Origin of the sequence: Streptomyces sp. NPDC055966 (assembly GCF_042269865.1) — a bacterium.
In the GTDB taxonomy this organism is placed as follows: domain Bacteria; phylum Actinomycetota; class Actinomycetes; order Streptomycetales; family Streptomycetaceae; genus Streptomyces.
The window spans coordinates 1-56517 of record NZ_JBHJYK010000021.1 but is presented as its reverse complement, the minus strand read 5'-3'; the positions used below and the strand labels follow the sequence as shown (position 1 = coordinate 56517).

Genomic DNA, 56517 nt, shown 5'->3' with positions numbered 1-56517 from the left:
CGCCCGCTGCTGATCAAGGGCGGCGGCTGGTCGCCCGACGAGTTCCTGCGCTGGGACAGCCGCTACGTCGAGGACCGGCTGAAGTACGCCGTCGACCTCGGGCTGAACACGATCCGCCTCGAAGGGCACCTGGAACCGGACGAGTTCTTCGACCTGGCCGACCGCTACGGCGTCCTCACGCTCCCCGGCTGGGAGTGCTGCGACAAGTGGGAGGGCAACGTCAACGGCGCCGACGAGCCCGGGGAGCCCTGGACCGACGCCGACTATCCGGTGGCGAAGGCGTCCATGGCCGCCGAGGCCGCCCGGCTGCGCGGTCACCCCAGCGTGATCTCCTTCCTGATCGGCAGCGACTTCGCACCCGACGCGAGGATCGAGAAGACCTACCTGGACGCCCTGAAGGCGGCCGACTGGCCGGACCCCGTCGTCTCCGCCGCATCGGACAACTCCTCGCCGCAACTGGGCCGTTCAGGCCTGAAGATGACCGGACCGTACGACTGGGTGCCGCCCGGCTACTGGTACGCCAAGCGCGAGGGCGGGGCCACCGGCTTCAACTCCGAGACCAGCGCGGGCCCGAGCATCCCCACCCTCGACACCCTGCGCCGCATGCTCACCCCGGCCGAGCTCGACACCCTCTGGCAGGATCCGGGCGCCCGGCAGTACCACCGCTCGCCGTCCTCCGTCTTCGGCACGCTGAAGATCTACGACAACGCCCTCACCGGCCGCTACGGCGCCCCGAAGGGCCTCGCCGACTACGTCCGCAAGGCCCAGCTGGCCCAGTACGAGGACGTCCGGGCCCAGTTCGAGGCGTACGGGCGCAACGCGACGGATACCTCGAAGCCCGCGACCGGGGTGATCCACTGGATGTTCAACAGCGGCTGGACGTCCCTGCACTGGCAGTTGACGGACCGGTATCTCGACCAGGGCGGCGCCTACTTCGGCGCGAAGAAGGCGAACGAACCGCTGCACATCCAGTACGGGTATGACAACCGCCAGGTCGCCGTCGTGAACAACCGGCACGACGCCGCGCACGGACTCACCGCACGGGCCGCCCTCTTCGACCCCGACGGCACCCAGAGGTACGCCGCGTCGGTACGCGACGTCTCGGTGGACGGCGACGGCGCCCACACCACCCCGCTGACCCTCCCGGCCTCGGTGAGCGGACTGGCGCGCACGTATCTGCTCCGGCTGGACCTGACGGACGCGACGGGCAGGGAGGTGAGCCGGAACGTGTACTGGCTGTCCACCCGCCCCGACACCCTCGACTGGTCCGGCACCACCTGGTACTACACGCCGACGACGAGCTACGCGGACCTCACCGGGCTCGCGTCGATGACTCGGGTGCCGGTGTCGGCGACGGCGGCCACGACCGCCTCGGAGGGGACCTCGACCACGACGGTCACCCTGCGCGGCACCGGGAGCGGGAGGACCCCGGTCCTGCTGGCGGACGTCCATCTCGTGGACGCGCAGGGCAGGCCGGTGCTTCCGGTGCGCTGGTCGGGCAACGAGGTGAGCCTGTGGCCGGGCGAGTCGGTGACGCTGACGGCCACCTACCGGACGGCCGACCTGCACGGCTCGGCGCCGGGCGTGCGGGTCTCCGGCTGGAACACGCCCGAGCGGACGGTTCCGGCGGGATGAAGGGGACAAGGGTGCGGGGACGGGCTCCAACGGCCCGCCCCCGCAGTGCTGTTCGGCTCAGGCGACGTCGAGCGCGGTGTCGTCCACGACGAACGAGGTCTGGTACTTGGAGCCCTCGGTGCCGGTGAACTTCAGGGTGACGGTCTGCCCGGCGTAGCTGCTCAGGTCGAAGCTGCGCTGGGTGTAGCCGGAGGCCGCGTTCAGGTTCGAGTACGTGGCCAGGGTGCCGAGGACCGTGCCGGAGCTGTTCAGCACCTGCACCTTGAGGGTGTCGTAGGCGGTGCTGGTGGTGGTCTCGGCCGTGTCGATGTGCAGGTAGAAGCCGAGCTCGGCCGAGGTGCAGCCGGACGGGATGCTCACCGACTGGGAGAGGGTGTCGGTGGTGGCGGTGCCGTTGCCGTCGAGCCAGGCGTAGTACGAGCCCGAACGGGCGGCCTCTCCGCTGGAGTTGGTGATGACACCGCTGGAGGCGCTCCAGGTGGAGTTGCCCGACTCGAAGCCGTTGTTGCCGAGGAGCTGGGCGGCGGTGCAGGTGCCGGTGCCGCCGCCACCGGTGCCGCCGCCTCCGCCGGTGCTGGTGCCCGAGCCGGCCAGCCAGGCGGTGGCGTTGAGCGCGAGGGCCGCGTTGGTGGCGCTGGAGTCGTTCCAGCCGTCGTACAGGGTGTTGCCGGCCTGGCCGGTGCCGTCGTCGATCGGGGAGCTGTCGCCCCAGTAGGCGACGCGGCCGCTGCCGAAGGTGCTGGTCAGGAAGAAGGCGCCGGTGTTTCCGGAGTAACCGGTGCGGTAGAGCAGGCCCTTGACGGCGGAGTTGTCGCCGGGCTTGAGGGTGGCGGTGGTGCCGTTGGCGATCAGGCTCTTGGTGACGGTCCCGAAGGAGCCGTGCAGGACCGGGTCGGTGCTGTCGCTGATCGCGGCCGGGTGGTCGGAGCTGATGTTGAGCGAGTCGATCGAGAAGCCGAACGGGTCGCTGGAGTCGACGCTGTTGTTGGTCATCAGATCGTTGAGGATCTGGACCGAGTCGTAGCCGTCGTTGTTGCGGTCCGAGCCGGTGTGGTCGGAGATCATGAACAGGCCGCCGCCGTTCTTCACGAAGTTCATGATCGCCGTCTTCTCGGCGCTCGTGAACAGCGTGTTGGGCTCCGGCAGGACCAGCGTGTCGAAGTTCGACAGGTCGGTCGAGGACGAGCCCCCGTAGCTGAGGCTGGAGCCCGACGGCAGCGTCTTCAGGCTGTAGTCGCCGGTCTTCTGGAGCGCCACGCCCCAGGAGGACAGGGCGCCGGTCCAGTCGGTCTCGGCGGACGGGGAGGAGTTCTCACCGAGCGGGTCGGGCTGACTGGTGGAGATGATCCAGTCGGCGTTGCCTGCCGTCTCGGCGTGGGCGTTGTCGAACAGGACGCGGTGCGTGGTGGCCGCATGGGCGGGGGTGCTGCCGCTGCCGACCTGGACGGCGGCTCCGGTGAGGAGCAGCCCGAAACCGGCCAGGGCGGTGGTGAGTCTGCGGCGGGATCTCCTGGATCCAAGCATCCGGCGAACCTCCATGAGGGGTGGGGAGAGGCGGTTGGGGGGCCGCCAAATCTGCGCGCGTAGAGCCGGGTTGAGGGTTCTACACGCGTGGACTGTTTGAAAGGTACATGGCATGACAGCCCGGTGAACAGAAAGTCCCGGCAATGAACGGACGGGACCTCTCCCCGCCCCCGCCCGGCAGGAGCGCCCTCAATTCCCGTACAGATATGGGGTGGTGGTGCTCAGTGTGCGGAAGCCGAGGCGCTGGAGGATCGGGCGGCTCATCGGGGAGGCGTCGACCTGGAGATAGCGGTAGCCGTGGGCGGCGGCCACGCGGGCGCGATGGGCGACCAGGGCGCGGTAGAGACCCCGGCCGCGCCAGGCCTCGACGGTGCCGCCGCCCCACAGTCCGGCGAACGGGGTGCCGGGCACCAGCTCCATGCGGGCCGCGCTGACCGGTTCGTCACCGGCGAGCGCGGCCACGGCGACGACCGTGCCGGGATCGGCGGCCAGCCGCGCGAGCAGCCGGTGGCGCAGCCGCGTACCGTCGGTACCGAAGGCCTTCTCGTGCACGTCCACGACGAGGTCGACCCCGGCCTCGTCGGCGGCCTCCACGAGCCGGACACCGGCGGGCGGTTCGGCGTCCAGGGCGAGCCGCGCGGTCTCGGCGACGAGCAGCGTCTCCTCGGGCTCGGCCCGGAATCCCGCGGCGGTGAGCCGGGCACCCAGGTCGGCCGGCCGGTCGTGGCCGTAGAGCTTCCACTCGAAGTCCCGGCCCAGGGAGGTGAAGCGGGCGATCTGGTCGCGGATCGCCCGGTCGGCACCGGCCTCGTCCAGGTCGCTCCAGAGCACGCCGTTCCAGCCGTGGGCGTCCGCGACCTGCCGCACGACCGCGCCGGCCCGCTCGACCCCGGCGCCGGGGCCGTCGGGGCGCGCTCGCTCGCGCACGTCCCGGTCGTAGAGTGCGAGCACCGCCGTGTGATCCATGCGCCCAGCTGAGCAGATCGGCTCCGGCCGGGCAACGGAATTGGCCGTACGACAGCTCCGTGCGGCCGTACGACCGCCCGGTCCGGCCGTGTGGCGCGCTCTTGCCCGGAGGCAAAGCCGCCGGCCGGGCCGGTCCCGGTGGCCGTAACCTGCGCCGCCGGACATCATGCGGTCAGGAGGTCGGTGGACGATGGTGAAGGACAGTGAGCTGCGGCATCTGCGCCGCTGCGTGGAGCTGGCCGTCGAGGCGCTGGAGAACGGTGACGAGCCGTTCGGGTCGGTGCTCGTGGCGGCGGACGGCACGGTGCCGGCCGAGGACCGCAACCGGATGGCCGGCGGCGACCACACCCGGCATCCCGAGTTCGAGCTGGCGCGCTGGTCGGCCGCGCATCTGACGGCCGAGGAGCGGGCGGGCGCCACCGTCTACACCTCCGGCGAGCACTGCCCGATGTGCGCGGCCGGGCACGCGTGGGTGGGGCTCGGCCGCATCGTGTACGTCGCCTCCTCCGCCCAACTCACCGCCTGGTCGGCCGAGTCAGGTGCGCCGCAGGCGCCGGTGCGGCCGCTGCCCGTCCAGGAGGTCGCGCCCGGCGTGGCCGTGGAGGGGCCGGTGCCGGAGCTGGTGGACGAGGTGCGCGAGCTGCACCGGCGCCGCCTACGGTCGTAAGTCCCCCTGCCGTTCAGCCGAGTTCGAGGGTGGTCACGCCGACCACGCGGTGCCGGGCGTGTTCGCGGACCGGGCCGGTGTACATCCGGGCGGTCTCGAAGGAGGCGCGGAATCCGGCCTCTTCGGCGAGAGCGATGCCGGCCGCGTTCGGCTCGGGCACGTCGATGGCCACCTCGCGGCCTTCGGCCTCGGCGGTGAGGGCGGTGAACAGGGCCCGGGCGTCCTCGGCGGTGTCGGCGAACAACGGGCCGATGCGCAGGCTGTCGTGGCCGGGGCGGAGCACGCCGTACCCGGTCGGACGCCCGCCGTCGTGGCGGACGAAGGCCCGGTGGCCGGGGCCGGTGAGCCACTCGGTGAGGAAGCGGGGCCGGTCGGCCGGGTAGCAGACGCTGTCGTAGGCGGTGAGGGCGGCGAGATCGCCGGGACCGGCCGGGCGGACGTCTCCGGGCACCTCGCCCTGGGGCGCGATGCCGGTGAACCGGATGGTGCGGTGGGCGAGTTCGAAGCCGGACTGGCGGTAGTTGTCCTGCTGGGCGACGACTCCGTCCAGGCCGACGGTGCGGCTCCCGGCGTGCGCCAGGGCGGTCTTCCAGGTGGTGAGGCCGTGGCCGTGGCCGCGCAGGTCGGGGCGGACCAGGTAGCAGCCCAGGAAGGCGTACTCCTGGCCGTAGTTGACGACCGAGATGGCCGACACCGGCTCCCCGTCGATCCGGCCGAGGAAGAACCCTTCGGGATCCTGCGCGAAGAACGCGGGCCCGTCGGACACTCCGGGGTTCCAGCCCTCCGCCGCCGCCCATGCGGCGATCATCGGCCAGTCGTCGAGTGTGGCCTGCGTGACGACGAGGTCGTGGGGGGCTGCAGGGGTCATCGGTGCGCTCCATTTCCGTCGGGACCGGGCTGCCGTCCCGCATCCTTCCGGATCGACGGGGGCCGCGCCATGACAAGATCGGCCGTTGCTCGACCGCGCGCCGCGCGCAGCAGCGCGGGTGCCGTCACGACGACGAACAGCCCGAAGAGGGTGATCGGCAGCAGCCCCACCGGCCGCAGCACCGCCCAGGGATGCGCCGTCACCCAGGGCCAGTTGACGTACCAGTTGGCGAGGACGTCCAGTGTCATCACGGCGGCCGCCAGCCGAAAGCCCCAGGGGCGCAGCCGCAGGGTCAGGGCGGCGGCGAGCGGGTCGAGGGCGACCAGGGCGACGAAGAACACCTGCAACGGCAGTGGGCCGGCGGCGGCATAGACGTGCAGGCCGCCGCGGGCCAGATCCAGCGCGTGGTAGCCGGTGCCCTCCAGGAACCCAGCGGCGTAGAGCACGAGAGCCGCCCGCGCCCGGCGCGGCAGCGCCCGCCATCGCCCGCGTATGCCGTCCGTCACCTGGACAACGTACTGCACACGATCAAGCCCCACCGGGCCGGCGTCCGGTGGGGCCCTCGCCGGGTGCCGGGAGGTCAGCGGGTGCGGCCCGGGCGGAAGCGGCGGTAGAGGACCGCGCCGCCGAGCAGGAGCGCGGCGCTGCCCGCCGCGGCGGGGAGGGTCGCGTCGCTGCCGGTGTGGGCGAGCGTGGAAACCGACGGCTCCGGCACGGGTGCGGGCGGGACGGTGCGGTGCCGCACGGGCGCCGGCGGCGGGGTGTGCGGGTGCCGGGGGGTGCGGGGGTGGCCGACGGGACCGTTGACGGAGGTGTTGCCGACGGCCGGGTTGCCGATGCCGACCACGTTGACGCTGTTGCCGCTGATGTTCACCGGCAGGTCGACGGGGAGCTGGACGCCGTTGCCGGAGAGCACCCCGGGCGAGTCATGGGCGGCGCCGTGGGCGGCGGCTCCGCCGGACGTGGCCGCGCGGTCCTTTGGGTGGGCGCCGGTGTTGGCGCAGCGGTTGCCCATCGCGGGGTTGAGCAGTCCGACCACGTCGACGGTGTTGCCGCACGCGTTCACCGGCAGATCCACCGGGAGCTGGATGCCGTTGCCGGAGATCAGCCCGGGCGAGCCGGCCGCGGTGCCGTCGGCGGCGCTGCCGTCGGCCGCGAAGGCGGCGGACACCGGCAGCGCCACGGCCATCGCTCCGGAGGCGGTGACGAGGGCGATCACACCGTTTCGGGTAGCCCGTCTCATAGGTTCCCTGCCTTCCAGACATCGTCGCGGGCACTCACCCGCACCCCGTAAAACGCAGGTGAACCATCCGAGTTATGGCGTATCGGTCTTTCACCCCGTCGAGCGACACTGTTATCGAACCGCACGTAAAGCCGCTCAATGATCGATATCAGGGAACATAAAACGCGAATCGTACGACACCGAAGGGCTGCCCGCCCGCCCGGAGGCGGGCGCCGCAGGGCCCGCTTATGGTGATCCGAGGGCGCCGTCCGCCGGTCCGCGACAGGCGTCCCGGGAGGCGATCGATGCTGGCCAAGCCGACCACACGGTCCGCCGTGCGGCGCTGCGCGGGGGCCGGATTCCTCGCCCTGGCGCTGCTCGGCGCCGGACTGCCCGCGACCGCCGCCGCCCGGCCGCAGCCCGACCTGTCCCGGTTCTACCGGCAGAAGCCGACGTGGTCGTCCTGCGACAGCCCGGACATGCCGAAGGACCTCCAGTGCACCGCGGTCACCGTCCCGCTCGACTACGCCCGTCCGCGCTCGGGAACCCTCGACATAGCCCTGGCCCGCTACCGGGCGACCGGCCCCTCGCACGGCTCGGTGCTGCTGAACTTCGGCGGTCCCGGCGGTGCCGGGATCAGTGAACTCGCGTCGGACGGGCGGGAGTTCATGGACCTGACCAACGGCTACGACGTGGTCACCTTCGACCCGCGCGGCGTCGGCCGCTCCTCCCCCGTCAGCTGCGGCGAGGGCGCCGGCGAGGCCTCGGACGCGGCGGACGACAGCGCCGGCCTCGACCATCCCCAGGAGCTGCTGCGGCAGTTGAAGCTGGCCGCCGCCGAGTGCGCCCGGCACTCCGGCCCGGTGCTCGCCCACATAGGCACCGTGGACGCCGCCCGCGACCTGGACGTCATCCGCCAGGCCCTCGGCGACAAGAAGCTCAACTACCTGGGCTTCTCCTACGGAACCCGGCTCGGCGCCGTCTACGCGGCCGAGTTCCCGCACAAGGTCGGACGGTTCGCCCTCGACGGCGTGGACACCCTGACGGAGCCGCTGTCCGAGCAGGGAGTGGCGGGAGCCGAGGGTCAGCAGACCGCGCTGGACGATTTCCTGGACTGGTGTACGACGGACGTCGCCTGCCCGTTCGGCCAGGACCGGCGTGCCGCCGGGGAGCAGATCGTGCGGCTGGTGCGCTCGCTCGACGCGCACCCGGTGCCGACGGACCTCGGCGGCAGCCTCTCCGGGCAGGACCTGGTGGGCGCCATCGGGCAGGGCCTGTACAGCAGGGACCTGTGGCCCTCGCTGGAGCGGGCGCTGGCCTCGCTGACGCAGGAGGGCGACACCCGGGGCGTGCTGGCCTTCGCGACCAGCGGCTCCAGCCTGCCCTTGCGGTCGGGCGCGGCGACGTCGGCAGCCTCCGGCGGGCACCACAGGAAGGGCGGCATCGTCGATCCGCAGGACGTCCCGGCGGACAACCTGACGGCCGCGCTGATGGCGATCAACTGCGCGGACGACCCCGACCGGCCCACCGCGAACCGGATCGTCGCGGACCTGAAGAACCTGCTGGCCCGGTACGAGCAGGCCTCCCCGGTCTTCGGCCGCTACCGGCTGACCCAGCTGCTCATGTGCTACGGCCGCCCCAGGGGCACCGACTTCGTCCGCGACCGGGTCAAGAACGTCGACACCGGTGACATGCTGCTCGTGGGCACGCGCGGCGACCCGGCGACGCCGTACCGGTGGACCGTGGAGACGGCCGCGCGGCTGGGGTCGCCGGCGGTGGTGCTGGACAACAAGGGCGACGGCCACACCGGGTACACCTCCTCCACGTGCGTGCACGAGACGGTCGACGACTTCCTGCTGTACGGCTCCCTGCCACCGAACGGCAGCTCCTGCCCGGCCGACGGGAAGGCCTGGAGCGACGCCACGGACTCCGGCGACTGACGACAGGCGCGCCCCGGCGGCCCGCACCCCCGCACGTGACCGCGACAGGGAGAGGCCATCCTGCGCATCCGCGCCGCCCTCGCCGTACCCGCCGCCTCGGCCGCCGTGGCGGCCCTGCTGCTGACCGCGGCGCCGGGCCGGGCCGCCACCGCGACCGGCACGGCCCCTGCCGAACACGCGCGGACCGCCCGCTGCGCCGAGTCGTCGCTGACGGTCCGGGCGAGGGCCGTGCCCGGCCGGCCGGGCACGGTGCGCATCAGTGTCACCAACCGCGGCACCCGCGCGTGTGCCGTCGACCGGGTGCCCACGGTCACCTTCGGGGACCTGGACGGGGCGGCCGTGCCGGTACCGGCGGGCGGCACCGGCGACCACCGGCTCGCGGCGGGCGAGGGCGCCTACGCGGACGTGCGCACCATCCGTGACCCGGCGGACCCCGAGGCCCGCCGGGCGGACGGCCTCACCGTGGCCGCCTCGGCCGCGCACGCGGGCCGCACCTTCACCGCCGGCCGGCTCGGCACCGGGACGCGGGTCCTGGTGTGGGAGCCGGTGACGACGTGGTGGCAGCCGAGCGCGGCAGCCGCGGACCGGGCCATCGGTCTCAGCTGAGGACCAGCTCCGGCGCGTAGGCGTCCAGCCACAGCGCGAAGTCCAGCGTGCGCTCCAGACCGCGCCGCTCCGTCTGGTTGCTGACCGGGGTGTCGCGCTCGGCGGCCGCCCGGACCCGCTCCCGGTCGAGCAGGTCGAAGACGGGGTGCGAGGGCCGGGAGAGCAGGTCCTTGACCTGCTCGCGCAGCGCGACAGCGTACAGCGGGTCCTGGGTGGAGGGGTACGGGCTCTTCACGCGGTCGTACACCGAGCGCGGCAGGACGTCCGCGGCCGCCTCCCGCAGCAGGCTCTTCTCCCGGCCGTCGAAGGACTTCACGGCCCAGGGCGCGTTGTAGACGTACTCGACCAGGCGGTGGTCGCAGAACGGCACCCGGACCTCCAGGCCCACGGCCATGCTCATCCGGTCCTTGCGGTCGAGCAGGACGCGCACGAAGCGGGTCAGATGCAGATGGCTGATCTGCCGCATCCGGTACTCGAAGTCGCTCTCGCCGTCCAGCCGGTCGATCGCGGCGACGGCCGTACGGTAGCCGTCGGCGATGTAGCTCTCCAGGTCGAGGGACTTGGCCAGGTCGGTGCGCAGGACGTCGGTGTCGTCGCCGAAGTGCCGTCCGAAGCGCACCAGCCACGGGAAGGTGTCGGCGCGGCGCGCGTCCTCGTCGAAGAACTGGAGGTAGCCGCCGAAGACCTCGTCGGCGGACTCGCCGGACAGGGCGACGGTGGACTTCTCGCGGATGGCGCGGAAGAGCAGCAGCAGCGAGGAGTCCATGTCGCCGAGGCCGGACGGCAGATCGCGGGCGCGGATCACCTGCTCGCGCACGGCGGGGTCGGCGAGGGACTGGGAGTCGAGCACGATGTCCTGGTGGTCCGTCTTCGCGAGCCGGGCCACGTCGTGCACGAAGGGGGTGTCGGGGGTGCCGCGCAGTTCGTCGGCGATGAAGTTGTCGGTCTGGCCGACGAAGTCGACGGCGAAGCTGCGTACCTTCTCGCCCTGTTCGGCGAGTTGGCGGGCGGCGATCGCGGTCATCGCGGAGGAGTCGAGGCCGCCGGAGAGCAGGGTGCAGCGCGGCACGTCGGCGACGAGCTGGCGGCGCACGATGTCGTCGAGCAGGGAGCGGACGGTGGCGATGGAGGTGGCGCGGTCGTCGGTGTGCGCGAGGGTCCGCAGCCGCCAGTAGACGCGTGTGCCGATGCCGGTGCGGCCGACGGTGACGACGGTGCCGGGTTCCACCTCGCGCATGCCGTCCCAGATCGCGTGCCCGGGCGTCTTGATCATGACGAACAGCTCGCGCAGGCCGTCCAGCGTGACCCGGCGGCGGGCCAGCGGGTTGGCGAGGATCGCCTTGGGCTCGGAGCCGAACAGGACGCCGTCGGCGGTGGGGTAGTAGTAGAACGGCTTGATGCCCATGCGGTCGCGGATCATCACGAGCTTGTCGTGACGGCCGTCCCAGACGGCGAAGGCGTACATGCCGTTGAGGCGTTCGGCGACCTGGTCGCCCCATTCGAGGTAGGCGTGCAGGACGACCTCGGTGTCGGAGTCGGTGGTGAACCGGTGCCCGCGGCCTTCGAGTTCGCGGCGCAGCTCGGTGAAGTTGTAGGCCTCCCCGGAGTAGACCATGGCGACGTTCCCCTGGGGCGTCGACAGGGACATCGGCTGCCGGCCGCCGGGAAGGTCGATGATCGCAAGACGGCGGTGGCCCAGGGCGGCCGGGCCCTCGGACCAGGTGCCGCGGTCGTCCGGACCCCGGCAGGCCATCGTCTCGGTCATTGCATCCAATGTGGTGGCCTCGACGGTCAGATCACGATCGAAGGAGACCCATCCGGTGATGCCGCACATGTGCTACCTCCTGCCTCCGGTTCGCGCCCGTACCCCGTGCTCACCTGCACTGTCTTTATGAGAGACGGATTCCGGTCGAGGAACCAGTTGTATCGAGCACCTACCAGTCGAGCGTCCGTCAGTTGCCCGAGGCAGTCAATGTGGGCGTAACACGGACGGCCCCCTCACCCCACGCTTTCGGCCGCTTTTTGCCCGCGCGAAATCCGGTGAGGCCCGTCCTGCCGGGCCATGGCCACCACGAACCGGCCACGGGCAAAGACTTCACCATGATTGCGGCGTCACGGCGCGGTGGGCGGCTCCCAGCGGGTGAGCGTCCGCAACGCCCCGGCCGCCCGGCTGAAGCCGTCCGCGCCGAGCGCGGCGCGCAGACCGGCGTTGAACCGGTCGACCTCCGGCCCGGCGGCGGCCAGCGCCGCGGCACCGGCCTCGGTCAACTCCAGCACCACGGCGCGGTGTTCGCGGGGGTGGGCACGCCTGTCGAGCAGACCGGCGGCGGTGAGCCGGGTGACGAGCGCGGTGACGCCGGACTCGCGCAGGCCCAGGTCCGCGGCGAGTTCCCGCTGGGTGATCCCGGGCCGGTCGCGCACCGCGTACAGCGCGCCGAGCTGCGCCGAGGTGATCCCGGCGGCGGCCAGCAGCCGGCGGTCCGCGGCGGTGCGCAGCTGGTGCGCGGCCCGCTGGAGCAGGAAGAACAGGCGCTGGTCGGGCTCGGGCCGGACGGGCTCGGACATGGGCCGATGTTGACAGAGGCGGCGGACCGGCGCCACCCTCACTTCACTAGTGAAGTGAATCGGGAGAGCGAGGCGTGCCGTGCACGACATCCCTGACCTGTCGGTCGCCCGGAAGGTCCTGGCCGCACAGCCCTTCAGCGCACTGCTCGGGGCCCGCCTCGTGGCCTTCGGTGACGGCGGGGCGACGCTCGAAGTCGACATCCACGAGGAACTGCTCCAGCAGTACGGCTTCCTGCACGGCGGGGTGCTCGGCTACGCGGCCGACAACGCGCTCGCCTTCGCCGCGGGCAGCGTGGCCGGGTCCCGGCTGATCACCGCCGGGTACAGCATCGACTACCTGCGCCCGGCGCGGGGCGCGACGCTGCGCGCCGACGCCCGGGTGATCCGGGCGGGGCGCAGCCGGGTCGTGTGCCGCTGCGACCTCTCCACAGTCGACGACGACGGTACGCGGACCCTGTGCGCGGTGGCCCAGGGATCGATCGCGGTGGACGTGCCGGCCGTACCCGCCGCCACGGCCTGACCCGGGAATCACCCTCCTGCCCGGCGGGCTTGCCCCGAATGCCCCATCCGTGAATCGGTCCTATCGTGCTGTCATGGAGCACGCACTGAGTCCCGCGACCCTGGCCGAACTGCGGCGCCCGCGTCCCTACCCGGCGGTGTCCGTGCTGACCCCGACACACCGCCGCGAACCGGACAACGGGCAGGATCCCGTCCGACTGCGCAATGTCCTCACCGAGGCGCGCAAACGCCTGGAGGCCGACCCCGCCGTCACCCGTGAACGACGCAACGACGTCGAGGCCCAGCTCGACCGGGCCCTGTCCGAGGTCGACCTCGCGCACGCCGAGGACGGCCTGGTGATCTTCGCCGCCCCCGGCGAGCACCAGGTGTGGTCCCTGGCCCGCACCGTCCCCGAGCGGGTGGTGCTCTCGGACACCTTCCTCACCCGCAACCTGGTCGCCGCACAGGCGGCCGAGCGGCCGTTCTGGGTGCTGTCGGTCTCCGCGGACCGCGTCAGTCTGTGGAGCGGCGGCGAGGGCCGCGTGGTGGCCGACGACTCCGGCGGCTTCCCGCTGGAGCGACCGGAGCGGAACTTCGACCCGGAGCGCCAGGAGCAGATCGGCGACACGCCGAGCGCGTACCGCGACGAGGCCACCCGCCAGTTCCTGCGCGACGCCGACACCGCCATGGCCGCGCTCCTGCGCGAGCAGCCCCGGCCCCTGTACGTCACCGGCGAGCAGGCGGCGCTGTCCCTGCTGGACGAGGCGGGCAGCGTGGCCGGGAACGCCGTCCAGGTCCCGCACGGCGGCCTCGCGCACGCCGGTCCGGAGGCCGTGTGGCAGGCGTTGCGGCCGGTGCTGGAGGCCGAGGCCCGCAGGGACACCACGTCCGTCATGGGCGAGCTGACCGCGGCACGCGGTCACAAGACCTACGCGGCCGGTCTGGACGAGCTGTGGCAGAGCGCCCGCGAGGGCCGGGTACGGCTGCTCGCCGTCGAGGAGAACTTCCGGGCGACCGTCAACGACCTCGGCGACCATCTGGTGCCGGCCGTGTCCGGCGACCTGGAGGCCCGCGAGGACATCGTCGACGAGATCGTCGAGCAGTGCCTGGAGACCGGCGCGGACGTCCGCTTCGTACCCGACGGCGCCCTGGGCGACGCCGACGGGATCGCGGGGGTGCTGCGGTACTGAACCACTCCCCCGGCGGCGCTCCCCGCGCGGCGTACGCTACGGCGTGATCGTCGGCGTAAGGGAGCGCGCGCATGGGTGACCTGCTGGGTGTGGCGGTACTGGGTGCGGGGCACATGGGGGCCGATCACATACGACGGCTCGATCAGGTGGTGAGCGGTGCCAGGGTCGCGGCCGTGGCCGACCCGGACGTCGAGCGGGCGAAGGAGGCGGTGGCCGGCCTCGCCGGAGTGAGCGTGCACACGGACGCCGAGGCCGCGCTCGACGCGCCCGGTGTCGCCGCCGTGCTCATCGCCTCACCCGGCCCGGCGCACGAGGAGGCGCTGCTCGCCGCGTTCGCCCGGGGCCTGCCGGTGCTGTGCGAGAAGCCCATGGTCCCGGACGCCACCGGCGCGCTGCGGATCGTGGAGGCCGAGGCGCGGCTGGGCCGCCGGCTCGCGCAGATCGGCTTCATGCGCCGCCACGACGCCGAGTACCGGCGGCTGAAGGCGCTGCTGGACGGCGGCAGCCTCGGCCGGCCGCTGATGCTCCACTGCACCCACCGCAATGTCTCCTCGCCGCCCGGCTTCACCAGCGCGATGCTGGTCAACAGCTCGGTCTCGCACGAGATCGACGCGGCCCGCTGGCTGCTCGGGCAGGAGCTGACGGCGGTGACCGTGCTGCGCCCCACGCCCTCCTCGGGTGCCCCGGCCGGCCTGCTCGACCCGCAGTTCGTGCTGTTCGAGACCGACCGGGGCGCGCTGGTGGACGTCGAGGTCTTCGTGAACTGCGGCTTCGGCTACCAGGTGCGCTGCGAGGCCGTGTGCGAGAAGGGCAGCGCCCGGATCGGCGACGAGCACACCATGGTGGTCACCGCCGGCGGCGCCGCCCGCGAGGAGGTGGCGCAGGACTACCTCGTGCGCTTCGCCGCCGCCTACGACCGCGAGGTGCAGGCATGGGTCGACGCCACCCTGCGCGGCGAGGTCACCGGCGCGAGCGCCTGGGACGGCTACGCGGCCTCCGTCGTCGCCGAGGCGGGGGTCCGGGCGCTGGAGCACGGCGGCCGGGTGGCCGTCGCCCTCGCCCCGCGCCCGGAGCTGTACGACGTCCGCGCCGGGGTCAGCCGCTGACGCTCGCGGCGCCCGTCTCCAGGTGCCCGGTGAGCCGGCGCGACCAGGTCGCGTCGGAGTCGACGGTCACCGTGAAGTCGTACCAGCCGTTCTGGTACGCGACGGCGTTGAAGAAGTCCTCCGTCGAGGCGCCCGCGGCGACGGTGTAGGTCCAGGGGCCGTCGCCCCGGTAGTGGTCCGAGGTGATGGTGAACGTCGCCGACGACGACCCGGAGTTGGTCATCCTGATGTAGAGCGCGAGCTTGCCGGTGCCGGGCTCGACGGCGTAACGGGCGCGAATCTCGGCCGACTTGCCCGCCTTCGTGGCGTCCCCCTGGAAGCGGCGCAGGAAGCGGTTGGGGCCGACCATGGTCAGGTCGTACTGCCCGCCCCCGAAGCCGGTCCCGATGTTGAAGAAGTCGGAGGCGGTGCCGCCCGCGTCGACCGTGTACTGGTACGGCGTGGTGTCGCGGTAGGCGTTCGGGTGGATGGAGAAGTGGGCGGCGCGGGAGGCCGGGGTGCCCTGGTTGGTCATGGTGAACCAGGCGAGGGTCTTGCCCGCCGCGTCGAACTCCAGGTGGTCCAGGTAGCCGTTCGGCTGGTACGGCAGCGCGCGGGCGGGCCGGGTGCCGGGCTCCTGGGCGGGCAGGGCGTTGTCCGTCGGCACCGGATTGGGCAGCGGGCCGCAGGTGTTGATGCCGATGACGCCGGTCGCGGGCAGCGAGACCGCGCCGTGGACCGGGTTGGCGAAGTCGAAGACGCCGGTGAGGTCGCCGCTGACCTGTCGCCGCCAGTCGCTGATGTTGGCGCACCGCACGGGCGTGCCGAGCGCGGTCGTCCAGTTCTCCAGGAAGCGCAGCACCGAGGTGTGCTCGAAGACCTCCGAGGAGACCCAGCCGCCGCGCGTCCAGGGTGAGATGACGATCATCGGCACCCGGAAGCCGAAGCCGTAGGGCACGCCGTTCAGGAACTCCCCGGCCGTGCCGGCGGGCGGCGCCGGCGGGGGCACGTGGTCGAAGTAGCCGTCGTTCTCGTCGTAGTTGAGGAACAGGACGGTCGAGTCGAAGACGTCCGGGTCGGCGGCGAGGGCCTGGTAGACGAGGTTGACGAAGTGCGCGCCGTCGCCGGGCGGGGCGTAGGGGTGCTCGGAGAAGCCCTGGTTGGGGACGACCCAGGAGACCTGGGGGAGGGTGCCCGCGACGACGTCGGCCTTGATCGCGGCGGCGATGTCGTCCGGGGTCGAGCCGGTCACGCCCGGCACCGAGGACATGCCCCGGTCGTGCAGCGGGTCGCCGGGTTTGGCGTTCGCGAAGTTCTTGAAGTAGGCGCAGCCGTTGTCCCCGTAGTTGTCGGCCGCGTTCTGGTAGACCTTCCAGGACACCCCGGCGGCCTGGAGCGCCTCGGCGTAGGTCTGCCAGGTCAGGCCGGACTCGTCGCCGCCGTCGTAGGAGGAGGAGTCGACCTTGCCGCTCCACAGGAAGGTGCGGTTGGGGCCGGTGGCGCTGAGGGTGGAGCAGAAGTAGGCGTCGCAGATGGTGTAGTTGTCCGCGAGCGCGTAGTGGAACGGGATGTCGGAGCGGTCCAGGTAGCCGAGCGAGCGGACGTTGCCGACGCCCGCGACCCAGTTGTCCATCCGGCCCTTGTTCCAGGCGGAGTGCTGTGAGGACCACGAGTGCGGCAGGTCGCCGTTGCACTGGGCCAGCGTCTCGCCGTCCTTGCCGCCGGCGGACGGGGTCGCGCTCAGCTTCCACGGGTACTGCCGGCCCAGCCCGTTCGGCTGGTCGAAGACCGGGTATCCGCCGCCGAGGGCGATGCCGCTGCGGTCGTCGAAGCCGCGCACGCCCTTGAGACGGCCGAAGTAGTGGTCGAAGCTGCGGTTCTCCTGCATGAGGATCACCACGTGCTGTACGTCCTTGATCGTGCCGGTCGCCGTGGCCGCTGCGGCCGACGCCGTACGGGCGGTGCCGGCGCCCAGCGCCACACCCGCCGCGACGGACGCGCCCAGTCCCACGAAGCCTCTGCGGCTGATCGGTGTCATTCGCCCCGTCCTCGTCACCGGTGCGCCCGTGCGGCACACCGCGCGACAGGGTGCACGGGGTGATCGTCAGGGTCCATACCCGTGCGGTGAGGCGGAGGTGAACAAAAGTCAAAAGACGTAGGCGTCGCTCACACCCCGCCGAACAGAGCACTCAGTCCCCGTTCCACCACCCGCGCCACGTCCTCCTGCCCGGGCGCCACCGCCGCGTAGGTCCGCAGCAGGAACCGGCGCAGGGCCGGGGTCTGGAACTGGAGCAGGGCCATCCCGTGGGGCGAGTGGAACTCCAGCACCGTCCGGGTGCGGCCGTACGGCCAGATCTGTACGTCCCCGTGACCAGCCGGGGCGCGCAGCCCGTCGTCGAGCAGGGAGCGCGCGAAGGTCCAGGTGACGTCCTCGCCCTCCAGGGACGCCTCGGCGGGGAAGTCGACGAAGACGGCCAGCGGATCGTCGGCGGTGTACCGCAGGGTGGCCGACACCGGGATCTCCTGATCCTCGGCCGTGATGAGCCGGGCGAGCACGGGCTGTTCGACAGTGGTCTCCATGTTTATATGGAGTGCGCGGGGGCCCTTCGCATGCCGCCAAATCCGGTCAGAGTTCGATGAGTACAGGCCGCTCGGCCAGGCAGGCGAACACGGGAGCGTCGAACACACGCGTGAGCGCGACACGAAGATCGCCCACACGGGTCAACTCTCGTAGGACTCCTACGACTTACCCTGTCCGACGCGTACGTCATTCGTATCCGCGAATCACTCCGGGAAGACTCTGGCATATGCCGGAAGCACCACCGTATCGTGTGTTGCCAAATCCCTTACAGGGCGTCGCGGGCTGTGCCACAGTCGTAGCGGTCCCCCGTCCTGCCCTGGCCGTATCGTCCCCCTTCGGAGTGCGTCATGCCGTCCCCAGTCTCCGCGGGCCGCCCAGCCGCCCAGCCCCCCGGGCGCGGCTCGGTCGAGGCGCTGATCACGCAGACGCGGCGGCTCAAGGGCGACGTGGACGCCGTACGGCGGGACACCCGGACCGACGGCGCGGACCCCGAGGAACGCTGGCAGCGCGCTCTGTACGACCTCGCCCTGCACCAACTGGACGATCTGGACACCCACTTGGCGCAGCTCCGGGACGGCCCGGACCCCGCGCCGTCCGCTTCCGCCGAGCCCGCCCCGGCCCGGCCCGGCGCAGAGTCCGGGCCGCGCACGGCCCCGTCCGACCTCCCGCACGGCTCGCTGCTCAGCCGGGTCGGCAGCGCGGAGTGGAACCTGCTGACCGACGAGGCGACCTGGTCCGGCGAGCTCTACCAGATCCTCGGCCGCGATCCGGCCGACCCCGCCCTCACCCTGGACGAGCTGCCCTCGCTGGTCCTGGAGGAGGACCGGCCGAAGCTGACCGGGATGGTGACGGGCTGCCTGGTCGACGGCAGGCCGATCGACGGCGAGTTCCGCATCGCCCGGCCCGACGGCTCGGAACGCACGGTGCACATGATGGGCGAGCCCGTGCTCGGCGCCGACGGCGGCACCGCCTCGATGTGGGCCGTGCTGCGCGACGTCAGCGAACTGCGCCGCACCCAGCGGACGGTGCGCGAGACCCGTGACTCGCTGCACCGTCGGCGCACGCAGGAACAGACCGAGCACCGGATCGCCGCCGAGGTGCAACAGGCCGTGCTGCCGCCCTGGCTCGGCTCCCTGCGGCTGCCGCCCCCGGGACCGAGCCCCCTCGACCTCGCCGCCCAGCGCCTCCCCGCGGCGGCGAGCACCCTGATCGGCGCCGACTGGTACGACGCGCTGGACCTGCCCGGCGGCGAGACCCTGCTCAGCGTCGGCGACCTCACCGGACACGGGGTCGCCGTCGCCTCGGGCATGGCGATGCTGCTCGGCGCCGTGCGCGGCATGGCGCTGGCCGGCACCGGTCCGGGTGAACTCCTCGGCATGCTCAACCAGTTACTGGACGCCACCGTGCAGCCCGCCCTGGGCAGCGCCGTCTGCTGCCGCTACCGGCCGAAGACCCGCACCCTGGTCTGGGCACAGGCAGGACACCCCGCCCCGCTGCTGTACCGCGGCGGGACGGGGCGGATGCTGACCGCGCCGGACGGCGTACTGCTCGGCGCGACCTCGGGTGCCGTCTACGGGCAGGCCGAGGAGGCTCTGCGGCCGGGCGACGTCCTGCTGCTGCACACCGACGGGCTGGTACCGGGGCAGACCACGACGGCGGCCGTGGACCGGCTGCTCGCCCTCGGCCCACGGTTCGGCGCGGCGTGCACCGCGCAGGACTGTGTGCGGACGGTGGTCGAGGAGTTCGGCGGAGCCGGGCGCGAGGACGACGCGTGCGTGCTCGTCGCCAGAATCACCGCGTGAACCCGGGTATGTCGAATCAACCGGTACAACCGCTGTAACCGGTAAGGGAACTGTGCGCGCGGGCTCCCTGTGCCCGTGCGCTCACGCCTCGGCGCTGCTGCCCTTGGCCCTCGGCCTGGGCAGGGCGCTCCTGATCTCCTCCCGCAGTTGGTGGATCTTCGGGTACTCGGCGTACTGGGCGGTGAGCTGGTACATCTGGCGCAGCCGGTCCCAGGTGCGACGCGAGGAGTTCGACCCCATCGACATCAGGGCCAGCCGGGCGAAGCGGTCGGCCTGTTCCGGATCGTCGGCGATGAAGCAGGCCGACGCCATGGAGAGATGGTCGAAGATCTTCGACCGCTCCCGCCCGTCGACGCGCAGGGCGAGCGCCTTCTCCGCGTAGTACTGGGCGTGCGCGGCCGCACTCGGGTCGAAGTCCGCCAGCGTGCGGTAGGCGAGGGCCTGCATGCCGTACAGGTCCTCGTCCTTGAAGGTCTGCATCCAGTCCGGCGTTTCCACGTCCTGCCGGTCGGCGACGAAGAGGTCCTCCGCCTGACCGAGCGTGCGGCGCATCGCCTGGCCCTTGCCCATCGAGGCCTGCGCCCAGGCCTCGATGGTGTGGAACATCGCCTTCGTACGCGGCTGGAGACGGTCTCCGGAGCCGGTCTGGGCGAGCTTCATCAGGTCCAGGGCGTCGTCGGGCCGGCCCAGGTGCACCATCTGCCGGGCCGCCCGGGACAGGGCCTCCCCCGCGCGGGGGCGGTCGCCGCCCTCGCGGGCGGCATGGGCGGCGATGACGAAGTACTTCTGCGCCGTGGGCTCCAGGCCGACGTCGTGCGACATCCAGCCCGCGAGGACGGCGAGGTTGGCCGCGACGCCCCACAGGCGGCGCTGGAGATGGGGTGGATGGTGGTAGGCGAGCATGCCGCCCACCTCGTTGAGCTGGCCCACGACCGCCTTGCGCTGAAGCCCGCCGCCGCGGGCCGCGTCCCAGGCACGGAACACCTCGACCGAGCGCTCCAGCTCCTCCACCTCCTGCGATCCGATGGGGGCGGCCTCGTAGCGGTCGAACCCAGCGGGGTCGGCGTGCAGGGGGTCGTCGAGGACGGGGGCGTCGGCCTTCAGGGCCGGGTCGGTGTGCAGCCAGTCGTGCATGGAGCTGCTGAGTGTGGATCCCGCGGCGAGCGCGGCACCCGCGCCCACCAAGCCGCGTCGGTTGAGCATGAGGTCCATTCCCGTGAATTCGGTGAGGACCGCGGCCGTGCGTTCGGGCGCCCACGGCACGCCGTCGGGATGTTCCTCGATCCCGCCGTCCTGCCGTTTCCCGTTACGCCCGTGCCGCACCAGACCGAGGTCCTCGATGGTCACGACACGGCCGAGACGCTCGGTGAACAGGGCCGCCAGCACCCGCGGCACCGGATCGCGCGGGATCTCTCCCATGTCGATCCAACGCCGCACCCGGGAGGTGTCGGTCGACAACTGGGGGTGGCCCATGGCCGCCGCCTGCTTGTTGACCAGCCTCGCGAGTTCGCCCTTGGACCAGCCGGCCAGGCCGAACAGGTCCGAAAGGCGGGTGTTGGGTTGTCCGCTCACTTCAAGCCCCCAGGTTCTCGGCTGACTTGACAGTAGCCCGGTGGAGGTTGCCGAGCGACTATTCGCCACGGTTCGCCAGGGTGCGCCAGATGGTGTGCCACTGCCCATCGGGTGTCAGGTAGGAATGCGCCACCCCGACCCGGTCACCCCAAGTCGGCGAGAGTCGACGGACGTCAATATGACAGGGGCATTCCCCAGGGTGCCTCGGGCGACCGGGCCGGGTTGCGCGCAAGGACTTGCACAGGCAGGCACCGCAGGCACACGAAGGGATCTGTTTCTCCCATGTACGCAGCATCGTCCTCCGTGTCCGCCCCGCCCCGGCCGCTGCGCTCCCGCCCGGCGGGCGGCGGGCCGTACCTCGACCCGGTGGCGCGTCCGGGCGGACCCGTCCCGGTCGCGGGCCGGCTGCGGCGCGTACCGGGCCAGCCCGGCACGCCACCGCTCAGCGGGAGACTCGACTTGTCCGGTCCCCAGGGGGCCCAGCTGCGCGCCGCCATCGCCTCGGTGCACCGGATCTGCCCGGAGTTCGCTCCGGTGCAGGTGCTGCGGCGCAGCGGGCGGTCCGTCCTGATCGTCGGGACGACCGGGCGCAGTACGGCCGTGGCCAAGTGCCTGCTGGACCGCTCACCCGCCTGGGCCGAGCGGATCCGTCATGAAATAGCCGCATACCGCTCGTTCGTCCGACACCGGCCCCCGGTCCGTGTGCCCCGGCTGATCGCGGCGGATCCGGACAACTGCACCCTGGTGATCGAGCGGATGCCGGGCCGGGTGGCGGCGCTCCAGCGGCATCCTGTGGAGGCGCCGCCCCGCCCGGACATCCGGGCCGCGCTGGGCGCGATCTGCCGGGTGAACGCCTGGCGGCCCCCCGCGGGTACGTTCGACAAGCCGCTGGAGTACGGCGCCCGGATCGCCCGGTTCCACGAGCTGGGCCTGCTCACCGACCGGGACCTCGGCGACCTCCAGAAGCTGCTGCACGGCATCGCCCACGAGGTCGGCCGGCACGGCATGCTCCAGTTCAACCACGGCGACGCCCTGCTGTCGAACATCCTGCTGTCACCGGCCGGTCCAGTGCTGGTGGACTGGGAGCACGCGGGCTGGTACCTGCCGGGGTACGACCTGGCGACGCTGTGGCTGGTCCTCGGGGACGCGCCGGTGGCCCGGCGGCAGATCAGCCAGATCGCCCAGTCGGCGGGCCCGGCCTCCCGGGACGCCTTCCTGGTGAACCTGATGCTGCTGCTCACCCGGGAGATCCGGACGTACGAGACCGCGGTGCAGCGCTCGATGCAGGACACCGCTCCGGCGGCCCCGGCCCAGCCGGGTGCCGCGCCGTCCGGCGAGGAACAGCGGCTGCTGCTCCGGCGGCTGCACGACGACTGTCAGCTAGCCCGCAAGGCCGTCCGAGCGGCGGTCGGCACTCGCTGACGGGCACGAAGGTCCGCGGTGCGCCAGAGCGGCGGCGCACCGCGGACCTTCGTGCGTCCGGGCGCGCCATCCGCCACGGGCCACCACTGGTGTATGCCAGTGACGCCCCGCAGGCCCGTGCCCCGCCGTGGCGAAACTCGCCGAAACCCCCTTGTGGCAGGGGAAATCAGCGGCCCGAATGCATCATTGACGGATCGTCGGCAAGCCGGTACCACTGACCGAGCCCGGCGCCGTACGACCCTGCACGCCCGCCTGTCACAGGAGGCCGCATTGCGAGGTTCCGCCACCGATTCCCTGTCCACTCCCGGCCACAGACATCTACGGCGGGCTGCCGTTCCGCTCGCCTCGGCGGCGCTGCTGCTGCCGCTGCTCGGCGCGGCCCCCGCGCAGAGCACCGCCTCCGGCTCGTCCGCGGACCGGCTTCAGCAGGCCTTCGCCGGCGCCGCGGCCGAGTACCACGTGCCGCAGAGCGTTCTGCTGGCCGTCTCCTACCTCCAGTCCCGCTGGGACTGGCACGGCGGCGCGCCGAGCGTGACCGGCGGCTACGGCCCCATGCACCTGACCGACGCCCGGACCGCGTTGGCCACCACGGAGCACCACGCCGAGGGCGCGGAGGACGCCCGCGGCGACGGATCCCGCCCGGCCGTCCGTCCCGCCGCCAAGGTGCCGGCCGCCTCGCAGGTCCCGGCCCGGCTGAAGACGCTGCCGAAGGCGGCGCAGCTGACGGGCCGGTCCGCCGAGGAGCTGCGCACCGACCCGGCGGCGAACGTGGCCGGCGGGGCCGCGCTGCTCGCCGCCGCGCAGAAGCAGCTCGGCGAACCGCTGAGCACCGACCCGGCCGACTGGTACGCCGCGGTGGCCCGCTTCTCCGGCGCGGACGACACGGCGACCGCGGCGGCGTACGCCAACGACGTGTACGACGTGCTGCGTTCGGGCGAGGAGCGCACCACGGACGACGGCCAGCAGGTCGTGCTGGCGGCCGAGCCGCGGCTGTCCGCCGACACCGCCCAGCTGAAGCGGGCCGGCCTGCGCACGCTGCCCACGGACGGCATCGAGTGCCCGAAGTCGGTGTCCTGCGAGGCGGTCTGGGCGCCGTACGCCCAGTTCGGCAACAACGACTACGGCAACCACGACCTCGGCGACCGGCCGGCGTCGCAGCGCATCCGGTACATCGTCATCCATGACACGGAGGGCACCTGGAACGGGGTGCTGAACCTGATCCAGGACCCGACCTACGTGTCGTGGAACTACACGGTCCGCTCCACCGACGGTCTGATCGCCCAGCATGTGAGGGCGAAGGACGTGGCGTGGCACGCGGGCAACTGGTACATCAACGCCGCCTCGATCGGCATCGAGCACGAAGGTTTCCTCGCCGATCCGGACGCCTGGTACACGGAGGCGATGTACCGCTCCTCGGCCAGGCTGGTGAAGTACCTGGCCCGCACGTACGGCATCCCGCTGGACCGCGAGCACATCCTGGGCCACGAGAACGTGCCCGGCCCGACCACGTCCACCATCCCCGGTATGCACACGGACCCGGGTCCGTACTGGGACTGGCGGCACTACTTCGAACTGCTGGGCCACCCCTTCAAGCGCACGGCGGGCAGGAAGTCGGGCGTGGTGACCATCCTGCCGGAGTACGCCGTGAACCAGCCGGAGTACACGGGCTGCACCACGTCGGGCGAGCCCTGTGCCGCGCACGGCTCCGGCGAGGTGCGGCTGTACGCGGACCACGACACCGGCGCCCCGCTGATCAAGGACATCGGCCTGGGCAAGGACCCGACCATCGATGTCAACGACGTGTCCTCGCGGGTCTCCACCGGCCAGCAGTACGCGGTCGCGGGCCGCTGGGGCGACTGGACGGCGATCTGGTACCTGGGCCAGAAGGCCTGGTTCCGCAACCCGCCGCAGGAGCCCACGGCGGTCCCGGCCAAGGCCCTGCTGGTGACGCCGAAGAACGGGCTCGCAAGCGTCCCGGTGTACGGCCGCGCCTACCCGGAGAAGGAGGCCTATCCGACGGGCGTCCCCGTCCAGTCGGTCGTACCCCTGCCGTACACGATTCCGGCCGGGCAGCGGTACGTGGCCGGTGACGCGGTACCGGGCGAGTACGACTACTCGGTCACCTTCACCACCGACGCGCACCGGGTCGTGGTGGGCAAGGACCTGTACTACGAGATCCAGTACGGCCACCGGGTCGGCTACGTCCGTGCCGCGGACGTCACCCTGGAGGGCTCGGCCGACTAGGGGCCGCGGTGCCTCAGCCCTGCTGGAAAAGCTCCGCCGGGAGCGGCTTCAGCAGGGCGTACAGGTCGTCGGTGATGGGGCGGTCCCAGGCGGCGATGGTCACGAGCACGCCGTCGCTGCGGTCGAACTGGACGCAGGAGATCCGGCTCTCGGAGAGCTTCAGCCGCCGCACGATGAGGAGGTTGTCGCCCTGGAGGACGGGGGTGTCCTCGGTGCCGACGACGGTGACGTCCTCGTCGTTGTCCAGCGCGAGCAGCAGCTGGCCCACCTCGAAGGGGATCTCGTCCTCGGCGACCTCGCGGGCCGGGGAGCCCTCGGGGAGGTTGCCGATGATCATCGCGGGGCCGCGGCCGCCGAAGAGGTCGTAGCGCAGGAAGACACCCTGGCAGGTGCCGTCGGGGGCGGGCAGCAGACCCGCGCCGAGATTGCCTGGCCAGTCGCCCGGGTCCATGGCCAGCACGTCGAAGTCGGGTCCGGCAGGAGTGGCGCTGCGGCGGCGGAGGAACGACATGCGGCCATGGTACGTGTCCGGGCCGCAGGGGGTGACCTGGGCACCGGGTGCCGGCAGGTCCCCCAGTGCGCGATGGCGCGCCTCACTCCTGCGGCGGCCCCGGCGGTACGACCGCGATCGGGCTGGCCGCGTGGAGCAGGACTGCCTGGGTGACCGAGCCCATCATGCGCGCGGGCGCGAGCAGGCGGCGGCGGTGGCGGCCGACCACCACCAGGTCGGCGTCCCTGGAGGCGGCGACGAGGTGGCCGGCCGCGTCGCCGGGCAGCGCCTCGGTGGCGACGCGGACCTCGGGGTGCCGCCCGTGGTGCGGGGCGAGGAAGCCCTCGGCGAGCGTGCGGGTCTCGCCCTCGACGGCGACCTGGTCGATCGCGGGCGGCACCAGCTGTCCGGGCGCGGTCCACGTCTGCACCGGCCACGGGTAGGCGGCGATCACCTGGACGCGGGCCGCGCGCAGGGCGGCCTCGGCGAAGGCGAACGCGAGCGTACGGTCGTCGGGGCTGTCGACGTGCAGGCCCACGACCACGCGCGGCCCGGGTTCGGCCGGGCCCTCGCCGTGGACCTCCCGGCCGGGGCGGGGCACGACGACCACCGGGCACTCGGAGTCCCGTGCGGCGGCGAGGCCGTTGGAGCCGAGCAGCAGGCTGGCGAAGCCGCCGCGGCCCCGGGAGCCGAGGACCAACAGCTGGGCGTCGGTGCCGAGTTCGGGCAGCACCGCGCCCGGCACGCCTTCCAGGGCGACGTACTCCACGGCGAGGTTCCCGGCGCTGTCCGCGAGCCGGGCGCGCACCTCGTCGAGGACCGGGTCGCCCTCCGTGTCGGGCGGACCGGCGACCAGCACGTCGGCCTGGCCCCAGGCGGCGTACTGCCGTACGTGCACCACCCGCAGCGGTGCCGCGCGGCGCCGGGCGGCGTCGACGGCCCAGTCCAGCGCGCGCAGACTGTCGTCCGAACCGTCGACCGCGGCGATGACCGGCGCAGTGCTCATCGTTCTCACCTCCGGAACACGACCTTCCCCTTGCTGGGGCCAGCCTGACGCAGGGTCGGCCCCGGCGGGGCGCTGCTGGTCGCGTGTCCGGAAATCCCGCCCGGAATGCCTCCGGGCGCGGCTCAGGTCAGGTCGAACTCCCCTTCGCGCGCGCCGGAGACGAAGGCGCCCCATTCGGCGGGTGTGAAGATCAGGGAGGGGCTCTCCGGGCGACCGCTGTTGCGCATCGCGATGAAGCCCTCGACAAACGCGATCTGGACATCGCCCAGACCCCGGCTGCTGGACTGCCATTCGGCGCTGCTGAGGTCCAGGTCCGGCTTGTCCCAGCCCGCGAGCGGCTGCTGCTGGATGGTGGTCTCGGCCACGTCCGTGCTCCTCCCGGTTCGTCGTCCGCGGCTCAGCCTAGCGACCGGTCCCGACTGCCGACAGGCCACCTGGGAAGGACTTTGGCGGCTCGCCGGCCGGCCGGTCAGGCGTCGGGCGGCTCGGATCCCACCAGCCACATGGAGAAGAACTGCGAACCGCCGCCGTAGGCGTGCCCGAGGACCTTGCGGGCGCCGTCCACCTGGTGTTCCCCGGCCCGGCCGCGTACCTGGAGCGCGGCCTCGGCGAAGCGGATCATGCCGGAGGCGCCGATGGGGTTGGCGGACAGCACGCCGCCCGACATGTTGACGGGCAGGTCGCCGTCGAGTTCGGTCACCCCGGACTCGGTGAGCTTCCAGCCGCCGCCCTCCTCGGCGAAGCCCAGGTTCTCCAGCCACATGGGTTCGTACCAGGAGAACGGCACGTACATCTCGACGGCGTCGATGTCCCGGCGCGGGTCGGCGATGCCGGCCTGCCGGTAGACGTCGGCGGCGCAGTCCCGGCCGGCCCGCGGGGAGACGAAGTCCTTCCCGGCGAACAGGGTGGGTTCGCTGCGCATGGCGCCGCCGAGCAGCCAGGCGGGCGGCCGGGGCGCGCGGGCGGCTCCGGCGCGGTCGGTGAGGACCATGGCGCAGGCGCCGTCGGAGGAGGGGCACGTCTCGGAGTAGCGGATGGGGTCCCACAGCATGGGTGAGGCCAGCACCTTCTCCAGGGTGATGCCGTGCTCGTGGAGGTGGGCGTAGGGGTTCTTCAGGGCGTTGCGCCGGTCCTTGTAGGCGACGAGGGCGCCGATGGTGTCGGGGGCGCCGCTGCGCCGCATGTACGCGCGCACGTGCGGGGCGAAGAAGCCGCCCGCCCCGGCGAGCAGGGGCTGCTGGAAGGGGACGGGCAGGGACAGGCCCCACATGGCGTTGGACTCGGACTGTTTCTCGAAGGCCAGGGTCAGCACGGTGCCGTGGACGCGGGCGGCGACCAGGTTGGCGGCGACCAGTGCCGTCGATCCGCCGACCGAACCGGCCGTGTGCACCCGCAGCATCGGCTTGCCCACGGCGCCCAGCGCGTCGGCGAGGTACAGCTCGGGCATCATCAGGCCCTCGAAGAAGTCGGGTGCCTTGCCGATGACGACGGCGTCGATGTCGGCCCAGGTCAACTCGGCGTCGTCCAGGGCGCGTCGGGCGGCCTCGCGGACGAGTCCCGCGATCGACACGTCCCGGCGGGCGGCCACGTGCCTGGTCTGGCCGATGCCTACGACGGCCACGGGCTCCTTGCTCATCGTGGATCCCCTTCGAGTACGGCGACCAGGTTCTGCTGGAGGCAGGGTCCGGAGGTGGCGTGGGCGAGCGCGCGGTCGGAGTCGCCGCGGTGGACGCGGGCGGCGGCCTCGCCGATGCGGAGGAGTCCCGCGGCCATGACGGGGTTGGCGGCGAGCGCCCCGCCGGAGGGGTTGACGCGCACGTCGTCGCCGAGGCGCAGCGCCCTGCGCAGGATCACTTCCTGGGAGCTGAACGGGGCGTGCAACTCCGCGGTGTCGACGGGCCGTTCGAAGGCGCCCGCCTTTTCGCCGGCGAGCCGCGTGGACGGTGAGTCGGTGAGGTCGCGCACGCCGAGCCCATGGGCCTCGATGCGATGGTCGATGCCCCGGATCCAGGCGGGCCGCGCGCACAGTTCGCGGGCTCGCTCCCCCGCCGCGAGGATCACGGCGGCGGCGCCGTCGCCGACGGGCGGGCAGTCGCCGGTGCGCAACGGCCGTACGACGTAGTCCCCTTGGGGTGTCCGGCCGGTGAGCTGGGCGTGCGGGTTGGCCGCCGCGTCGGCCCGGCTGCGGGCGCCGACGGCCGCGAGGGCGGGCTCGTCGGTGTGGCCGGCGTCCAGGAGTGCCTGGGCCTGGAGGGCGGCCAGGGCGACGGAGTCGGGCCACAGGGGGGCGACGTAGTACGGGTCCAGCTGCCGGGTCAGGACGTCGCGCACGGAGCCGGGTGAGGACTTGCCGTAGGAGTACACGAGCGCGGTGTCGGCGTCACCGGTGAGCAGCTTGGTCCAGGCCTCGTACAGGGCCCAGGCGCCGTCCATCTCGACGTGCGACTCGGAGAGGGGCGGCCAGGCGCCGACGCCGTCCAGGGCCATGGTGAAGGAGAAGGCACGGCCGGCGAGGTAGTCGCTGGAGCCGGAGCAGGTGAAGCCGATGTCGGCGGTCCTCAGGCCGGTCCGCGCGAGCACCTCGTGCAGCACCGGCATGAGCATCTCCACCTCGGAGGACTCCTCGGTGGAGCGCCGGTGGTCGGTCTGGGCGAAGGCGACGACGGCGATGTCCCGGCCCGCTCGGGCCTCTTCGCTGGTCACAGCAGCTCCTTGTACGTCTCGTAGTCCGCGTCGGGCTCGCCGGTGGGCCGGTAGTGGTCGGGGTAGCGGGCGCCCTCGGTCCACACCGGCTCGACGCGCAGGCCCATGCGCACCTGCTCGTAGGGGATACCGCCGATCCGGGCGTGCAGGGCGAGGTCGGCGCCGTCGAGGGCGATGTGGGCGTAGACGTAGGGGACCTCGATGTGAAGGTTCCTCGCCTTGATGTTGACGATGCAGAAGGTGGTCACGGTGCCGCGCGGCCCGACCTCGACGTGTTCGTCGGTCGCCACGCCGCAGGTGGGACACGCGCCCCGGGGCGGGACGTACACCTTGCGGCAGGAGGGGCAGCGCTCGCCGACGGTCCGCCGGCCGGACAGGGCGTGGATGTAGTCGGACTGGGCGCGGCCGGGCGCGTACGTGTAGTCGAGGCGGGCGGGAGTGACGATCCCGGTGACCGGGTCGGTGAACTCGCCGGTGTGGCCCGTCGGTTGCCCGGCCTCTCCGGAGTACGGCTCGAAGCAGGCGATGTCGGTGATGGCGCCGGTGCGTTCCTGGGCCCAGCGGATGCGCACCCGCATGCCGGTGCGCACGACGTCGGGGCCGGGGGCGTCGAGGGCGTGCAGGAGGGCGGTGTCGGCGCCGTCGAGCCGGACGAGTACCCAGGCGAAGGGGGTGGCGAGGGGCTGGCCGCGGCGGGGTTCGTGGTTCCACGCCCAGGTGGTGACGGTTCCCGTCGGGGCTACTTCGACAAGGTCACGGATCTCCTCGGCGGTGACCGGGTCGTACTCGACGGGCGGGACGAGGACGCGTGCGTCGGCGGTCCGCACGCCGAGGACGACGCCTTCGCGCAGCCCGGTGAGGAAGGCGCTCTGGACGGGGCCGAGGGAGCGGGTGAAGGGGAACTCGACGACGAGCGGGGCCTTGAGGGCTTCGGGCACGGTGACTCCTCGGGTCAGGCGCGCTTGTAGACGGGGGGCCGCTTCTCGGCGAAGGCGCGGGCGCCTTCCTTCGCGTCGGCGGTGTCGAAGACCGGCCAGCCGCACGCGAGTTCGGCCGCGAGGCCGTCGGTCTCCGTCAGCTCGGCGGTCTCGTACACCGACGCCTTGACGGCCTCGACGGCGAGCGGGCCGCAGGCGTTGATCCGCTCGGCGATCTCCAGCGCCTCGTCGAGGGCGGTGCCGTCGGGGACGACATGGCCGATCAGGCCGATGTCCGCGGCTTCCCGGGCGGTGTACGGCCGGCCGGTGAGCAGCATCTCCAGGGCGTGGGTGCGCGGGATCTGGCGCTGGAGCCGGACGGTGGAGCCGCCGATCGGGAACAGTCCGCGCCGGACCTCGAACAGGCCGAACGTCGCGGAGGCGCCCGCGACCCGGATGTCGGTGCCCTGGAGGATCTCGGTGCCGCCCGCCACGCAGTACCCCTCGACGGCGGCGATCACCGGTTTGCGCGGGCGGTGATGGCGCAGCATCGCCTTCCAGTGCAGATCGGGGTCGGCCCGCAGCCGGTCGCGGTAGTGCTCGCCGGCCATCCCCTTCCCGGCGAGCGCCTTGAGGTCCATGCCGGCGCAGAAGGAGCCGCCGGAGCCGGTGAGCACGATGGAGCGGATGTCGTCGTCCGCGTCGGCCTCGACCCAGCCGTCGTACAGGCCGACGAGCATCGGAAGCGAGAGCGCGTTCCGGGCGTCGGGCCGGTTGAGTGTGAGCACCAGTGTGGCGCCCTCGCGCCGCACGGTGAGGTGTTCCGTCCCGCCCATGGGCCTTCTCCCCTCGGTGAGAACGAGAACAGGTTGCAGTAGGCGGGGAGGCACTTCAAGGGTTTTCTGACAGACAGTCAGATTTATTGGCGCGGGCCCTTCACAGTTGCGCCGCCCTTTGCTCTGATGACCGGCGAAGCGACGGTCAGGAGGAGCGGTGGAGTACAACCTTGCCGATCTGTTCGAGTCGGTCGTCGACGTGGCCGGGGACCGCGAGGCGCTCGTGTACGTCGATCATCCCGGCACCGGCGCGGAGCGCCGGCTGACCTACGCGGAGCTGGACGCGGCCGCCAACCGCATCGCCCATCACCTGATCGACAGCGGGATCCGCCCCGGGGAGCACCTGGGCCTGCACCTCTACAACGGCGTCGAGTACCTCCAGACGGTGCTGGCCTGCCTGAAGGCGCGCGTCGTCCCGGTCAACGTCAACTACCGTTACGTGGAAGATGAGTTGGCGTACCTCTACCGGGACGCCGACCTCGTCGCGCTGGTCTTCGACGCGGAGTTCGCGGACCGGGTGGCGGGGGCGCTGCCGCGGGCGCCGGGGCTGCGGCATCTGCTGTGCGTGGGGGCGGACGCGTGCGGGGTGCCGGGCGCGCTGCCGTTCACGCGGGCGGAGGCCGCCGGGTCGCCGCGACGCGGCTTTCCGGCACGCTCCGGAGACGACCAGTTCATCATCTACACCGGCGGCACGACCGGGATGCCCAAGGGCGTGATGTGGCGTCAGGAGGACCTGTTCTTCGCGGGGCTGGGCGGCGGGGCGCCGACCGGGGAGCCGGTGAAGGCGCCGGAGGAGCTGGCCGAGCGGGTCGCGGCCGGCGGCACCGGGATCACGTTCTTCCCCACTCCCCCGCTGATGCACGGCACCTCGACGCTGACCGCGTTCATCGGCTTCAACTTCGGCCAACGCGTCGTCGTGCACCGCAAGTTCGTGCCCGAGGAAGTGCTGCGGACGATCGAGCGGGAGAAGGTCACCAGCGTGTCGCTGGTGGGCGACGCGATGCTCCGGCCGCTGATCGACGCGCTCGGCGGCCCGCTGAGGGGCACCGACTGCTCGGCCCTGTTCAGCGTGTCCTCGTCCGGCGCGATCATGTCGGAGACGGTGCGCCGGCAGTTCCGGGAGCTGGTCCCGAACGCCATGCTGCTGAACAACTTCGGCTCCTCCGAGTCCGGCTTCAACGGCACCGCGACGGACGACTCCGGGCCCGAGCGGGGCTTCCGCATCCGGGTCAACTCCCGTACGCAGGTGGTGGATCCGGCCACGCACGAGCCGGTCGCGGTGGGCGAGGTCGGCCGGGTCGCGCAGTGCGGCCATGTACCGCTCGGCTACTACAACGACCCGCGCAAGACGGCCGAGACGTTCTTCGAGAAGGACGGACAGCGCTGGGTGCTGCTCGGCGACATGGCGACGGTCGACGCGGACGGCGTGGTGACCGTGCTCGGCCGGGGCTCGCAGTGCATCAACACCGGGGGTGAGAAGGTCTACCCCGAGGAGGTCGAGCAGGCGCTCAAGGCTCATCCGGACGTGTACGACGCGCTCGTCGCCGGGGTGCCGGACACCACGTGGGGCAACCATGTGGCGGCCGTGGTGCAGCTGCGCACGGGGGCGGTGCTCCCCTCCCTGGCCGACATCCAGACCCACTGCCGGGCCCGCCTGGCCGGCTACAAGATCCCTCGCCAGCTGGTGATCACCGACTCCATCCGGCGCTCCCCGAGCGGCAAGGCCGACTACCGCTGGGCACGGGAGGTGGCGGTGGCGGCCGACCGGCCGTGACCCCGGGGTGTCCCGCCCCGCCCGCGACACCAGAGGATTACCCTGTGTGCCCGACCACTGTCATTTGATGACTCATGGTGACATCGGGTCGTAGGAGTTCCGCGCACGGAAGGATCCTGAGGTGCCGCACCCCACGCCTCGTTCCTGGCTCGCGTGGTGCCGTCGGCGTCCCCGGATCGGGCAGGGGGTGACCGTCGGCACGACCGTGCTCGCCGCCGCCCTGCTGCTGACCTCGCTCCTCCTGCCGGACCGGCCCGACCTGCTCGCCCCCGCCGCGTTCCTGCGCCTGCCGGCCGAGGCCGTCCTGCTCGCCGCCCTGCTGCTCGTGGTGCCCGGCCGGGCCCGGCGGGCCGGGGCGGTGGCCCTCGGCGTGCTGATCGGGCTGGTCACCCTGCTCAAGTGCCTCGACATCGGCTTCTACTCGGTACTGTTCCGCCCGTTCGACCTGGTGCTGGACTGGGGGCTGCTGGGCAACGCGGCGGACTATCTGCGCGAGACGTCCGGGCGGTCCGGCGAGCTGGCCGCGATCGCCGGTGCCGTGCTGCTCGCGGTCGCGGTCCTCGTCCTGACGACGGGCGCCACGCTGCGGCTGACCACCCTGCTGGCCCGGCACCGCGCCCGGTCGGTCCGCGGGACCCTGGTGCTCGGCACCGCGTGGGTCACCTGCGTCCTGTTCGGCCTGCACAACGCCGGCGAGCCCGTCGCCGCCACGCTCGACGCCGACCTGCTCGGCGACCGCGCCCAGCAGGTCCGCACCTCGCTCGCCGACGCCCGGCTCTTCCGCCGCCAGGCCGCCGTCGACGCCTTCGCCCACACCCCGCCGGACCGACTGCTCACAGGCCTGCGCGGCAAGGACGTACTGCTCACCTTCGTCGAGAGCTACGGCCGTTCGGCGATCGAGGACCCGGCGATGGCGCCGCAGATCGACGCGGTCCTCAAGGAGGGCTCGGCGAGCCTGGCGGCGGCCGGCTTCGGTGCGCGCAGCGGCTGGCTGCGCTCGCCGGTGACCGGCGGCGGCAGCTGGCTCGCCCACGCGACCTTCCTGTCCGGCCTGTGGATCAGCAACCAGCAGCGCTTCCGCAGCCTCACCTCCAGCGACCGCACCACCCTCACCGGCTCCTTCCGCAGGGCCGGTGCCTGGCGCACGGTCGGCATCGTGCCGGGTGTGCTGACGGCCTGGCCGGAGGGCCGGTTCTTCGGCCTGGACCATGTCTACGACGGCCGTCATCTCGCGTACCACGGCCCGGACTTCGGCTGGTCGCAGGTGCCGGACCAGTTCGCCCTGGAGTCCTTCCGGCGCGCGGAGCTCGGCAGGCGGGGCCGCCGCCCGCTCATGGCGGAGATCATCCTCACCTCCAGCCACTACCCCTGGGCTCCCGTCCCGCGGCTGGTCGGCTGGGAGAACCTGGGCGACGGCTCGGTCTTCCGGCCGGTCAGGCGTGCGGGCCGGTCCGAGGAGGAGGTCTGGCGGACCCCGGAGAGCGTGCGCACCGCATACCGCACCTCGATCGCGTACGCGCTGCGCAGCCTCGTCCAGTTCCTCCGCCGCTACGGCGACGAGAACACCGTCCTGGTCTTCCTCGGCGACCACCAGCCCGTGCCGACGGTCACCGGGAACAGCCCCCGCAAGGACGTGCCGGTCACGATCGTCGCCCGCGATCCCAAGGTGCTGGACCGGATCTCCGGCTGGGGCTGGACGCAGGGGCTGAAGCCCGCCACGAACGCCCCCGTCTGGCCCATGGACGGCTTCCGCGACCGCTTCCTGACCGCGTACGGGCCCCGGCCTACCGGCCGAGGAACTCCTCCAGCACGGCCAGGAACTCCTCCGGCCGGGTCTCATGGACCAGGTGCCCCGCGTCGAGGGTGACGAGCCGGGCGTCCGGGATCAGGCCGGCGAGCTCTGCCACCTGCTCCTGCGGGAGGTGGCTGGTGGGGCCGCCCGCGATGACCAGCGTGGGCATGGTGATCCGGCCCATGCGGTCCCGCCACACGGGATCGGGTGCGTTGCGCTGCTCGTCGGTGGCCCGCACCATCACCCAGTCGAACGGCAGCTCCCCCTCGGGCCGCGGGGTGGGCGGCCTGGGCGGGTCGAGCGGCACCGGTGCGCAGACGTCCTCCAGCACCAGGCGTCGTACGACTCCGGGGTGGCGCTGCGCCAGCAACAACGCGACGTGACCGCCCAGCGAGTGGCCCACCACGTCCGCGCGCCCGGCACCGAGGGCGGCCAGCAGGGCCCGCACGTCGTCGGACATCGCCTCCCAGGTGTACTGCCCCGGCCAGTCGCTGCGTCCGTGGCCGCGCAGGTCCGGGGCGTACACGCGGCGCGGAGCCGGAGGTGCCGCGAGGCGTTCGGCGACGGGCGTCCAGTCGGCGCCGTCCGCGCCGCGGCAGTGCAGCAGCAGGAGGGGCGGGGCCTCGGGCGGACCCCAGGTCCGGCAGGCCAGGGTGATGCCGTTCGCCTCGACGGTGAGCAGGTCGGCGGTGGGCAGGTCGGCGGTGGGCAGCTCCGTGGGCTGCGGCTCGGCGGGGTACGGCACTGTGGTGTCCATGCCCGGCACGCTAGCCGGGCGGCCAGGTCCGGGCCGCCTACTCTGCCGAGGGCAGAGCGGAGCCCACGGGCCCGTCGAGGAAGGCGAGCAGCCGGCCCGCGAACCACTCCGGATCGTCCAGCCAGGGGTAGTGACCGGCGCCGGGCTGGACGCTGAACTCGGCCTTCGGGAAGGCCTCGGCGGCCCGGCGGGCGAGGTCGGGACGGGGGCCGCCGTCGAGTTCCCCGGCGAGCACGAGGACCGGTGCGGTCAGGCGGGCGAGGGCGGCCCGGGTCACGTCGGGGGTGAAGGCGCCGGCGCCGAAGTACCGCTCACCCGCCTCGTCGTTGGTCTGCTCCGACTCGGCGTCCGTGTGCGCCCGGGCGGCGTCGTCCCAGCGGCCGTAGAAGAACGGCAGGAACACGTCGTCGAAGTCCGCCTCGCCCGCCAGCCATGCCCGGAACGCGGGGAAAGCCTGCGCGAACCACGGCTCGGCCGCGCGCAGCCGGGCCATGGCCAGCCGGTCCTCGGGCGTCGTCCGCAGGCCGAGCGCGGACGGGTTGGGGGTGATCAGCAGCAGCCGTCCGACCCGGTGCGGGTGACGGGCCGCGTAGAGCGTCGCCAGGGCGGCGCCCGCCGAGTGCGCGAGCAGATCCATGCGCTCCAGGCCCAGGTGGGCGCGCCATGCCTCCACGTCCTCGACCATGCGGTCGCAGCGGTACGTCGCCGGGTCCGCCGGGGCAGCCGAGTCCCCGGTACCGCGCAGGTCGAGGAGGGCGAGCCGGCGGTGTGCGGTCAGCCCGCCGAGGTCACCGAGGTAGGCGGAGGCGCGCATGGGGCCACCGGGCAGGACGACGAGGGGCTCGCCCGCGCCCCGCAGGTGGTAGGCGAGCCGGGTGCCATCGGTCGCCGTGAAAGTCGGCATGGGCACGATCATTTCGGTCCGCGGCAGCGGGGGCAACAACTTTCCGCGGAAAGTCCTCGCACCCCTTGCCTCGGAGCGCATGACCTGAATTACTGACCCCGAACAGGTCGACCGAACGATCGGTCGCCCGGAATGTACGGTCGGCAAGGGAGACGTCCCGATGACGAATGCGACGGATCTACTCGACGCGGGCGAACGGCTCGGGCTCGACGAGCTGCGAGCACTTCAGCTGGAGCGGCTGCGCGCCTCGCTGCGGCACGCCTACGACCATGTGCCGTTCTACCGGGAGTCCTTCGACAAGGCCGGCGTACACCCCGAGGACTGCCGCTCGCTCGCGGACCTCGCCCGCTTCCCGTTCACGACCAAGGCCGACCTCAGGGAGCACTACCCGTACGGCATGTTCGCCGTGCCCAGGGAGCGGATCCGCCGACTCCACGCGTCCAGCGGCACCACCGGGCTGCCCACGGTGGTCGGCTACACGGACGACGACCTCTCCATGTGGGCCGACATGGTGGCACGCTCGCTGCGCGCCGCAGGCGCGCGGCCCGGCGACATCGTGCACGTGGCCTACGGCTACGGGCTCTTCACCGGCGGCCTGGGCGCCCACTACGGCGCGGAGCGCCTCGGCTGTACGGTCGTGCCGGCCTCCGGCGGGATGACGGCCCGGCAGGTGCAGCTCATCCGGGACCTGAAACCGGCCGTGATCATGGTGACCCCGTCCTACATGCTGACACTGCTGGACGAGTTCGAGCGGCAGGGCGTGGACCCGCGCACCACCTCGCTGCGCGTCGGCGTCTTCGGGGCCGAGCCCTGGACCGAGCAGATGCGGCGCGAGATCGAAGAACGCTTCGCGATCGACGCCGTCGACATCTACGGGCTCTCGGAGGTGATCGGCCCCGGCGTGGCGCAGGAGTGCGTGGAGACCAAGGACGGGCTGACCGTGTGGGAGGACCACTTCTATCCGGAGGTGGTCGACCCGATCACGGGCGAGGTGCTGCCGGACGGGGAGCGGGGCGAGCTGGTGTTCACCTCGCTGACGAAGGAGGCCATGCCGATCGTCCGGTACCGGACCCGGGACCTGACCCGGCTGCTGCCCGGCACGGCGCGGGTCTTCCGGCGGATGGAGAAGGTCACCGGGCGCAGCGACGACATGGTGATCCTGCGCGGGGTGAACCTGTTCCCGACCCAGATCGAGGAGATCGTGCTCCGCACGCCGGGGGTGGCGCCCCACTTCCAGCTCCGGCTGACCCGGGAGGGCCGCCTGGACCGGCTGACCGTCCGCGCCGAGGCCCGCCCGGACGCACCGGCGCATTCCCGGGAGACGGCGGCCCGGTCCATCGCCCTGGCCGTGAAGGACGGCATCGGGGTGTCGGTCGACGTGGAGATCGTGGATCCGGAGTCGCTGGAGCGGTCGGTGGGCAAGATCCGCCGGATCGTGGACCTGCGGTCGCGGGACGCGGGGTGACCGGCCTCGGCTTCGGCTTCGGCTTCGGCTTCGGCTTCGGCTTCGGTCAGGGGGCAGTCGTATCGACGTACCTCGAAACGTCGGCATCTCCCTATACTCCGGAGCCATGACGGACACGGACACGGACACCGCCCCCACCCCGGACCCGGACCTGGTCAACGCGCTGCGGGCGCTGTCCAACCCGATGCGGCTGCAGATGCTGCGCTGGCTGCGCGAGCCCGAGCGGCACTTCCCGATGGACCGGGCCATCGCCGACCCGGCCGAGGTGGGCGTGTGCGTGAGCCACATCCAGGAGAAGGCCGGGCTGGCCCAGTCGACGGTGTCGGCCTACATGGCCGAGCTCCAGCGGGCGGGCCTGGTCCGCGCCACCCGGGTGGGCAAGTGGACCCACTACAAGCGGGACGAGCGGCGCATCGCCGACCTGGTCAGCGAGCTCGGCCGCGCTCTCTAGCCGAGGGCGCACGTCGGACCCCGGGCACCAGCAGGCGCGCCCGCTTGCACTTCATATCGAGAATCTGCGATATTTCGATTAATCGATCGCGTCTCATCGACATCACGCCTCATCGATCGCATCGGGCACGAACACATCGACCGACACACGGGGAGCGAGACACATGACGGGACGGCACGGCCTGGATCTCGGCACGTTCGGGATCTACACCTTCGACTTCGAGCACCAGCCGGCCGCCGGGATCCGGGACGCGGTCCAGGAGCTGGAGGACCTGGGCTGGCCGGCGCTGTGGGTGCCCGAGCTGCTCGGCCGGGAGGCGCTCACCCACGCCGGCTTCCTGCTGGCGTCCAGCCGCCGGCTGAGCGTGGTCAACGGCATCGCCCAGATCTGGCCCCGCCGCGCCCGCTCGACGTACGGCGCCGCGCTGCTGCTCGCCGACGCCTACCCGGGCCGGCACGTGCTCGGCCTGGGCTTCGGCGGCGAGCCCCGGCCCGGGGTGAAGCCGCTCGCGGCCATGGCCGAATACCTGGACCGGCTGGACGAGTCGGCCACCGCTGACCCGGCCGCGCTCCCCAACCCGCGCCCCACCGCCCCGCTGCGGCGCCTCCTGGCCGCATACGGCCCCAAGATGCTGGAGCTGGCCCGCGACCGCGCCGACGGCGCCCAGACCTACCACGTGAACGTGGCCCACACGGCGCAGGCGCGGGAGATCCTCGGACCGGACGCCTTCCTCGCCGTCGAGCACGCGGTCCTCTTCGAGACCGACCCGGCCCGAGCCCGCGCCGCCGCCCGCGCACATCTGCGCGGCTACCTCGAAACCCCGTACAACATCGCCAAGTTCCGCCGCCTCGGCTACACCGACGACGACCTCTCCGCCGGCGGCAGCGACCGCTTCGTGGACGACCTGGTGTTCTGGGGCGACCCGGACACGATCACCCGGAAGCTGCACGCCCATGTGACGGCGGGCGCCGACCATGTCGCCGTCCAGGTGATCGGCGTCCAACCGGGCGAGTCGGCCCTGCCCCACTGGCGGCTGCTGGCCGAGGCGCTGCTGCCGGCGCAGCCCCGGGCGCACACCGGTGTCAGCGGCTGAAGCGGTCCCGCAGTTCGCGCTTGAGGATCTTGCCGCTGGCGTTGCGGGGCAGTTCGGACACGAACACGATGCGCTTGGGGGCCTTGAAGGGGGTGAGTTTCTCCTTCACATGGGTGATGAGCTGATCCTCCGTCACCTCGCCGCGCGGGACGACGACGGCGGTGACGGCCTCGATCCAGCGGTCGTCCGGGAGGCCGATCACCGCGGTCTCGGCGACGGCCTCGTGCGTGTAGAGGGCGTCCTCGACCTGGCGTGAAGCCACCAGCACCCCACCGGAGTTGATGACGTCCTTCACCCGGTCCACGATCGTGAAGTAGCCGTCGGCGTCGCGGACCGCGAGGTCGCCCGAATGGAACCAGCCGTCGCGGAAGGCCTCGGCGGTCTCGTCGGGCTTGTCCCAGTATCCCTCGCACAGCTGCGGGGAGCGGTAGACGATCTCGCCGGGGGTGCCGTCGGGCACGTCCTCGCCCCGGTCGTCCACCACCCGCGCGTCCACGAAGAGCACGGTGCGGCCGCAGGAGTCCAGGCGGCCCTCGTGCTCGTCGGGGGCGAGCACCGTGGCCAGCGGGCCGATCTCGCTCTGCCCGAAGCAGTTGTAGAAGGCCAGCCCCGGCAGGCGTGCGCGCAGGCGCTCCAGCACCGGGACGGGCATGATCGAGGCACCGTAGTAGGCCTTGCGCAGCCCGTCGAGGTCACGGGTGGCGAAGTCGAACCGGCCGGCGAGCGCGATCCACACCGTGGGCGGCGCGAACAGGCTGTCCGCGCGGCCCGCTTCGATCAGGTCGAACAGGCGGTCCCCGTCCGGGGAGTTCAGGATGACGTTGGTCGCGCCGACCGCCAGGTAGGGCAGCAGGAACACGTGCATCTGCGCCGAGTGGTAGAGGGGGAGCGCGTGCACCGGACGGTCGCCCGCGCTCAGGTCGAGGGCGGCGATGGCGCTCAGGTACTCGTGCACGAGCGCCCGGTGGGTCATCATCGCGCCCTTGGGCAGGGCCGTCGTGCCGGAGGTGTACAGCAGTTGCACCAGGTCCTCGGTGCGGGGTTGCGGGCCGTCGTACGGCGGTGCCTGCGCCTGGCGGGCCAGCAGCGAGTCCTCGGCGTCCCGCAGCGGCAACAGCCGTACGCCGTCCGGGAGTCGGTCCGCCAGGTCCGGGTCGGTGAGCACCAGGGTGCTGCCGGACTGGGTGAGGAGATACGCCAGGTCGTCGCCGGTGAGGTTCTGGTTGACCGGCACATGGACCAGGCCGGCCCGGGCGCAGGCGAGGAAGGCGATCAGATAGGCGTCGGAGTTGTGGCCGTAGGCGGCGACCCGGTCGCCGGGCGCGAGTCCCTGCGCGCGCAGTACCGAGGCCGCGCGGGAGACGGCGTCGTCCAGTTCCTCGTACGTCCACCGTCGCTCGCCGTACTCCAGCGCGAGGCGCGCCGGGGTGCGCCGGGCGCTGCGCCGCAGCACCCCGTCAACCGTGCTGCCGTGTCCCTGCGTCATGACTCATGATCCTCGGTCCGTCACCGGGGCAGGTCAAGCACCGGGGGCACGCGCCCTCCGGTGGGCTCAACAGCTCCTTCCCTCAATGATGTTGGGAGGCACCATTGCGCAGCCACCTGAGACGACTGGCCGTCGCCGCCGTCGCCCTGTTCACCGCCTCGTCCGCACTGCCGGCCGCCGCGGCCGCGCGGCCGGGCCACCAGGAACACCCCGCGCACGGCGGGCTGTCCGCCGTCATCCGCTACACCGAGTACGGCATTCCGCACATCGTCGCCGGGAACTACGCGGACCTCGGCTTCGGCACCGGCTGGGCGCAGGCCGCCGACCAGGTGTGCACCCTGGCCGACGGCTTCGTGACCGTACGCGGCGAACGCTCCCGCTTCTTCGGCCCGGACGCGACGACCGACAGGTCGCTGTCGTCGGCCTCCGGCAACCTGTCCAGCGACCTGTACTTCCGCGGGGTGCACCAGGCGGGCACCGTACGGAAGTTGATGGCCGCACCGGCGCCGCTCGGCCCGAGCGAGGACGTGCGGGACCTGATGCGGGGCTTCGCCGCCGGTTACGACGCCTGGCTGCGGCAGAACCGGATCACCGATCCGGCGTGCCGGGGCGCCGCCTGGGTGCGGCCGGTCACGACGCTGGACGTGGCCGCCCGCTTCTACGCCATCGCCGTGCTCGGCGGCCAGGGCGGCGCCGTGGACGACATCACCGGCGCGCAGCCGCCCGCCGGCGCCACCGCCCACGCGCGCGGGGCCGACGCCCAGGCACTGGTCAAGGCCGTGTGGGCCCGGACCGCCGACGCGGACATGGGCTCGAACGCGGTCGCCTTCGGCGGTGCCACGACCGCGAACGGCCGCGGCCTGCTGCTGGGCAACCCGCACTACCCGTGGCAGGGCGGACGCCGGTTCTGGCAGGCACAGCAGACCATCCCGGGCGAACTGAACGTCGCCGGCGCCTCGCTGCTCGGCTCGCCGACCATCTCCATCGGCTACAACGCGTACGTGGCGTGGAGCCACACCGTGTCCACCGGTGTCCCGTACAACCTGACCCGGCTGACCCTGGACCCGTCCGACCCCACCGTCTACCGGGTGGACGGCAGACCGGAGCGGATGACCCGGCGGACCGTGACGGTGCCCGTCGAGCACGGCGCCCCGGTCACCCGGACCCAGTGGTGGACGCGCTACGGCCCGGTCGTCGCCGACAGCGGGAACGGCGGGCCAGCGCTGCCGTGGACCACCACGACGGCCTACGCGCTCAGCGACCCGAACGCCGCGAACATGCGGTTCGCGGACACCTCCCTCGACTTCGGCAGGGCGCGCTCGACGGCGGACGTCCTCGCCTCCCTCGACCGGCACCAGGGCCTGCCGTGGGTCAACACCATCGCCGCGGACTCCTCGGGCCACAGCCTCTACACCCAGTCGCAGGTGCTGCCCCGGATCACCGACGACCTGGTGGCCCGCTGCTCCACCGACCTCGGCAAGGTCACCTACCCGCAGGCGGGTCTCGCGGTGCTCGACGGCTCGCGCGGCGCCTGTGCGCCCGGCAGTGACCCCGACTCCGTCCAGCCCGGCATCTTCGGGCCCGCCCGCATGCCCACGCTCAAGGACGCCCCGTACGCCGAGAACTCCAAGCATGATCAGGGCGTGATTAATGTGCGTCGCTGACCTGCCGGTAGAGACCCCGCCCCACCAGGGGCTTGCGGTCCTCCGCAAATCTCCCCCTGGGTGGCAGGCACGTCATGGCCCAGGCAGCAATCCCCCTGTTACCGGAACCGGGGCATGTCCGGTCCGCGCCCAGGAACAGCAGCCTCCGCGCAAGTACCGGCGGCGGGTGAGGACTGCGTCACCCGACCCTTCCTGGCGCGTACGCCGGGGCGCCCGGGGCCTTGGCGGCCTCATCCGGCCCGAGGGCCGCTCGCTCGACGGTCTCTGTGAGGCCGGCGGTGTCGAGGAACCCCTGTTCAACCAGGTGCAGGTCCTTGCCCCAGCCGCGCAGCAGACCGGTGGCGTTGCGGTGCACGGCCGTGTTCATCAGATGGCCGAAGTTCTCCCGCAGCGGCGGGTACACCACCTGATCGGGCAGGCCGCGGGCGGCGAGCCGCCGGTGCAGCAGGTACTTGTCCGCCTTCCATTGAACGGGCGGGCGCTGGCCGAAGCGGACCATGTCCGCGTATGCGGGCGTGGGGCGGGCAGATCGGCCAACGGTCCCGTCGAGGTGTTCCTCGCGCCGCCTCCCCCTCGGGTTGCGAGGTCAGTTGCAGATGCCGCTGACGGCGGACTGGGCACCGGAATCGGAGACCATGGCGCAGACGTAGTGTCCCGGGCCGTCGGGCCACCAACCAGAGCCGGCGCCGGTGGTGACGGAGATCTCCCTGCCGTTGTCCGTCAGGATGAACCGGCAACCGTGAGCAGTAACGGTCGGGTTGAGCTCTTGCTCGTCATGCCAGGCGCCGTCGACGAACTTCAGTTGGATCTCCTGGTCGGCGGTGCAGTCATAGGTGTGGATCCAGTGATCGCCCTCGTTGGCGGCGAGAGCGGGCGACGCGGACAGGACGACCATGGCACCGAAGCCGAGGACGGCGACGGCGGATCGCAGGGACGTACGGTGAGGCAGCATGAAGCGGATTCCTTCCGAAGGTGAGGGACAGTCAGGAGACGGAGGCTACGGGGGTCTCGCCGCCGTAGTAGTACGTCGGGCTGGTGAAGTAGGAGACGCTGTAGTACGTGCCGGGGCCCACCGTGACCGGGTTGGACCAGACGGTCCCGCTCGGGCCTGGCACCACCGCATACTTCCGGCTGCCGGGGACGACGTTCTGGTGTCAGTCACAGGCACCGGGTGATTCCGCATGCCCGTACGTTCTGGAACCGTCGACGAACCATACGCGCAGGTAGTAGCAGTGGCTCGTGGCGATGGGAACACTGTCGTGATACACGAACCAGCCCCGGCCAGTGCCCAGGACAGTGGGGGCGTGACCGCGTAGGTCGGCTCTCCTGACTGCCAGGCCGGCTTGTCCATGACCTGATACCACATCTGTACGTCGGTCTCAGGTGTGTTGATGACTGCAACCCACACGCCATTCGGATCCACGCACGAGCAACCCCGAGCTACCGAGGGGCCCTGTTCGATCAGAACCGCCCTCATGATCGATAGGAATGCGGCTTCAGATGTACAGCACGGGCGAATCCACGGGGCCGTACCAGGTCCCGGCGATGTCGAGGAACACCGCCACGTAGTAGGCGCCGGAGGGGTATGACCCGAAGTTGGGCGCGACGTCGCAGTTCGCAGCAGGACCCTGCGGGCAGCCATAGCCCCACTGCCATACCGCTTGGTTGGTGTTCTTATTCATGAGTTGGACGGTGAAGTCGTCCACGTGCTCGCTGCCGTTAAGGTAACCGTTCCCGCTGATACCGCTACCGCTGGCACTGATGCAGGGCGCAACCCGCACATCGTGGCCGGGGATATCGAACCACGCACGGCAGCCTCCCCCGCTCGCCGCGCTCGCGCTTCCCGTGGCGGTGATGGTTGCGCCCCCGGCGATTGCCAGAGTCGCGGCGGCCATGGCGATGGCGCGCTTGGTCTTGCCGAGCTTGAGCATTCGTTCCCCCTCGTGTGGTCGCGGCCGGTCATGGCCGCTCGACTTCCGTGTTGTTGCCGCTTTGGCCCGGCCTTGCGCTAGGCAGCACAACCAGACTGCCTTGGGTGGTTGTGTGGAGTCGCGTTTCCCGCACGAATCCGTACACCCCGGTCGGCCCCTGTCAGCTCACTGCCAATGTAGGACTGGCAAGCATCGTGTGGAGTGTCAGGTTGCACGGTGAAGCGGGGGTTCCGGTGTCAAAGTGCACAGCGAGTTGGGAGAGGCCAGGCCGTCGGGATCCTCCGCGAAGCCGACGCCGTCAACACCCGCCGCCGACAGCGCGTCGTCGACCTCGCCCGCGAGGAACTCGGGCTGACCTGCGCGGCAAGCGGATCACCGTCTGGGGCGCCTGTGGGGCTCGAGTAATCATCGCTGCTGGTCAAGCGGCGTACCTGTACTCGTTGATCACGCCGCCGAGGATGCGGGTGCGCAGGACTCTGCCGTCGGCCTGGGCACGGACCTGCGGCGGTTGTTGGTGGGCTTCGGGAGACAACTGGCTTCGCGCCCGGTGGGGGCGAAGCGCGTTGTAGTGCCTCTCGTACTCGGCAAGAACCTGGCACGCGTGAGCTTCGCCCAGGATCAGCACGTGATCGACGACTTCCCGGCGGAGGGTGCCGATCACTCGCTCGCAGTGGGCGTTGGCCCTCGGCGCGCGGACCGGTGTCTTGATGATCTCGATATCCTCGGCGTGAAACACCGCGTCGAAGGCCTCGGTGTATTTGCTGTCGCGGTCTCGGATCAAGAAGCGCAGCGGGTCCATGCTCGCGCCGAGTTCTGCGGCCAGGTTGCGGGCTTGCCGGGTGGCCCAGGCAGCGGTCGGGTGTGCAGTGACGCCGGCGATGTGCAGGCGCCGAGTGTGGTGTTCGAGGAAGACCAGGGCGTACAGCCGGCGCAGGCCGATGGTGTCAATGTGGAGGAAGTCGCAGGCCATCACACCGGCTGCCTGGGCGGAGAGGAACTCGCGCCAGGTGGGGCCAGCGCGGCGCGGGGCCGGATCGATGCCGGCCACGTCAATCAGTAGCTGCGCGACGGGCGCAAGTGCCACATTGTCCTGACCGACACAGCCGGCCTGCTGCTGGAGGCCACCGTCACCCCCGCGAACATGCACGACTCGGTGGCCGCACCCAGGCTGATCGACGCCTTCATGGCCGAGCCCGGACGCCTGCTGAAACTGCCCATGTTGCACGGGCGCTGAGCAGTTGTGTGTGACTCCACGCGTCCCGCGCACGCCGAGGTACCCCCGCATCGGCGAGGGCCGAAACGGCAGACGATCTTGAGGGTCGACAACCGCCCGCGACCAGCACGAGTGCGCGGTCAACGAGTCACGCCAGCCTCGTGACCAGCGACTTCAAGATGGTGGATCTTCAATGGGCGACGAGGCCCTCGGTCATCTCCGTGCCGAGATGCTGACGGTGCAACAGGCTCTGGCCTGCACGCCTGCGTTGGGCGTTCCCAGATCACACGTGGCGCGTTTTGACTGTAGTGAGCGCCCCCGCAGGTGCGGTGCGGGTCGGTCTGCCAAGCACCCAGAAGAGCACGCCGAGGAGCATGAAGGCGACCAGCGGGACGGCCTCCGTGAGCAGGTACCTCCAGCGCTCGCCGTAACTCCAGCCGGCCGGTGCGTAGCCGGAGCCGAACCAGTGGTCACCGAGTCCCGGGGCGACCAGCTGCACGCTGGCGAACAGGATGAGCAGGGTGAGCACCGTGCTGATGGTGCGCGGGATGGGCGCCCTGTAGGGGCGGGGGAAGTCCGGAGCCTTGCGGCGCAGTACCGCGAGCGCCGGGAAGATGCCCAGGTAGCTGACGAGGGTGGTGGAGACGGCGAGGCCGAGGACGGCGCCGAAGAGCTTGCCGGCGCTGCCGCCCGTCAGTTGGTGGGCCAGGATGAGGACGGTCGTGGAGACCGCACCGCTGAGGATGTTGACCCGTACGGGGGTGCCGAACCGGCTGGAGATGACGCCGAGGAAGCGGGGTGCCGCGCCGTCGTAGCCGGAGACGGCGAGGGCACGGTCGGATCCCATGATCCATGTGACTCCGGAGGACAGCACCGTGAGGATGAACATGATCGCGGCGAGGTCTCCGAGCAGGCGGCCGGCGCCGCTGAGCGTGGCTGTGCCGTCGGCGGCGACATGGCCGCCGTACACAGTGAAGACCTGCCGGATGGCGTCGACGAAACCGCCGAGACCGGTGATGGCCTTGACCGGCAGGACGAGCAGGATGCCGAGGATCGGCAGTGCGTACAGCAGTACGGCGAGGCCGGCGCTGCGGAAGATGGCGAACGGCACGTCCTTCTGGGCGTCGGTCATTTCGTCGCCGGCGGTGTTGGGCAGCTCGAAACCGACGTAGTTGAACATCAGGACAGGTACCAGTCCGACGAATCCCGCGTAGGTCGGGGAGAAGTCGCCGACACCGAATCCATGCAGGCCGTGTTGGATGCCGTACACCACGACGGTGACGGTGAACAGTCCGAGGAGGATGAAACGGCTCCAGGCGCCGACGGTGGGAATCCACTTGCCGACGTCGAAGGAAAGGATCGCGGCGAGCACGCCCACCCAGACGAACATGAGAGTGAAGGCGTAGAAGGCCGTGGTGCTCAGGTTCTTCCCGTCGTTGAAGAAGGTGGTGTAGGCAGTGGCGGCGGACACGGAGAGCGTGCCGCCCAGCCACACCGGATTGGTGATCCAGTACAGGAAGTTGTTGACGGCACCGGCGAGCCGCCCGAAGGCCCGGCTGGTCCAGATGTAGGGACCGCCCTCGTCGGGGAACGCGGCTCCCAGTTCGGCGGTGAGCAGTGCGGACGGCACGAAGAACACCGCGGCCAGCACGATGAGCCAGGTGAATGCTTCAGCACCCTTCGAGGCGACGGTGCCGATGGTGTCCACGCCGACGATGGTGCACAGGAGGAAGAACAGGATGTCGAAGCGGCCGAAGTGCTTGCGCAGCTTCTGCCGCTCCGCGAGAGCTGCTGCCGGCGTGTCGGCAGGCTCGGAGGTTATCTGACCAGCGGCCACCGGGAGCTCCTGCGTGCGTGTGGAAGGGGCGGGATGCGGCCAATGATCAGCCGTACCTCAAAAGCACACAAGTGTTCATGTCTAACTCTTGACCATCACCTATCCACCCGAAAAGTGACGGAAACCGCACCGAAACATGGGAATGGAGGCAGGGACCGCTTCGCCGAGCGGAGGCCGATCCGCGGTCGCCGTGCACCCTCCTGTAGCCCCAGCCGGGATTCTCGCGCGCCAGGCGCAGCACCAGGACGCGGATGGAGTGCACGGTGTGCGGCCGGCCCGGGCGCTTGGGCCGGGACCCGGCGGCATGGCGGCGCGCGACCAGGTCACGGTGCCATCGCAACACCGTGTCCGGCCGCACCAACAACCGCAACCGACGCAGCACATCCCGCGGGAGCCGGTGCAGCAACGCCGCCAGGAACGCCCGATCGCCCGGCTCGAACCGCGGCCTGTTCCGGCCCAGCTGCCGCTCCAGCATCGCAATCTGATGGCGCAGCACCAGAATCTCCACGTCCTTGTCCCGGTCGCTCATCGGCAGCAGGCGCAGCATGACGAACGCGTTCGTCACGCCCAGGTAAGCCAGTCACAGCAGCACGGCCGATCATGTTCCCGCAGCGTCCGGCACGCGCACCAGAGCACCGGCCCAACCGACCGGAAGTGTCAAGACCCTCGAAACCCGCATACCGCTCTAACCTGCATGGACGAGGTTTCCGGCAAGGGCAAGGCTGCGTATCGACACAGGGAGGGCCTGTTGCTGGCATCCATTCCGCGTCCGAGACGCGCGTCTACAAGGTGGGTTTGCTTGCTACCGGCAGCTCCTCTGGAGTGGCTTCTGCGGTGCGCATCTGCTGGCGGGGAGTAAGTGATTGGTAGGCGACCAATACCAGCAGCACAGCCAGCAGAGCTGCGGAGGTGACAGCAGTTCCCACTCCGAGGCCACCTTGGGCGACGGGCTTTTCGACGGCGTTCTCCGCGACCGCCCCCAGGGGGCGTGTCAGCACGTAGGCCGCCCAGAACAGCACCGTGCCCGAGACGGATGTCCCGTAGTGCACAGCAAGGATCAGCAGCATCGCCGCGGACAGGACCATCGCGCTGTCACGGAAGCCGATGCCGAGGCCGTCGGACAGGAAGTCACCGCTTGAGGTCCCTAGCGTGTTGGACACCAGTGTCGCGGTCCAGTACAGGACCTCACCTTGGGTGGTGCTGATCCGTTCGACGTCCATGGTTTGTCCCGTTGCCCGCCATCCGAGCAGTACCGACACCAGCAGTGTGGTGAGCACGATCGCACCGCCGGCGTAGCCCAGCCCGGCGGTGCGGTTCATGAAGTCCGACATGGCGGTGCCCACGATGCTGGTTGTCAGGATCACCGGCCAGAACACGATGGGTCGGAATCGATCGGCTCTCAGCTGCATCATCAGGGTCAGCGAGAACGCCGCCAAAAAGATCACCGAACTGGCGCCATACCCGAGGTTCAGCGGAGCCATCGAGACGAAGTTCGATGCCGACTCCCCGAGCGTGGTCGCCACGATCTTAATGGCCCAGAACAGGGCGCCGACCGTCGGCAGTTTGCTCACTGCAACCTTGCTCACCGGGGCTCCCCTCTCGCGGTTACAAGCCGACGATGGCTTGTCACGCTTGCTGCGGCTATGTGGCGAGGAGCAGATTGGACCAGATGGGGGCATCTCGGTGGCCAGTGGGTGAGTGACGGTGCCTCTCATCGTGAGCGACGCTGGCTCTGCCGAGCCCTGCTCATCGTCGCGGAGGGTCGTCGAGATCGTCGTGCGTGCCATCCAGTCCGGTGCACGCGAGCTTCCCTCCGACTTTGGCGCAGGCCGTCATGCCGTGAGGGTCCGATGCCGCCAGCATCGGGCTGGTGCGGTTCGCGGGTCCGCCGTCGGTGTGCGAGGCGGTGAGTTCACGTTGATTGTCACGGATCGAGACTTCCCGGGATTCGGAAGCCGGCGCTCGGACGACGGACCAAACCGCGGCGCAAGACGGTGAGAAGAGGAGCTGTACGGCAAACCCCGCGTCCGCAGCTGTGCTTTCGGTGCGTGCATCGCGCTCACAGGTCTTGTCGGGGGAGCGTCCCTCGCAAGCCTTGCCGTGGCACGCCGCTGGTAGCACCGGTGCCGTCACGCTGCCGGAGGCTCGGAAGAGACAGAGGAAGCCGGCAGTGGTGACCACCGCGAGGAGGCCCGCCACCCCGATGGCCGAGAGCCACTTACCGCGAGCCAGACTAGGCTGTGGCGTGTCCGGCATTGGCGTTGAAGGCTCATCCGTGGCCGGTATCGGCCGCTGGTCCGCGTCTCGCTGCGCAGCGTCCCACTTAGCCAGAACCGACGCGGTGTCGGCTCTGGCTATGTGTGCAAGTGCGCCGACCGCCGAACGCGGCGGCAGCTGATCGCCATTGAGGTATCGGTGCCAGGAGGACTTGCTGACGTGGGTGCGTTGGGCCAAAGTCACGAGACTGAGACCTGTGCTCTCCTTCAGCACCCTGAGCTCCTGTGCGAGGTGTTCCAGTGCGTCTGGCACCGGGGTAGGCGGCGGTTGCCGCCGAGCGGGTCCTGTACTGTCTTCCATCATTCTCACTGCTCCGGCCAGGGAACTGATCGCGCGTCTGTGGCCGCCCCGTCACTTGCCTATATGTCATGGTTCATTCTGACGAGGGGAGGTATGCCCACGGTGCCGACCGTGAACACTGCGACCCCCGCCCGACGCGCTCGTCTCCTGAGAGCGAATACCAGCCGCGACGCCTCCGTCACGGAGCCCGGAGCTGAAGCAGTAGCCGCTTTCGGAAGGTGAGCCGGGGCCGGCTGGCGTCAGGTCCGGGCGTTTGGGGCGGCCGCTGCGAGGGTGGTGTGGGCATGAGTCCGACGGTGGCTGGCACGTCGCCGCGATCGACGGGGATGGCCCGTGGCGGTTCGTGCTGTGGCTCGGCAAGGTAAGTCTGCTCGCCGACTTCGTGTGGAACAGTGCGCCTCGATTTCGCCCCGGGTGCACCGGGCGGAGGATGGGGAAGTCGTCGCCCGCTCCCCGTGCCTTGTCGCAGCGCCGCGACTCGTCGTCGCGAAGGGGCTCCCGGATCCGGCAGCGAGCCGCTAGCGTATGCGGCGTGTCACGGCGGAGGGGCTCGCCGTAGCCGCGGCACTACCACGCCGCCAACGGTCCCTACCTGATGTCTGATTCTGACCAGACTGCCCACAGGTAGGAGCACCATGACCTCTCATCGATCCCCCGACCGCCTCCTCACGGCGCCGCGTGCCGTCCTCCCGCGCAGCGGAACGGTTTCCGTGACTACGGGATCGCACTTCGCGCCGTCCTCATCCACTGCGCCGTGAAGGAGTTCGTCGCATGGCCCTGCTGCTGGGCATCCTGGGCGGAGCCGGTGGCGCCGCGCTGCGGTATGCCCTTGAGAAATCCGTCTTCCAGGTGTGGAGCGGTGTCGCGTTCCCCCTGGCATCGTTTACTGTCAACTTCGCTGGCTGCTTTCTTTTGGGCGTCGCGTTGGGCAGGGCCAGTGCGTGCCATCCTCCTGGCTCGGTGTACGTACTCCTCGGCGGAGCCATCACGGCGTTCAGCGTGTTTGGCCACCAGCTCCTTGAATTTCTGCAAAGCGGACAGCACGGGATGGCAGGTCTCAGGGCTCTGGTCGGATGGTTGGTGGGTACGGCCGCGGCGGTCATGGGCGTCTTGGTGAGCATGAGCTGACACAGGCCTGTCCGGCGGCCCGGAGAAAGTACTGGGCGCGCAGGACGGCGATCTGCCGCGTGGTCGCCTCGAAACCGTGGAAGACGCCGGCTCCCGCCATCCCCTGCTCGTGGGCGCGGTGAATACCGTGGACACCGACCGCCCACCCCGCCCAGAACCGCCGCTACGACTCGCCCTCTGACGACGCCGGCTTCCGGGTATTCAATGAGATGGCTCTGTTCACGAGAACCGGTTCTGGCACAAGTTGTGGGCCGAGCCGGCGGCGACGGACAAGGGCATTGGGCACAGCGAAGCAGCAGGTCAGCGGCCGTACTCGGCTACGGCCTCACGCGACGACGGGACGGTTCCACACAACCTGTGCCAGAACCCGAGTTTGAGCAGCAGTTGATCTTCTGGGCATTCGAACAGGCCGGGACCTCGTGCAGCTGGCCCCCTGCCGTGTGGGCGGGAGGCCAGCGGGTCGGTCCCGCTCTTGTGCAAGTGCGGGCGGTGCTGAGAGGCGGTCAGGCTTCGGGGATGTCCCGTCCGAAGGTCTCCAGGGTGATGACGTCGGGTTCGGGTCCGCCGCGGACTCCAGTGTCGAGGGCGTCGAGGGCTGCGAGTTCGGCGGAGGTGAGCTCGAAGTCGAAGACGTCGAAGTTCTCCGCGATGCGTTCGGACCGGACGGACTTGGGGATGGCGGAACGGCCTTGCTGGAGGTGCCAGCGGATCATGACCTGGGCGGGGGTCTTGCCGTGGGCGGTGGCGATGGCGGTGATGGTGGGGTCGTCGAAGGTGCTGGTGCCGGTGCCGCGGTAGCTGGTGATGCCGCCGATCGGGGACCAGGCCTGGGTGAGGATGCCGTGGGTGGCGTCGGCGGCCAGCACGTTCGGCTGGGTGAAGTACGGGTGTACCTCGACCTGGTTCACCGCGGGCACGATGCCGGTCTGCTTGAGCAGGGCGTCGAGGTGGTCGGGCATGAAGTTGCTGACGCCGATCGCGCGGACGCGTCCGTCGGCGAGCAGGGTCTCCAGGGCGCGGTAGGCGTCCTGGGTGAGGTCGAAGCGGCTGGGCAGGGCCTGGTGCAGGATGAGCAGGTCGATCTGGTCGACGCCGAGCTTGCCCGGCGCTCTTGTCGAAGGCGTGGAGGGTCTGGTCGTAGCCGTAGTCGCTGATCCAGATCTTGGTCTCGATGAAGACCTCGTCGCGGGGCAGGCCGGAGTCGCGGATGGCCTCTCCGACTCCGCGTTCGTTGGCGTACGCGGCGGCGGTGTCGATGAGGCGGTAGCCGGTCTCCAGGGCGGTGCGGACGGCCTGGGCGGTGACGTCCGGGGGTGTCTGGAAGACGCCGAAGCCGAGGGCGGGCATCGTCACGCCGTTGTTCAAGGTCACGTTCATGGTCACGGGGTTTCTCCGAGCGGTTTGCGGTTGCGGTGGGTGGTTCAGGGGGTGACGAGGACCTTGAGGGCCTGGCGGTCGGCCATCGCGCGGTAGCCGTCGGGGACGCCCGCCAGGTCGACGGTGCGGTCGAAGACGCGGCCGGGTTCGATGCGGCCCTCCAGGACGTCGGGGAGGATGTCGGCGATGTAGCGGCGGGCCGGGTCGACGCCGCCGGTCAGGGTGATGTTGCGCATGATCATGTCCATCCCGATCGGCCCGTCGGTGTACGAGGGGACGCCGACCCGGCTGATCACGCCGCCGTCGCGGACGGCGGCGAAGGATGTGGTCAGGGTCTGCAGGGAGCCGACGCATTCCAGGACGGCGTCGGCGCCGCGGCCTGCGGTCAGCTTCCGCACCTGCTCGGCGCCCTCGTCGCCGGTGGCCAGGACGATGTCGGTGGCGCCGAAGTCGACGCCGAGAGTGGTGCGGTCGGTGTGGCGGCCCATCAGGATGACCTGCTCTGCGCCCAGGCGCTTGGCCGCGAGGACCGCGCACAGGCCGACCGCGCCGTCGCCGACGACCGCCACCGTCGTCCCCGGCCGGATGTTCGCGGTGACGGCGGCGTGGTGCCCGGTGCAGAACACGTCGGTGAGCGTCATCAGCGAGGGCAGCAGCGCGGAGTCGGGCGCGACGGGCAGCTTGACCAGGGTGCCGGTGGCTTGGGGGACGCGGACGGCTTCGCCCTGGCCTCCGTCGACGCCGGCGAAGCCGTACCGGCCGCCGTGAGGGCAGGAGGTCTGCAGTCCGCGCTCGCACCACCAGCAGGTGTTGTCGGCGTAGGTGAACGGGGAGAGCACCAGGTCGCCGCGCTTGATGCCTGTGACCTCGGCGCCGGTGTCCTCGACGATGCCGAGGAACTCGTGTCCCATCTGCCGGCCCGCCTCAGTGGTGGGGGCGGAGCGGTAGGGGTGCAGGTCGCTGCCGCAGATCGCGGCACGCACCACGCGGACGATCGCGTCGGTCGGGGCTTGGATCACGGGGTCGGGAACGGTCTCGACGCGCACGTCTCCGGCTCCGTACAACAGGGTGGCTCGCATGGGATCAAATCTCCTTGAGGTGATCAGGGACGGCATCCGCTCGGGTGCGGGCGGCTGACCAGGGTCAGCTGCGCCGGGCGCGGGCGCGGGCGAGGCCGATGGCGGCGGTGGCCGCGAGTAGGACGGCTGCGCTGACCAGGCCGGTGCGCATGCCGGGGCGAAGGCGGAGCCGGACACGAGGGCGCCGTACACGGCGACGGCCAGGGCCCCACCGAACTGGCGGAAGGTGTTCAGCACGCCGGAGGCCAGCCCCGCGCGCTCAGCTGGGACGGCGGCCAGCATCAGCCCGGTCATCGCCGGTACCGCCAGGGAGCCGCCGAGAGAGACGGGCATCAGCAGGATCGCGACCAGCCACACCGGGGTGGTGGCGGGCAGGAGGCACAGGACGAGGAGTCCAGCGCCCATGATCAGCTGTCCGGCGATCATGGTGGGCTTGGCCCCGAACTTCCGGGTGACGGCGCCCGAGGCGAAGGACACTGCGGCGGTCTGCACGGTCATCGGCAGGAACAGCAGCCCGGTCGCGAGAGCGGAGGCGCCGCGGAAGCTCTGGAAGTACAGGCTGAACAGGAACGTCACTCCATAGAAGCCGAAGTTCAGCGCGAACCCGGCGGCCAGCCCGGCGACGACCGGCCGGGAGCGGAACAGGTCCAGCGGCATCATCGGGTGCCGGTTGCAGGCCTGATCGACCAGGAACACCACCAGCGCCACGACCGCCAAACCGAGCGCGACCAGGATCCGGGCGCTGGCGAAGCCGTACTGGCCGCCCTCGATCAGGGCGAAGGTCACCGCGCCCAGCGCCAGCACCGCGCTGACCTGACCCATCAGATCAAACGGAACCACCCGGCGCGGGGACGCAGCGGACCTGGCCAGCAGCGCCAGCGCGACGACGCCGACGGGGAGGTTGATGAAGAAGATCCACCGCCAGTCCCACCCGGCCAGAGCGCCGCCGACCAACGGACCCGCGGCAGAACCGACGGAGCCGCCGACCGCCCAGATCGCCAGCGCCCCGGTGCGGTCGCGGGCATCGGGGTAGGCCTCGCGGATCAGCGCCAGCGTGGCAGGCATCATCACCGCCGCGCCGCCGCCCTGCACGAACCGCGCGATCACCAGGACCGGAAGGCTGGGCGCGAAGCCGCAGGCCGCCGAGGCGACCAGGAACACCGCCAGACCCACGCCGAAGGAGCGCTTGGCGCCGATCCGGTCCGAGATCGCCCCGGCCGACAGCAGCAGCGCCGCGAGCATCAGGGTGTAGCCGTCCACGACCCACTGCAGCCCCTGATGCCGCCGCCCAGATCCCTGCCGATCGACGGCAGCGCGACGCTCACGATCAGCGCGTCCAGCGTGATCACGAAGAAGCCCAGCAGCGCCGCGCCCAGAGCGCAACGGGTATGGGAGGAACCGGCGACCCGGCCCGGAGTGAGGGCCGGATCGGCTGTTCGAGCGGCGGTGGACATCGATGCCTCCTGCGGTGAAGCTGCTGGTGAATCGCTCCCCAGACAACACCGCCCCAGCAGCCGATTCGACGGCGAAAGGAACCCCGACAGGGTCCCCCAGGCACGTGCCCTACAAGGGGTCCGGCCGTAGTGTCGAGGCATGGACCGACGCAGCGAGATCCGCGACTTCCTCACCACCCGGCGCGCCCGCGTCACCCCCGAACAGGCCGGCCTCAAGGTCTCCCCGCTCGCCGGTGCCCGCCGCGTCCCCGGGCTGCGCCGCGAAGAAGTCGCCCAGCTCGCCGGCGTCAGCCTCCCCTACTACACCCGGCTGGAACGCGGCGACGCCCGCGGCGCCACCGACGCCGTCCTGGACGCCATCGCCCGCGCACTGCTCCTCGACGACGCCGAACGCGCCCATCTGTTCGACCTCGTCCGCGCCGCCAACGCCACAGCCAGCACCGCTGGCCAGGGCCGAGTCACGCGCCACCCCCAGCGCCGTCCGGTCCGCCCCGAGCTGTGGAACATGCTGGAGGCGATGAACGGCGTCCCGGCCTACATCCGCAACGGCCATCTCGACCTCCTCGCCGGCAACGCCCTGGCCCGCGCGCTGTTCGCCCCGGTCTTCAACAGCCCGGCGCGGCCGGTCAACTCCGCCCGCTTCACCTTCCTCGACCCGGCCGCGCCCGAGTTCTACCCCGACTGGGATGCCGTCGCCGACCAGAACGTCGCCACCCTGCGCGCCGAAGTCGGCCGCAACCCCCACGACAAGGCCCTGTCCGACCTGATCGGCGAACTGTCCACCCGCGGCGACACCTTCCGCGAACGCTGGGCCCGGCACGAGGTCCGACGCCACCGCGCCGGGGCCAAACGCCTCAACCACCCCCTTGTCGGGCAGTTGACGTTCACCTACGAGACGATGGAACTCGCAGCCGACGAGGGCCTGTACCTCATCGTCTGCGGAGTCGCCCCCGGAAGCCGCGACGCCGAGACCCTCGACCTCCTCGCCAGCTGGAACGCCACCGAGCCGACGACGTCACCGTCCAACACCTGACGCGGCCACAGCCCTCGCACAGCGTCGGACCGCGAACAGGTCAAGCACACCGGCGGCTGACCGCGGGAAGCACTCGGAGTGCCCATGAATATCGAACACGCCGTCCCGAGTGTGCCTCCCAAACTCGTGAACAACTGCTGTCGCATCTGGGGTTCTGGCACAGGTTGTGTGGAACCGCCCCGTCGTCCTGTGAGGCCGTAGTTGGGTACGGCCGCTGACCTGCTGCTTCTCTGAGCCCAATACCCTTGTTCGTCGCCGTCGGCCCGGTCCACCACACAACTTGGCTCTGTCGCTGATTTGGGGGTGTCAGTCGGTTGATCAAGGTGACAGGAGGATGCGGCGTCGCAGGAGGTCGAAGTTGGCCCGGCCGTACATCTGTCTCTTCAGGAGCTTGATTCTGGTGACGTTGCCCTCGACTGCTCCTGAGGTGAAGGTGGTGGTCAGGGCAGCGAGTACTGCTGCTCGGTCGCGGCGTATGCCGGCGGCCAGAGTGCGGAGTTCTCGTTGTCCGTCGAGGCGGACGTCGGCGAGCCAGACGTCGAGGGCCAGGTGCTCGCTGCGGCGTTCGCGCACCATCGAGGCCAGTCGCCGGGCGTATTCGGTAGTTGTGGCCAGTGCGAGGCTGCGTTCGCACAGTTCGCCGAGGCACTTGCGCTCGGTGTCGGTGAGGTGTTCGGGCCGGCGCATGATCCAGTTGGTGACCCGGCGGACGGTCAGATGGGGCAGCGGAGCATCCGGCGGGATGGCCCCGGTGCGGTAGGGCCGCAGGTGGCGGCGGACGGTGTTGACGTCGCCGCGGTAACCCAGCTGCTGGATCTCCCGGGTGAGTGCCGCGGCGTTGGTGCAGCCCTCCATCCAGCGGTGATGCAGATAGAGCCGGTAGTCGTCGATCATGCTTGGCCGGTGGGTTGCCGCGACGAGGAGCTGCTCGACATCGGCGGCCCGTGCGAAGCGCAGGACGGTGCCGCGGCTGAGGCGTAGTTCACGGGCGATGGCGCGCAGGCTGTCGCCGCGTTCGATGCGTTCGTGGATCTGCTGGTGGCGTTCGCGAGTGCGGGCGACCAGCGTCCGCTGCCGTCCGTGCACGTCGAGTTCGCCCAGGGTGGTGGGACGGACGTCGTCCTGGCCGGCCTGGACGGTGAGGGGTTCTCGCAGGTCGGCGC

At 71.3% G+C, this 56517-nt stretch carries 49 protein-coding genes and 4 pseudogenes (1 of these 53 only partly in view); 19 read left to right on the top strand and 34 right to left on the bottom strand.

Annotated features, from left to right (window positions below; translation table 11 throughout):
* Nucleotides 1-1635 carry the 3' portion of an exo-beta-D-glucosaminidase gene (locus ACFC8N_RS36020; RefSeq protein WP_376293127.1) on the top strand. Its footprint begins 1086 nt before the window's first position, so only the last 1635 of its 2721 coding nucleotides appear in the window; its start codon lies off the left edge, out of view; the stop codon is at nucleotides 1633-1635.
* A 57-nt stretch (nucleotides 1636-1692) separates the two neighbouring features.
* Here the strand turns inward: ACFC8N_RS36020 and ACFC8N_RS36015 are convergent, their stop codons facing one another.
* Both ACFC8N_RS36015 and ACFC8N_RS36010 read right to left on the bottom strand, forming a co-directional pair.
* On the bottom strand, nucleotides 1693-3159 hold the full coding sequence (locus ACFC8N_RS36015) for a hydrolase (RefSeq protein ID WP_376293125.1): 1467 nt from the start codon (nucleotides 3157-3159) through the stop codon (nucleotides 1693-1695).
* A gap of 189 nt (nucleotides 3160-3348) precedes the next feature.
* Complete coding sequence (locus ACFC8N_RS36010; protein ID WP_376293122.1) at nucleotides 3349-4125, bottom strand: GNAT family N-acetyltransferase; 777 nt, start codon at nucleotides 4123-4125, stop codon at nucleotides 3349-3351.
* A gap of 190 nt (nucleotides 4126-4315) precedes the next feature.
* On the opposite strand from ACFC8N_RS36010, the gene ACFC8N_RS36005 reads away from it, so the two are divergent.
* Complete coding sequence (locus ACFC8N_RS36005; RefSeq protein ID WP_376293120.1) at nucleotides 4316-4792, top strand: nucleoside deaminase; 477 nt, start codon at nucleotides 4316-4318, stop codon at nucleotides 4790-4792.
* 13 nt (nucleotides 4793-4805) lie between these two features.
* Here the strand turns inward: ACFC8N_RS36005 and ACFC8N_RS36000 are convergent, their stop codons facing one another.
* From ACFC8N_RS36000 to ACFC8N_RS35990, 3 genes are all read right to left on the bottom strand, one after another.
* Nucleotides 4806-5660: a GNAT family N-acetyltransferase gene (locus ACFC8N_RS36000; protein WP_356032295.1), complete on the bottom strand. Its 855-nt coding sequence runs from the start codon at nucleotides 5658-5660 to the stop codon at nucleotides 4806-4808.
* Nucleotides 5657-6166 (bottom strand): hypothetical protein, encoded by a 510-nt coding sequence (locus ACFC8N_RS35995; RefSeq protein WP_376293118.1) that lies wholly within the window; start codon nucleotides 6164-6166, stop codon nucleotides 5657-5659. Before ACFC8N_RS35995 ends, ACFC8N_RS36000 begins: the two co-directional genes overlap by 4 nt.
* A gap of 74 nt (nucleotides 6167-6240) precedes the next feature.
* Entirely contained in the window at nucleotides 6241-6879 is a 639-nt protein-coding gene (locus ACFC8N_RS35990) for a chaplin (RefSeq protein ID WP_376293115.1), read from the bottom strand.
* Between the two features lie 308 nt (nucleotides 6880-7187).
* On the opposite strand from ACFC8N_RS35990, the gene ACFC8N_RS35985 reads away from it, so the two are divergent.
* Entirely contained in the window at nucleotides 7188-8822 is a 1635-nt protein-coding gene (locus tag ACFC8N_RS35985) for an alpha/beta hydrolase (protein WP_376293113.1), read from the top strand.
* A gap of 60 nt (nucleotides 8823-8882) precedes the next feature.
* Complete coding sequence (locus ACFC8N_RS35980) at nucleotides 8883-9428, top strand: DUF4232 domain-containing protein (RefSeq protein ID WP_376293309.1); 546 nt, start codon at nucleotides 8883-8885, stop codon at nucleotides 9426-9428.
* Here ACFC8N_RS35980 and asnB read toward each other — a convergent pair.
* On the bottom strand, nucleotides 9421-11262 hold the full coding sequence (gene asnB, locus ACFC8N_RS35975) for an asparagine synthase (glutamine-hydrolyzing) (protein ID WP_356032307.1): 1842 nt from the start codon (nucleotides 11260-11262) through the stop codon (nucleotides 9421-9423). The two genes, ACFC8N_RS35980 and asnB, sit on opposite strands and share 8 nt — an antisense overlap.
* Before the next feature lie 278 nt (nucleotides 11263-11540).
* The gene (locus ACFC8N_RS35970; RefSeq protein ID WP_356032309.1) at nucleotides 11541-11993 is read right to left on the bottom strand and encodes a MarR family winged helix-turn-helix transcriptional regulator; all 453 of its coding nucleotides are present in this window, start codon (nucleotides 11991-11993) and stop codon (nucleotides 11541-11543) included.
* A gap of 79 nt (nucleotides 11994-12072) precedes the next feature.
* Between ACFC8N_RS35970 and ACFC8N_RS35965 the strand changes: the two genes are divergently transcribed.
* The 3 genes from ACFC8N_RS35965 to ACFC8N_RS35955 all read left to right on the top strand — a co-directional run bounded on the left by ACFC8N_RS35965 (nucleotide 12073) and on the right by ACFC8N_RS35955 (nucleotide 14787).
* On the top strand, nucleotides 12073-12513 hold the full coding sequence (locus tag ACFC8N_RS35965) for a PaaI family thioesterase (RefSeq protein ID WP_376293111.1): 441 nt from the start codon (nucleotides 12073-12075) through the stop codon (nucleotides 12511-12513).
* Nucleotides 12514-12586: 73 nt separating this feature from the next.
* Nucleotides 12587-13681 (top strand): chemotaxis protein, encoded by a 1095-nt coding sequence (locus ACFC8N_RS35960; protein ID WP_362820904.1) that lies wholly within the window; start codon nucleotides 12587-12589, stop codon nucleotides 13679-13681.
* A 71-nt stretch (nucleotides 13682-13752) separates the two neighbouring features.
* On the top strand, nucleotides 13753-14787 hold the full coding sequence (locus tag ACFC8N_RS35955; RefSeq protein WP_376293109.1) for a Gfo/Idh/MocA family protein: 1035 nt from the start codon (nucleotides 13753-13755) through the stop codon (nucleotides 14785-14787).
* On the opposite strand, the gene ACFC8N_RS35950 is transcribed toward ACFC8N_RS35955, so the two are convergent.
* Nucleotides 14777-16804 (bottom strand): phosphocholine-specific phospholipase C, encoded by a 2028-nt coding sequence (locus ACFC8N_RS35950; RefSeq protein WP_376293107.1) that lies wholly within the window; start codon nucleotides 16802-16804, stop codon nucleotides 14777-14779. The two genes, ACFC8N_RS35955 and ACFC8N_RS35950, sit on opposite strands and share 11 nt — an antisense overlap.
* 128 nt (nucleotides 16805-16932) lie before the next feature.
* Nucleotides 16933-17346: an SsgA family sporulation/cell division regulator gene (locus tag ACFC8N_RS35945; protein ID WP_356032319.1), complete on the bottom strand. Its 414-nt coding sequence runs from the start codon at nucleotides 17344-17346 to the stop codon at nucleotides 16933-16935.
* A gap of 348 nt (nucleotides 17347-17694) precedes the next feature.
* On the opposite strand from ACFC8N_RS35945, the gene ACFC8N_RS35940 reads away from it, so the two are divergent.
* On the top strand, nucleotides 17695-19149 hold the full coding sequence (locus ACFC8N_RS35940; RefSeq protein WP_376293105.1) for a PP2C family protein-serine/threonine phosphatase: 1455 nt from the start codon (nucleotides 17695-17697) through the stop codon (nucleotides 19147-19149).
* Nucleotides 19150-19230: 81 nt separating this feature from the next.
* On the opposite strand, the gene ACFC8N_RS35935 is transcribed toward ACFC8N_RS35940, so the two are convergent.
* Complete coding sequence (locus ACFC8N_RS35935; RefSeq protein ID WP_356032323.1) at nucleotides 19231-20721, bottom strand: hypothetical protein; 1491 nt, start codon at nucleotides 20719-20721, stop codon at nucleotides 19231-19233.
* Nucleotides 20722-21003: 282 nt separating this feature from the next.
* Here ACFC8N_RS35935 and ACFC8N_RS35930 point away from each other — a divergent pair, with 282 nt between their 5' ends.
* The gene (locus ACFC8N_RS35930) at nucleotides 21004-22143 is read left to right on the top strand and encodes an aminoglycoside phosphotransferase family protein (RefSeq protein ID WP_356032325.1); all 1140 of its coding nucleotides are present in this window, start codon (nucleotides 21004-21006) and stop codon (nucleotides 22141-22143) included.
* 270 nt (nucleotides 22144-22413) lie between these two features.
* On the top strand, nucleotides 22414-24387 hold the full coding sequence (locus ACFC8N_RS35925; protein WP_362820908.1) for a peptidoglycan recognition family protein: 1974 nt from the start codon (nucleotides 22414-22416) through the stop codon (nucleotides 24385-24387).
* A gap of 13 nt (nucleotides 24388-24400) precedes the next feature.
* Here ACFC8N_RS35925 and ACFC8N_RS35920 read toward each other — a convergent pair whose 3' ends face one another.
* The 7 genes from ACFC8N_RS35920 to ACFC8N_RS35890 form a co-directional block, all read right to left on the bottom strand.
* A complete protein-coding gene (locus ACFC8N_RS35920; RefSeq protein WP_356031951.1) occupies nucleotides 24401-24898 on the bottom strand; it encodes a hypothetical protein in 498 nt (165 codons plus the stop codon).
* An 82-nt stretch (nucleotides 24899-24980) separates the two neighbouring features.
* Nucleotides 24981-25883, bottom strand: a complete 903-nt coding sequence (locus ACFC8N_RS35915) for a universal stress protein (RefSeq protein ID WP_362820909.1) — start codon at nucleotides 25881-25883, stop codon at nucleotides 24981-24983.
* 122 nt (nucleotides 25884-26005) lie between these two features.
* The gene (locus ACFC8N_RS35910; protein WP_071385297.1) at nucleotides 26006-26248 is read right to left on the bottom strand and encodes a DUF397 domain-containing protein; all 243 of its coding nucleotides are present in this window, start codon (nucleotides 26246-26248) and stop codon (nucleotides 26006-26008) included.
* Nucleotides 26249-26352: 104 nt separating this feature from the next.
* Nucleotides 26353-27519 carry a thiolase domain-containing protein gene (locus ACFC8N_RS35905; RefSeq protein ID WP_362820910.1) on the bottom strand — a complete coding sequence of 389 codons (1167 nt, stop codon included), beginning with the start codon at nucleotides 27517-27519 and terminating at the stop codon, nucleotides 26353-26355.
* Entirely contained in the window at nucleotides 27516-28586 is a 1071-nt protein-coding gene (locus tag ACFC8N_RS35900; RefSeq protein ID WP_356031962.1) for a thiolase domain-containing protein, read from the bottom strand. The genes ACFC8N_RS35905 and ACFC8N_RS35900 overlap by 4 nt, the downstream gene beginning before the upstream one ends.
* Nucleotides 28583-29524: a Zn-ribbon domain-containing OB-fold protein gene (locus ACFC8N_RS35895; RefSeq protein ID WP_376293101.1), complete on the bottom strand. Its 942-nt coding sequence runs from the start codon at nucleotides 29522-29524 to the stop codon at nucleotides 28583-28585. Before ACFC8N_RS35895 ends, ACFC8N_RS35900 begins: the two co-directional genes overlap by 4 nt.
* Nucleotides 29525-29538: 14 nt before the next feature.
* Nucleotides 29539-30339, bottom strand: coding sequence for a crotonase/enoyl-CoA hydratase family protein (locus ACFC8N_RS35890; RefSeq protein ID WP_376293098.1), 801 nt, complete (start codon nucleotides 30337-30339; stop codon nucleotides 29539-29541).
* 157 nt (nucleotides 30340-30496) lie between these two features.
* On the opposite strand from ACFC8N_RS35890, the gene ACFC8N_RS35885 reads away from it, so the two are divergent.
* The gene (locus tag ACFC8N_RS35885; RefSeq protein ID WP_376293095.1) at nucleotides 30497-32113 is read left to right on the top strand and encodes an acyl-CoA synthetase; all 1617 of its coding nucleotides are present in this window, start codon (nucleotides 30497-30499) and stop codon (nucleotides 32111-32113) included.
* Nucleotides 32114-32300: 187 nt separating this feature from the next.
* Nucleotides 32301-33980 (top strand): sulfatase, encoded by a 1680-nt coding sequence (locus ACFC8N_RS35880; protein WP_376293092.1) that lies wholly within the window; start codon nucleotides 32301-32303, stop codon nucleotides 33978-33980.
* Here ACFC8N_RS35880 and ACFC8N_RS35875 read toward each other — a convergent pair.
* Both ACFC8N_RS35875 and ACFC8N_RS35870 read right to left on the bottom strand, forming a co-directional pair.
* A complete protein-coding gene (locus ACFC8N_RS35875) occupies nucleotides 33898-34662 on the bottom strand; it encodes an alpha/beta fold hydrolase (protein ID WP_376293090.1) in 765 nt (254 codons plus the stop codon). The two genes, ACFC8N_RS35880 and ACFC8N_RS35875, sit on opposite strands and share 83 nt — an antisense overlap.
* A gap of 37 nt (nucleotides 34663-34699) precedes the next feature.
* Nucleotides 34700-35566: an alpha/beta hydrolase gene (locus tag ACFC8N_RS35870; protein WP_362820917.1), complete on the bottom strand. Its 867-nt coding sequence runs from the start codon at nucleotides 35564-35566 to the stop codon at nucleotides 34700-34702.
* Between the two features lie 160 nt (nucleotides 35567-35726).
* On the opposite strand from ACFC8N_RS35870, the gene paaK reads away from it, so the two are divergent.
* The 3 genes from paaK to ACFC8N_RS35855 all read left to right on the top strand — a co-directional run bounded on the left by paaK (nucleotide 35727) and on the right by ACFC8N_RS35855 (nucleotide 38575).
* Nucleotides 35727-37031: a phenylacetate--CoA ligase PaaK gene (paaK, locus tag ACFC8N_RS35865; protein ID WP_356031979.1), complete on the top strand. Its 1305-nt coding sequence runs from the start codon at nucleotides 35727-35729 to the stop codon at nucleotides 37029-37031.
* A 106-nt stretch (nucleotides 37032-37137) separates the two neighbouring features.
* Nucleotides 37138-37482, top strand: a complete 345-nt coding sequence (locus ACFC8N_RS35860; protein WP_356031981.1) for a metalloregulator ArsR/SmtB family transcription factor — start codon at nucleotides 37138-37140, stop codon at nucleotides 37480-37482.
* Between the two features lie 163 nt (nucleotides 37483-37645).
* The gene (locus ACFC8N_RS35855; protein WP_376293085.1) at nucleotides 37646-38575 is read left to right on the top strand and encodes a TIGR03620 family F420-dependent LLM class oxidoreductase; all 930 of its coding nucleotides are present in this window, start codon (nucleotides 37646-37648) and stop codon (nucleotides 38573-38575) included.
* On the opposite strand, the gene ACFC8N_RS35850 is transcribed toward ACFC8N_RS35855, so the two are convergent.
* Nucleotides 38565-40061: an acyl-CoA synthetase gene (locus tag ACFC8N_RS35850; protein WP_376293082.1), complete on the bottom strand. Its 1497-nt coding sequence runs from the start codon at nucleotides 40059-40061 to the stop codon at nucleotides 38565-38567. The two genes, ACFC8N_RS35855 and ACFC8N_RS35850, sit on opposite strands and share 11 nt — an antisense overlap.
* A 104-nt stretch (nucleotides 40062-40165) precedes the next feature.
* Here ACFC8N_RS35850 and ACFC8N_RS35845 point away from each other — a divergent pair, with 104 nt between their 5' ends.
* The gene (locus tag ACFC8N_RS35845; RefSeq protein WP_376293079.1) at nucleotides 40166-41725 is read left to right on the top strand and encodes a penicillin acylase family protein; all 1560 of its coding nucleotides are present in this window, start codon (nucleotides 40166-40168) and stop codon (nucleotides 41723-41725) included.
* Between the two features lie 178 nt (nucleotides 41726-41903).
* On the opposite strand, the gene ACFC8N_RS35840 is transcribed toward ACFC8N_RS35845, so the two are convergent.
* The 5 genes and pseudogenes from ACFC8N_RS35840 to ACFC8N_RS35820 all read right to left on the bottom strand — a co-directional run.
* Nucleotides 41904-42224: a hypothetical protein gene (locus ACFC8N_RS35840; RefSeq protein ID WP_376293077.1), complete on the bottom strand. Its 321-nt coding sequence runs from the start codon at nucleotides 42222-42224 to the stop codon at nucleotides 41904-41906.
* A gap of 87 nt (nucleotides 42225-42311) precedes the next feature.
* On the bottom strand, nucleotides 42312-42677 hold the full coding sequence (locus ACFC8N_RS35835) for a hypothetical protein (protein ID WP_376293075.1): 366 nt from the start codon (nucleotides 42675-42677) through the stop codon (nucleotides 42312-42314).
* Between the two features lie 31 nt (nucleotides 42678-42708).
* Entirely contained in the window at nucleotides 42709-42840 is a 132-nt protein-coding gene (locus ACFC8N_RS35830; RefSeq protein ID WP_376293073.1) for a hypothetical protein, read from the bottom strand.
* Nucleotides 42841-43221: 381 nt separating this feature from the next.
* Nucleotides 43222-43656: a hypothetical protein gene (locus ACFC8N_RS35825; RefSeq protein ID WP_376293070.1), complete on the bottom strand. Its 435-nt coding sequence runs from the start codon at nucleotides 43654-43656 to the stop codon at nucleotides 43222-43224.
* 418 nt (nucleotides 43657-44074) lie between these two features.
* Nucleotides 44075-44713: pseudogene (locus tag ACFC8N_RS35820) on the bottom strand (integrase core domain-containing protein); the annotation flags it as partial.
* Nucleotides 44714-44716: 3 nt separating this feature from the next.
* On the opposite strand from ACFC8N_RS35820, the pseudogene ACFC8N_RS35815 reads away from it, so the two are divergent.
* A pseudogene (locus ACFC8N_RS35815) lies at nucleotides 44717-44782 on the top strand (hypothetical protein); the annotation flags it as partial.
* Nucleotides 44783-45152: 370 nt separating this feature from the next.
* On the opposite strand, the gene ACFC8N_RS35810 reads toward ACFC8N_RS35815, so the two are convergent.
* The 4 genes from ACFC8N_RS35810 to ACFC8N_RS35795 all read right to left on the bottom strand — a co-directional run bounded on the left by ACFC8N_RS35810 (nucleotide 45153) and on the right by ACFC8N_RS35795 (nucleotide 49283).
* Nucleotides 45153-46706 carry an APC family permease gene (locus tag ACFC8N_RS35810; protein ID WP_376293068.1) on the bottom strand — a complete coding sequence of 518 codons (1554 nt, stop codon included), beginning with the start codon at nucleotides 46704-46706 and terminating at the stop codon, nucleotides 45153-45155.
* A gap of 46 nt (nucleotides 46707-46752) precedes the next feature.
* A complete protein-coding gene (locus ACFC8N_RS35805) occupies nucleotides 46753-47271 on the bottom strand; it encodes a hypothetical protein (RefSeq protein ID WP_376293066.1) in 519 nt (172 codons plus the stop codon).
* A 217-nt stretch (nucleotides 47272-47488) separates the two neighbouring features.
* A complete protein-coding gene (locus ACFC8N_RS35800; protein ID WP_376293064.1) occupies nucleotides 47489-48292 on the bottom strand; it encodes a hypothetical protein in 804 nt (267 codons plus the stop codon).
* Nucleotides 48293-48452: 160 nt separating this feature from the next.
* Complete coding sequence (locus tag ACFC8N_RS35795; protein ID WP_376293307.1) at nucleotides 48453-49283, bottom strand: helix-turn-helix domain-containing protein; 831 nt, start codon at nucleotides 49281-49283, stop codon at nucleotides 48453-48455.
* A gap of 771 nt (nucleotides 49284-50054) precedes the next feature.
* Between ACFC8N_RS35795 and ACFC8N_RS35790 the strand changes: the two genes are divergently transcribed.
* A complete protein-coding gene (locus ACFC8N_RS35790) occupies nucleotides 50055-50411 on the top strand; it encodes a CrcB family protein (protein WP_376293062.1) in 357 nt (118 codons plus the stop codon).
* 503 nt (nucleotides 50412-50914) lie between these two features.
* Here ACFC8N_RS35790 and ACFC8N_RS35785 read toward each other — a convergent pair.
* The 4 genes and pseudogenes from ACFC8N_RS35785 to ACFC8N_RS35770 form a co-directional block, all read right to left on the bottom strand.
* Nucleotides 50915-51788 (bottom strand): annotated as a pseudogene (locus tag ACFC8N_RS35785) (aldo/keto reductase).
* 44 nt (nucleotides 51789-51832) lie between these two features.
* Nucleotides 51833-52867 (bottom strand): zinc-binding dehydrogenase, encoded by a 1035-nt coding sequence (locus tag ACFC8N_RS35780; RefSeq protein ID WP_376293304.1) that lies wholly within the window; start codon nucleotides 52865-52867, stop codon nucleotides 51833-51835.
* 258 nt (nucleotides 52868-53125) lie between these two features.
* Nucleotides 53126-54109 (bottom strand): annotated as a pseudogene (locus ACFC8N_RS35775) (MFS transporter); the annotation flags it as partial.
* On the bottom strand, nucleotides 54109-54321 hold the full coding sequence (locus tag ACFC8N_RS35770) for a hypothetical protein (RefSeq protein ID WP_376293060.1): 213 nt from the start codon (nucleotides 54319-54321) through the stop codon (nucleotides 54109-54111). The gene ACFC8N_RS35770 and the pseudogene ACFC8N_RS35775, both read right to left, overlap by 1 nt.
* A 139-nt stretch (nucleotides 54322-54460) precedes the next feature.
* Here ACFC8N_RS35770 and ACFC8N_RS35765 point away from each other — a divergent pair, with 139 nt between their 5' ends.
* Nucleotides 54461-55354, top strand: coding sequence for a helix-turn-helix transcriptional regulator (locus tag ACFC8N_RS35765; protein WP_376293058.1), 894 nt, complete (start codon nucleotides 54461-54463; stop codon nucleotides 55352-55354).
* A 318-nt stretch (nucleotides 55355-55672) separates the two neighbouring features.
* Here ACFC8N_RS35765 and ACFC8N_RS35760 read toward each other — a convergent pair.
* Nucleotides 55673-56517: transposase (locus ACFC8N_RS35760; RefSeq protein WP_376293055.1), on the bottom strand; the 845-nt coding region annotated here is incomplete at its 5' end.

Bases quoted from the DNA above. Each gene is read 5' to 3' on its own strand.
- ACFC8N_RS36015 (WP_376293125.1), bottom strand. From the start codon at position 3,159: ATGCTTGGATCCAGGAGATCCCGCCGCAGACTCACCACCGCCCTGGCC.
- ACFC8N_RS36010 (WP_376293122.1), bottom strand. From the start codon at position 4,125: ATGGATCACACGGCGGTGCTCGCACTCTACGACCGGGACGTGCGCGAG.
- ACFC8N_RS36005 (WP_376293120.1), top strand. From the start codon at position 4,316: ATGGTGAAGGACAGTGAGCTGCGGCATCTGCGCCGCTGCGTGGAGCTG.
- ACFC8N_RS36000 (WP_356032295.1), bottom strand. From the start codon at position 5,660: ATGACCCCTGCAGCCCCCCACGACCTCGTCGTCACGCAGGCCACACTC.
- ACFC8N_RS35985 (WP_376293113.1), top strand. From the start codon at position 7,188: ATGCTGGCCAAGCCGACCACACGGTCCGCCGTGCGGCGCTGCGCGGGG.
- asnB (WP_356032307.1), bottom strand. From the start codon at position 11,262: ATGTGCGGCATCACCGGATGGGTCTCCTTCGATCGTGATCTGACCGTC.
- ACFC8N_RS35970 (WP_356032309.1), bottom strand. From the start codon at position 11,993: ATGTCCGAGCCCGTCCGGCCCGAGCCCGACCAGCGCCTGTTCTTCCTG.
- ACFC8N_RS35960 (WP_362820904.1), top strand. From the start codon at position 12,587: ATGGAGCACGCACTGAGTCCCGCGACCCTGGCCGAACTGCGGCGCCCG.
- ACFC8N_RS35955 (WP_376293109.1), top strand. From the start codon at position 13,753: ATGGGTGACCTGCTGGGTGTGGCGGTACTGGGTGCGGGGCACATGGGG.
- ACFC8N_RS35950 (WP_376293107.1), bottom strand. From the start codon at position 16,804: ATGACACCGATCAGCCGCAGAGGCTTCGTGGGACTGGGCGCGTCCGTC.
- ACFC8N_RS35945 (WP_356032319.1), bottom strand. From the start codon at position 17,346: ATGGAGACCACTGTCGAACAGCCCGTGCTCGCCCGGCTCATCACGGCC.
- ACFC8N_RS35940 (WP_376293105.1), top strand. From the start codon at position 17,695: ATGCCGTCCCCAGTCTCCGCGGGCCGCCCAGCCGCCCAGCCCCCCGGG.
- ACFC8N_RS35930 (WP_356032325.1), top strand. From the start codon at position 21,004: ATGTACGCAGCATCGTCCTCCGTGTCCGCCCCGCCCCGGCCGCTGCGC.
- ACFC8N_RS35920 (WP_356031951.1), bottom strand. From the start codon at position 24,898: ATGTCGTTCCTCCGCCGCCGCAGCGCCACTCCTGCCGGACCCGACTTC.
- ACFC8N_RS35915 (WP_362820909.1), bottom strand. From the start codon at position 25,883: ATGAGCACTGCGCCGGTCATCGCCGCGGTCGACGGTTCGGACGACAGT.
- ACFC8N_RS35905 (WP_362820910.1), bottom strand. From the start codon at position 27,519: ATGAGCAAGGAGCCCGTGGCCGTCGTAGGCATCGGCCAGACCAGGCAC.
- ACFC8N_RS35890 (WP_376293098.1), bottom strand. From the start codon at position 30,339: ATGGGCGGGACGGAACACCTCACCGTGCGGCGCGAGGGCGCCACACTG.
- ACFC8N_RS35875 (WP_376293090.1), bottom strand. From the start codon at position 34,662: ATGGACACCACAGTGCCGTACCCCGCCGAGCCGCAGCCCACGGAGCTG.
- ACFC8N_RS35870 (WP_362820917.1), bottom strand. From the start codon at position 35,566: ATGCCGACTTTCACGGCGACCGATGGCACCCGGCTCGCCTACCACCTG.
- paaK (WP_356031979.1), top strand. From the start codon at position 35,727: ATGACGAATGCGACGGATCTACTCGACGCGGGCGAACGGCTCGGGCTC.
- ACFC8N_RS35860 (WP_356031981.1), top strand. From the start codon at position 37,138: ATGACGGACACGGACACGGACACCGCCCCCACCCCGGACCCGGACCTG.
- ACFC8N_RS35855 (WP_376293085.1), top strand. From the start codon at position 37,646: ATGACGGGACGGCACGGCCTGGATCTCGGCACGTTCGGGATCTACACC.
- ACFC8N_RS35850 (WP_376293082.1), bottom strand. From the start codon at position 40,061: ATGACGCAGGGACACGGCAGCACGGTTGACGGGGTGCTGCGGCGCAGC.
- ACFC8N_RS35840 (WP_376293077.1), bottom strand. From the start codon at position 42,224: ATGGTCCGCTTCGGCCAGCGCCCGCCCGTTCAATGGAAGGCGGACAAG.
- ACFC8N_RS35835 (WP_376293075.1), bottom strand. From the start codon at position 42,677: ATGCTGCCTCACCGTACGTCCCTGCGATCCGCCGTCGCCGTCCTCGGC.
- ACFC8N_RS35825 (WP_376293070.1), bottom strand. From the start codon at position 43,656: ATGCTCAAGCTCGGCAAGACCAAGCGCGCCATCGCCATGGCCGCCGCG.
- ACFC8N_RS35795 (WP_376293307.1), bottom strand. From the start codon at position 49,283: ATGGAAGACAGTACAGGACCCGCTCGGCGGCAACCGCCGCCTACCCCG.
- ACFC8N_RS35790 (WP_376293062.1), top strand. From the start codon at position 50,055: ATGGCCCTGCTGCTGGGCATCCTGGGCGGAGCCGGTGGCGCCGCGCTG.
- ACFC8N_RS35780 (WP_376293304.1), bottom strand. From the start codon at position 52,867: ATGCGAGCCACCCTGTTGTACGGAGCCGGAGACGTGCGCGTCGAGACC.
- ACFC8N_RS35770 (WP_376293060.1), bottom strand. From the start codon at position 54,321: ATGTCCACCGCCGCTCGAACAGCCGATCCGGCCCTCACTCCGGGCCGG.
- ACFC8N_RS35765 (WP_376293058.1), top strand. From the start codon at position 54,461: ATGGACCGACGCAGCGAGATCCGCGACTTCCTCACCACCCGGCGCGCC.